The organism is Micrococcus sp. iso_229 (genome assembly GCF_058072725.1).
On record NZ_CM176514.1, the window covers coordinates 508,228 to 563,923 of the forward strand.

53 protein-coding genes and 1 tRNA gene (2 of these 54 running past the window's edge) are annotated in these 55,696 nt (G+C 73.1%); 36 read left to right on the forward strand and 18 right to left on the reverse strand.

Annotated features, from left to right (window positions below):
- On the reverse strand, window positions 1-206 hold the start of the coding sequence (locus AC3RKA_RS02375; protein WP_387102161.1) for an NAD(P)-dependent oxidoreductase. The gene continues 430 nt to the left of window position 1, outside the view; 206 of the gene's 636 nt are visible here — the first part of the coding sequence; the start codon lies at window positions 204-206; its stop codon lies off the left edge, out of view.
- A gap of 92 nt (window positions 207-298) precedes the next feature.
- On the opposite strand from AC3RKA_RS02375, the gene AC3RKA_RS02380 reads away from it, so the two are divergent.
- From AC3RKA_RS02380 to ilvA, 5 genes are all read left to right on the forward strand, one after another.
- Window positions 299-667: a winged helix-turn-helix transcriptional regulator gene (locus AC3RKA_RS02380; protein ID WP_489727432.1), complete on the forward strand. Its 369-nt coding sequence runs from the start codon at window positions 299-301 to the stop codon at window positions 665-667.
- Between the two features lie 237 nt (window positions 668-904).
- Window positions 905-1,777: a Bax inhibitor-1/YccA family protein gene (locus AC3RKA_RS02385; protein WP_206397456.1), complete on the forward strand. Its 873-nt coding sequence runs from the start codon at window positions 905-907 to the stop codon at window positions 1,775-1,777.
- A gap of 122 nt (window positions 1,778-1,899) precedes the next feature.
- Window positions 1,900-2,871, forward strand: a complete 972-nt coding sequence (locus AC3RKA_RS02390) for an aldose 1-epimerase family protein (RefSeq protein ID WP_049158801.1) — start codon at window positions 1,900-1,902, stop codon at window positions 2,869-2,871.
- Complete coding sequence (locus AC3RKA_RS02395) at window positions 2,868-4,085, forward strand: AI-2E family transporter (protein ID WP_489727433.1); 1,218 nt, start codon at window positions 2,868-2,870, stop codon at window positions 4,083-4,085. Before AC3RKA_RS02390 ends, AC3RKA_RS02395 begins: the two co-directional genes overlap by 4 nt.
- Window positions 4,085-5,416 (forward strand): threonine ammonia-lyase, encoded by a 1,332-nt coding sequence (ilvA, locus tag AC3RKA_RS02400; RefSeq protein ID WP_206397454.1) that lies wholly within the window; start codon window positions 4,085-4,087, stop codon window positions 5,414-5,416. The genes AC3RKA_RS02395 and ilvA overlap by 1 nt, the downstream gene beginning before the upstream one ends.
- 10 nt (window positions 5,417-5,426) lie before the next feature.
- Here the strand turns inward: ilvA and AC3RKA_RS02405 are convergent, their stop codons facing one another.
- The 3 genes from AC3RKA_RS02405 to AC3RKA_RS02415 form a co-directional block, all read right to left on the reverse strand.
- Window positions 5,427-6,065 (reverse strand): GPP34 family phosphoprotein, encoded by a 639-nt coding sequence (locus AC3RKA_RS02405; protein WP_049158804.1) that lies wholly within the window; start codon window positions 6,063-6,065, stop codon window positions 5,427-5,429.
- A gap of 96 nt (window positions 6,066-6,161) precedes the next feature.
- Complete coding sequence (greA, locus tag AC3RKA_RS02410; protein WP_065573345.1) at window positions 6,162-6,656, reverse strand: transcription elongation factor GreA; 495 nt, start codon at window positions 6,654-6,656, stop codon at window positions 6,162-6,164.
- A 258-nt stretch (window positions 6,657-6,914) separates the two neighbouring features.
- Complete coding sequence (locus AC3RKA_RS02415) at window positions 6,915-7,361, reverse strand: DUF4307 domain-containing protein (protein WP_065573344.1); 447 nt, start codon at window positions 7,359-7,361, stop codon at window positions 6,915-6,917.
- Between the two features lie 115 nt (window positions 7,362-7,476).
- Here AC3RKA_RS02415 and mca point away from each other — a divergent pair, with 115 nt between their 5' ends.
- Together mca and AC3RKA_RS02425 are read left to right on the forward strand one after the other, a co-directional pair.
- Complete coding sequence (gene mca / locus AC3RKA_RS02420) at window positions 7,477-8,469, forward strand: mycothiol conjugate amidase Mca (RefSeq protein ID WP_080983887.1); 993 nt, start codon at window positions 7,477-7,479, stop codon at window positions 8,467-8,469.
- A gap of 48 nt (window positions 8,470-8,517) precedes the next feature.
- On the forward strand, window positions 8,518-8,922 hold the full coding sequence (locus AC3RKA_RS02425; RefSeq protein ID WP_101965739.1) for a hypothetical protein: 405 nt from the start codon (window positions 8,518-8,520) through the stop codon (window positions 8,920-8,922).
- Window positions 8,923-9,078: 156 nt separating this feature from the next.
- On the opposite strand, the gene trhA is transcribed toward AC3RKA_RS02425, so the two are convergent.
- Window positions 9,079-9,798, reverse strand: coding sequence for a PAQR family membrane homeostasis protein TrhA (gene trhA / locus AC3RKA_RS02430; RefSeq protein ID WP_489727434.1), 720 nt, complete (start codon window positions 9,796-9,798; stop codon window positions 9,079-9,081).
- 105 nt (window positions 9,799-9,903) lie between these two features.
- On the opposite strand from trhA, the gene AC3RKA_RS02435 reads away from it, so the two are divergent.
- Window positions 9,904-10,677 (forward strand): isoprenyl transferase, encoded by a 774-nt coding sequence (locus AC3RKA_RS02435; RefSeq protein ID WP_119217513.1) that lies wholly within the window; start codon window positions 9,904-9,906, stop codon window positions 10,675-10,677.
- Here AC3RKA_RS02435 and AC3RKA_RS02440 read toward each other — a convergent pair.
- Window positions 10,656-11,297, reverse strand: coding sequence for a rhomboid family intramembrane serine protease (locus AC3RKA_RS02440; RefSeq protein ID WP_230277924.1), 642 nt, complete (start codon window positions 11,295-11,297; stop codon window positions 10,656-10,658). The two genes, AC3RKA_RS02435 and AC3RKA_RS02440, sit on opposite strands and share 22 nt — an antisense overlap.
- A gap of 228 nt (window positions 11,298-11,525) precedes the next feature.
- Here AC3RKA_RS02440 and phoH2 point away from each other — a divergent pair, with 228 nt between their 5' ends.
- Both phoH2 and AC3RKA_RS02450 read left to right on the forward strand, forming a co-directional pair.
- On the forward strand, window positions 11,526-12,974 hold the full coding sequence (gene phoH2, locus AC3RKA_RS02445; RefSeq protein ID WP_269600331.1) for an RNA 5'-3' helicase PhoH2: 1,449 nt from the start codon (window positions 11,526-11,528) through the stop codon (window positions 12,972-12,974).
- 343 nt (window positions 12,975-13,317) lie between these two features.
- Window positions 13,318-13,821, forward strand: a complete 504-nt coding sequence (locus tag AC3RKA_RS02450; RefSeq protein ID WP_002854508.1) for a prepilin peptidase — start codon at window positions 13,318-13,320, stop codon at window positions 13,819-13,821.
- A gap of 90 nt (window positions 13,822-13,911) precedes the next feature.
- Here the strand turns inward: AC3RKA_RS02450 and AC3RKA_RS02455 are convergent, their stop codons facing one another.
- Genes AC3RKA_RS02455 through AC3RKA_RS02465 form a run of 3 tightly spaced genes read right to left on the reverse strand, consistent with a single transcriptional unit; the run spans window position 13,912 to window position 16,647 of the window.
- On the reverse strand, window positions 13,912-15,333 hold the full coding sequence (locus tag AC3RKA_RS02455) for a class II fumarate hydratase (RefSeq protein WP_206397447.1): 1,422 nt from the start codon (window positions 15,331-15,333) through the stop codon (window positions 13,912-13,914).
- Window positions 15,334-15,388: 55 nt separating this feature from the next.
- Window positions 15,389-16,060 carry a carbonic anhydrase gene (locus AC3RKA_RS02460; protein ID WP_002854504.1) on the reverse strand — a complete coding sequence of 224 codons (672 nt, stop codon included), beginning with the start codon at window positions 16,058-16,060 and terminating at the stop codon, window positions 15,389-15,391.
- The gene (locus AC3RKA_RS02465) at window positions 16,057-16,647 is read right to left on the reverse strand and encodes a DUF4245 domain-containing protein (RefSeq protein WP_216879580.1); all 591 of its coding nucleotides are present in this window, start codon (window positions 16,645-16,647) and stop codon (window positions 16,057-16,059) included. Before AC3RKA_RS02465 ends, AC3RKA_RS02460 begins: the two co-directional genes overlap by 4 nt.
- Before the next feature lie 107 nt (window positions 16,648-16,754).
- Here AC3RKA_RS02465 and glpX point away from each other — a divergent pair, with 107 nt between their 5' ends.
- A complete protein-coding gene (glpX, locus tag AC3RKA_RS02470) occupies window positions 16,755-17,777 on the forward strand; it encodes a class II fructose-bisphosphatase (protein ID WP_489727435.1) in 1,023 nt (340 codons plus the stop codon).
- A gap of 23 nt (window positions 17,778-17,800) precedes the next feature.
- Here the strand turns inward: glpX and manA are convergent, their stop codons facing one another.
- The 4 genes from manA to AC3RKA_RS02490 are packed head-to-tail and all read right to left on the reverse strand — an operon-like array spanning window position 17,801 to window position 22,459.
- Window positions 17,801-19,045: a mannose-6-phosphate isomerase, class I gene (gene manA, locus AC3RKA_RS02475; RefSeq protein ID WP_489727436.1), complete on the reverse strand. Its 1,245-nt coding sequence runs from the start codon at window positions 19,043-19,045 to the stop codon at window positions 17,801-17,803.
- A gap of 41 nt (window positions 19,046-19,086) precedes the next feature.
- Complete coding sequence (locus tag AC3RKA_RS02480; RefSeq protein ID WP_489727437.1) at window positions 19,087-20,679, reverse strand: LCP family protein; 1,593 nt, start codon at window positions 20,677-20,679, stop codon at window positions 19,087-19,089.
- A gap of 20 nt (window positions 20,680-20,699) precedes the next feature.
- The gene (gene purE / locus AC3RKA_RS02485; protein ID WP_010079307.1) at window positions 20,700-21,257 is read right to left on the reverse strand and encodes a 5-(carboxyamino)imidazole ribonucleotide mutase; all 558 of its coding nucleotides are present in this window, start codon (window positions 21,255-21,257) and stop codon (window positions 20,700-20,702) included.
- A complete protein-coding gene (locus tag AC3RKA_RS02490) occupies window positions 21,254-22,459 on the reverse strand; it encodes a 5-(carboxyamino)imidazole ribonucleotide synthase (protein ID WP_489727438.1) in 1,206 nt (401 codons plus the stop codon). Before AC3RKA_RS02490 ends, purE begins: the two co-directional genes overlap by 4 nt.
- A gap of 168 nt (window positions 22,460-22,627) precedes the next feature.
- Here AC3RKA_RS02490 and AC3RKA_RS02495 point away from each other — a divergent pair, with 168 nt between their 5' ends.
- Window positions 22,628-23,245, forward strand: coding sequence for a GtrA family protein (locus AC3RKA_RS02495; RefSeq protein ID WP_489727439.1), 618 nt, complete (start codon window positions 22,628-22,630; stop codon window positions 23,243-23,245).
- A 27-nt stretch (window positions 23,246-23,272) separates the two neighbouring features.
- Here AC3RKA_RS02495 and AC3RKA_RS02500 read toward each other — a convergent pair whose 3' ends face one another.
- A complete protein-coding gene (locus AC3RKA_RS02500) occupies window positions 23,273-23,896 on the reverse strand; it encodes a hypothetical protein (RefSeq protein ID WP_489727440.1) in 624 nt (207 codons plus the stop codon).
- Between the two features lie 170 nt (window positions 23,897-24,066).
- Between AC3RKA_RS02500 and AC3RKA_RS02505 the strand changes: the two genes are divergently transcribed.
- Window positions 24,067-24,594: a WhiB family transcriptional regulator gene (locus AC3RKA_RS02505; RefSeq protein WP_065573334.1), complete on the forward strand. Its 528-nt coding sequence runs from the start codon at window positions 24,067-24,069 to the stop codon at window positions 24,592-24,594.
- Window positions 24,595-24,649: 55 nt separating this feature from the next.
- On the opposite strand, the gene AC3RKA_RS02510 is transcribed toward AC3RKA_RS02505, so the two are convergent.
- A complete protein-coding gene (locus AC3RKA_RS02510) occupies window positions 24,650-25,195 on the reverse strand; it encodes a hypothetical protein (protein ID WP_241179437.1) in 546 nt (181 codons plus the stop codon).
- 63 nt (window positions 25,196-25,258) lie between these two features.
- On the opposite strand from AC3RKA_RS02510, the gene AC3RKA_RS02515 reads away from it, so the two are divergent.
- Genes AC3RKA_RS02515 through AC3RKA_RS02525 form a run of 3 tightly spaced genes read left to right on the forward strand, consistent with a single transcriptional unit; the run spans window position 25,259 to window position 28,434 of the window.
- Window positions 25,259-25,561, forward strand: coding sequence for a DUF3499 family protein (locus AC3RKA_RS02515; protein WP_489727598.1), 303 nt, complete (start codon window positions 25,259-25,261; stop codon window positions 25,559-25,561).
- A 45-nt stretch (window positions 25,562-25,606) separates the two neighbouring features.
- Window positions 25,607-27,166, forward strand: coding sequence for an adenosylhomocysteinase (gene ahcY / locus AC3RKA_RS02520; RefSeq protein WP_205812408.1), 1,560 nt, complete (start codon window positions 25,607-25,609; stop codon window positions 27,164-27,166).
- Window positions 27,167-27,213: 47 nt separating this feature from the next.
- The gene (locus AC3RKA_RS02525) at window positions 27,214-28,434 is read left to right on the forward strand and encodes a TIGR01906 family membrane protein (RefSeq protein WP_489727441.1); all 1,221 of its coding nucleotides are present in this window, start codon (window positions 27,214-27,216) and stop codon (window positions 28,432-28,434) included.
- Window positions 28,435-28,510: 76 nt separating this feature from the next.
- Here the strand turns inward: AC3RKA_RS02525 and AC3RKA_RS02530 are convergent, their stop codons facing one another.
- Window positions 28,511-30,349 carry an AMP-dependent synthetase/ligase gene (locus AC3RKA_RS02530; protein WP_489727442.1) on the reverse strand — a complete coding sequence of 613 codons (1,839 nt, stop codon included), beginning with the start codon at window positions 30,347-30,349 and terminating at the stop codon, window positions 28,511-28,513.
- Window positions 30,350-30,417: 68 nt separating this feature from the next.
- Window positions 30,418-32,031 carry a dolichyl-phosphate-mannose--protein mannosyltransferase gene (locus tag AC3RKA_RS02535; RefSeq protein ID WP_489727443.1) on the reverse strand — a complete coding sequence of 538 codons (1,614 nt, stop codon included), beginning with the start codon at window positions 32,029-32,031 and terminating at the stop codon, window positions 30,418-30,420.
- A 96-nt stretch (window positions 32,032-32,127) separates the two neighbouring features.
- Here AC3RKA_RS02535 and rsmI point away from each other — a divergent pair, with 96 nt between their 5' ends.
- The 12 genes from rsmI to lepB all read left to right on the forward strand — a co-directional run bounded on the left by rsmI (window position 32,128) and on the right by lepB (window position 46,575).
- Window positions 32,128-32,985, forward strand: coding sequence for a 16S rRNA (cytidine(1402)-2'-O)-methyltransferase (rsmI, locus tag AC3RKA_RS02540; RefSeq protein ID WP_489727444.1), 858 nt, complete (start codon window positions 32,128-32,130; stop codon window positions 32,983-32,985).
- Between the two features lie 173 nt (window positions 32,986-33,158).
- A complete protein-coding gene (locus AC3RKA_RS02545) occupies window positions 33,159-34,646 on the forward strand; it encodes an NAD-dependent succinate-semialdehyde dehydrogenase (protein WP_489727445.1) in 1,488 nt (495 codons plus the stop codon).
- A gap of 119 nt (window positions 34,647-34,765) precedes the next feature.
- The gene (locus AC3RKA_RS02550; protein WP_489727446.1) at window positions 34,766-35,719 is read left to right on the forward strand and encodes a TatD family hydrolase; all 954 of its coding nucleotides are present in this window, start codon (window positions 34,766-34,768) and stop codon (window positions 35,717-35,719) included.
- Window positions 35,720-35,743: 24 nt separating this feature from the next.
- Window positions 35,744-37,564 carry an ABC transporter ATP-binding protein gene (locus AC3RKA_RS02555; RefSeq protein WP_489727447.1) on the forward strand — a complete coding sequence of 607 codons (1,821 nt, stop codon included), beginning with the start codon at window positions 35,744-35,746 and terminating at the stop codon, window positions 37,562-37,564.
- A 60-nt stretch (window positions 37,565-37,624) separates the two neighbouring features.
- The gene (gene rsmA, locus AC3RKA_RS02560) at window positions 37,625-38,548 is read left to right on the forward strand and encodes a 16S rRNA (adenine(1518)-N(6)/adenine(1519)-N(6))-dimethyltransferase RsmA (protein WP_144826170.1); all 924 of its coding nucleotides are present in this window, start codon (window positions 37,625-37,627) and stop codon (window positions 38,546-38,548) included.
- Window positions 38,545-39,513: a 4-(cytidine 5'-diphospho)-2-C-methyl-D-erythritol kinase gene (locus AC3RKA_RS02565; protein ID WP_489727448.1), complete on the forward strand. Its 969-nt coding sequence runs from the start codon at window positions 38,545-38,547 to the stop codon at window positions 39,511-39,513. Before rsmA ends, AC3RKA_RS02565 begins: the two co-directional genes overlap by 4 nt.
- Window positions 39,514-39,578: 65 nt before the next feature.
- A complete protein-coding gene (locus AC3RKA_RS02570) occupies window positions 39,579-41,420 on the forward strand; it encodes an ABC-F family ATP-binding cassette domain-containing protein (RefSeq protein ID WP_489727449.1) in 1,842 nt (613 codons plus the stop codon).
- Between the two features lie 140 nt (window positions 41,421-41,560).
- Entirely contained in the window at window positions 41,561-43,054 is a 1,494-nt protein-coding gene (locus tag AC3RKA_RS02575) for a sugar transferase (RefSeq protein WP_489727450.1), read from the forward strand.
- A gap of 64 nt (window positions 43,055-43,118) precedes the next feature.
- Window positions 43,119-43,190, forward strand: a tRNA-Gln gene (locus tag AC3RKA_RS02580).
- 37 nt (window positions 43,191-43,227) lie between these two features.
- Entirely contained in the window at window positions 43,228-44,721 is a 1,494-nt protein-coding gene (gene glmU, locus AC3RKA_RS02585; RefSeq protein ID WP_489727451.1) for a bifunctional UDP-N-acetylglucosamine diphosphorylase/glucosamine-1-phosphate N-acetyltransferase GlmU, read from the forward strand.
- A 118-nt stretch (window positions 44,722-44,839) separates the two neighbouring features.
- Entirely contained in the window at window positions 44,840-45,820 is a 981-nt protein-coding gene (locus tag AC3RKA_RS02590; RefSeq protein WP_069941482.1) for a ribose-phosphate diphosphokinase, read from the forward strand.
- A 2-nt stretch (window positions 45,821-45,822) separates the two neighbouring features.
- Complete coding sequence (lepB, locus tag AC3RKA_RS02595; protein WP_216879593.1) at window positions 45,823-46,575, forward strand: signal peptidase I; 753 nt, start codon at window positions 45,823-45,825, stop codon at window positions 46,573-46,575.
- 53 nt (window positions 46,576-46,628) lie between these two features.
- Here the strand turns inward: lepB and AC3RKA_RS02600 are convergent, their stop codons facing one another.
- Window positions 46,629-47,753: a PqqD family peptide modification chaperone gene (locus AC3RKA_RS02600; protein WP_489727452.1), complete on the reverse strand. Its 1,125-nt coding sequence runs from the start codon at window positions 47,751-47,753 to the stop codon at window positions 46,629-46,631.
- A 170-nt stretch (window positions 47,754-47,923) separates the two neighbouring features.
- Here AC3RKA_RS02600 and AC3RKA_RS02605 point away from each other — a divergent pair, with 170 nt between their 5' ends.
- The 8 genes from AC3RKA_RS02605 to AC3RKA_RS02640 all read left to right on the forward strand — a co-directional run.
- A complete protein-coding gene (locus AC3RKA_RS02605) occupies window positions 47,924-48,847 on the forward strand; it encodes a glycosyltransferase family 2 protein (RefSeq protein WP_049161713.1) in 924 nt (307 codons plus the stop codon).
- On the forward strand, window positions 48,844-49,425 hold the full coding sequence (locus AC3RKA_RS02610; RefSeq protein ID WP_049161711.1) for an acyltransferase: 582 nt from the start codon (window positions 48,844-48,846) through the stop codon (window positions 49,423-49,425). Before AC3RKA_RS02605 ends, AC3RKA_RS02610 begins: the two co-directional genes overlap by 4 nt.
- Complete coding sequence (locus AC3RKA_RS02615) at window positions 49,422-50,483, forward strand: NAD-dependent epimerase/dehydratase family protein (protein ID WP_489727453.1); 1,062 nt, start codon at window positions 49,422-49,424, stop codon at window positions 50,481-50,483. The genes AC3RKA_RS02610 and AC3RKA_RS02615 overlap by 4 nt, the downstream gene beginning before the upstream one ends.
- Window positions 50,484-50,485: 2 nt before the next feature.
- Entirely contained in the window at window positions 50,486-51,472 is a 987-nt protein-coding gene (locus AC3RKA_RS02620; RefSeq protein ID WP_049161707.1) for a CgeB family protein, read from the forward strand.
- 137 nt (window positions 51,473-51,609) lie between these two features.
- Window positions 51,610-52,533: a hypothetical protein gene (locus AC3RKA_RS02625; RefSeq protein WP_049161706.1), complete on the forward strand. Its 924-nt coding sequence runs from the start codon at window positions 51,610-51,612 to the stop codon at window positions 52,531-52,533.
- Entirely contained in the window at window positions 52,530-53,321 is a 792-nt protein-coding gene (locus tag AC3RKA_RS02630; protein ID WP_049161704.1) for an acylneuraminate cytidylyltransferase family protein, read from the forward strand. The genes AC3RKA_RS02625 and AC3RKA_RS02630 overlap by 4 nt, the downstream gene beginning before the upstream one ends.
- The gene (locus AC3RKA_RS02635; protein ID WP_049161701.1) at window positions 53,318-55,561 is read left to right on the forward strand and encodes an N-acetylneuraminate synthase family protein; all 2,244 of its coding nucleotides are present in this window, start codon (window positions 53,318-53,320) and stop codon (window positions 55,559-55,561) included. Before AC3RKA_RS02630 ends, AC3RKA_RS02635 begins: the two co-directional genes overlap by 4 nt.
- Before the next feature lie 8 nt (window positions 55,562-55,569).
- Window positions 55,570-55,696: the 5' end (the start) of a glycosyltransferase gene (locus AC3RKA_RS02640; RefSeq protein WP_239668504.1), read on the forward strand. It continues 995 nt past the right edge of the window; only the first 127 of its 1,122 coding nucleotides appear in the window; its start codon is at window positions 55,570-55,572; the stop codon falls past the right edge of the window.

Genomic DNA, 55,696 nt, shown 5'->3' on the forward strand with positions numbered 1-55,696 from the left:
GGTGAGAGCGCGGCGACGACGACCTCGGCACCCGCGATGTCGGGGACGGACTGGGTGAGGTCGCCGGTGACGTAGTCGACGCCCTCGACCTGTGTCCCGGGGGCCGTTCGACTGATGGCCGTGACGGTGTGGCCGCGACGCGCGGCCTCGGCGACGATCGCGGCTCCCGCGTACCCCGTTCCTCCGACAACCGTGATTGCAGTCATCTCGGTGCTTCTCCATCCTTGGTGAGATCAGTAGGTGGTGGTTACTGTAGGAGACCAGGCGACATTCGGGAAGTAGGCACCTTGTGGTAACCATGAATCAGGCGGGATCGAAGCGCGGGAACCCCTACGAGCAGGGGTGCCCGACGCGGCATATCCTCGACCGGATCGGTGACAAGTGGACGATCCTGATCGTCGGGGCGCTGGGAGAGGAGAGCCTCCGGTTCTCCGAGCTGCGCCGACGGATCGAGGGGATCTCGCAGAAGATGCTCACCCAGACCCTGCGCGCCCTCGAGGAGGACGGCCTGGTGGTGCGTACGGTCTACGCGGAGGTCCCAGCGCGGGTGGAGTACCGGCTCACCGAGGCCGGGCACAGCCTTCGGGCCCCGCTGCAGGCGCTGGAGGAATGGTCGATCACGCACCTCGCCGATGTGCTGCACGCTCGCACCCACTACCAGACCTGACGCGCACCGCCCTGGAGGAGGAGTCGGTCCACCGGACGGAGTGGGGCCTGCGGTACGGATGAGGGCGCTTCACCTCTGCGCCCACCGTGAACAGCCCGCGAATCCACGCGGATCCGCGCCCGGGGCCCGCGCACGGACGGGCATGTGTCGATAGGATTGTGAGGGAACCCCGGGGCACGGAGCGCGGCTCACCGCAGCGGCGTGCGACCGGGCCGACTCGACCCGAAGGAGCGAGCCGTGGCGAATCCGGTCATGAACTCTCAGAACTTCCAGCAGCAGATGCAGGGCGGCGGACAGGCGCAGCCCGGCTGGTACCAGGGCGGGACGCAGTCCGCGCAGTCCCCCTACGGCCAGCAGGACCCCTCCGGCCGGGCCCAGGCGTTCGGCGCCGGCCAGGCCGCGCAGGACTACGCCCACCAGCAGTCCATGGAGGACGCCTTCCGTGCCCCAGCCGCCAGCCCGGAGCACACCGGCCGGATGACCTACAACGACGTCGTCGGCAAGACCGGCCTCATGCTCGTGCTGGTCGTCGTGGCCGGCGCGGTCGGCTGGTTCTCGCCGGGCCTGATGATCGTCGGCGCGATCGCCGGCCTCGTCCTCGGCCTGGTCAACTCGTTCAAGCGCGAGCCCTCCCCCGTGCTGATCATGCTCTACGCCCTGGCCGAGGGCCTGTTCCTCGGCGGCATCTCCGCCGTGTTCGAGGCGTCCTACCCGGGCATCGTGGTGCAGGCCGTGCTCGGCACCCTCTCCGTGTTCGCGGTGATGCTGGCCCTGTACACCTCGGGCAAGTTCCGCCCCACCCCGCGCATGACCAAGATCGTCATGACGGCCATGCTGGGCTACCTCGTGTTCATGCTCGTCAACCTGGTCCTGACCTGGACGGGCATCGCGAACCTGCGCACCGGCGGCCTCGGCCTGATCATCGGCGCGCTCGCCGTGCTTCTCGCGGCGTACTCGCTGACCATGGACTTCGAGATGGCCGCCGTGGGCGTGAAGAACGGCGCCCCGCAGAAGTACTCCTGGTCCGTCGCGTTCGGCCTGACCGTGACCCTGGTCTGGCTGTACATCGAGATCCTGCGCATCCTCTCCATCCTGCGCAGCAACGACTGACCCGTCCGTCCCGTCCCCGCACGGAGACCCGCACCGCCGCCCCGGTCCTGCACAGGCCGGGGCGGTCTGCGTCCGCGAGGGCGTAGATTGAGGGGGTCCCTCGCCGTCACCCAGGAGGTCCCGTGACCGAGACCAGCGACCTGCCCGCCTTCGGGGCCCCGGACGCCACCGGCACCCAGCACCGCCTGCACCGCGGGTCCGCGGAGGCCGTCGTCGTCGGCCTGGCCGGTGCCCTGCGCAGGTACCGCGTGGCCGGCGTGGACCTCACAGAGCCGTACGGCCCGGACGTGGTCCCGCCCGCCGCCAACGGCATCCAGATGAGCCCGTGGCCGAACCGCGTCGCCGGCGCCCGCTGGATCCTGGACGGCGTCGAGCAGCTTCTGGACGTCACCGAACCCGCGCGCGGCCACGCCAGCCACGGCCTGCTGCGCAACACCCACTTCGTCACCGAGACGTTCTCCGCCCACGCGGTGACCCTGCGCGGCGAGATCCACCCCCAGCACGGCTGGCCGTTCCGGCTCACCCACCGCGTCACGTACGAGCTCGAGGCGGACGGCGGCCTCACCGTCACCGCCGAGGTGCAGAACCACACGGACGCCACCGTGCCCGTGGCGGTCGGCGCCCACCCGTTCCTGCGGATCGGGGACGTCCCGACGGCGGAGCTGAGCCTGCGCGTGCCCGCGGACGCCTGGATCCGCACGGGGGAGGACCTCATCCCCGTGGAGACCCTGCCGGTGGACGGCACGGACCTGGACTTCCGCCGCGGCCGGACCGTGGGCGAGGACGCCCTGGACGTGTGCCTCACCGGCCTGACCCCGGACGCCGACGGCCGGCACCGCCAGACCCTGCTCGCCGCGGACGGCCGGGCCGTGACCCTGTGGTCCGACCACGCGTTCGCCTACACCCACGTCTTCGTCACGGACCGGCTGCCCGGCCGGGACACGGCGCTCGCGGTGGAGCCGCTCACCGCTCCCGCGGACGCCCTGAACTCGGGGGAGGGCCTGCACCGGCTCGCCCCGCACGCCCGCTGGAGCGTCCAGTGGGGTCTGACCCCCCATGTCCCCGACCACCCACACGAGGAGGATCGCGCGTGAGCTCGACCCTGGCGGCCCAGACCAAGATCAACAAGGACGTGCCCTACGGGCTGACGGTGGCCGCAGCCTGGTCCTGGCGGCTGGTGGCCGTCGTCATCGGCGTCGGCGTCGTGGTGTACCTGCTCAGCTTCGTGAGCCTCGTGCTGATCCCCATCCTGGTGGCCGCGCTGCTGGCCACCCTGCTGGCCCCGGTGTACCAGGCGATGCGGCGCATCCGGGTGCCCGGCGTCGCGGCCGCCCTGCTGTGCGTGCTGCTGCTGATCGTCGTCGTGGTGGGCCTCATGGGGCTCGCCGGTCAGCAGATCGTCCAGGGCTTCGCCCAACTGGGCGACCAGCTGGGCCAGGCCGTCGACGACGCGATCGCCTGGCTGGCCGGCGTGGGCGTGGAGATCCCCCGTTCCGGTGCCGGGCTGGAGGGCCTGTGGCAGACACTGCGGGACAACTCCGCCACGCTCATGAACAGCGCCGTCACGTTCGGCTCCACGGCCGTCAACATCGGCGCGGGCCTGTTCATCGCCCTGTTCGCCCTGATCTTCTTCCTCTACGACGGCGACCGCATCTGGCGCTTCCTCCTGATCTTCGTGCCGAAGGCGCACCGGGCCACCGTGGGCCGTGCGGGCCGCTCGGGCTGGCAGTCGCTCGGCTCCTACGTGCGGGTGCAGATCTTCGTGGCGTTCATCGACGCCGTCGGCATCGGCATCGGCGCCCTGATCCTGGGCGTGCCGCTGGCCATTCCGCTGGCCGTGCTCGTGTTCCTGGCCTCGTTCATCCCGATGATCGGCGCCACCCTGACCGGCGCGATGGCGGTGCTCCTGGCGCTGATGTCCAACGGCCTGGTCAACGCGCTGCTCATGCTGGGCGTGGTGCTGCTCGTGCAGCAGATCGAGTCGAACGTCCTGCAGCCGCTCGTGATGGGCAAGGCCGTCGCGCTGCACCCGCTGGCCGTGTTCCTGGCCGTCGCCGCCGGCTCCACCGTCCTCGGTCTGGCGGGCGCCGTGTTCGCCGTGCCGGTGCTGGCCTTCGTGAACAGCTTCGTCCGCGCCCTCACCGCGGACACCCCCGAGGAGCTCACGGAGCGGACGGACCACGCCCTCGAACCGGGCGGCGCGGAGGACGAGGCGGCCGGCTCCCACCGGTACCGCCCCTCGACGCACGACGACGCGGCCCTCGCCTCCGAGGCCGACGCGGGCACCCGGCACGGGGACGACGCCTGATGGGCGCGGCGCAGGCCACCGATGCCCCGGACCGCACCGTCCCGACGCCGTCGCCCCGGTGGGTGCGGCCCGCCGACGGCCCGCCGGCCCCGGCGGAGCTGCCCGTCACCCTCGGGGAGATCGAGCGGGCGCGCGAGACGCTGCGCGGGATCGCCGAGCGCTCCCCGTTGCAGCACTCCCGGGCGCTCTCCCGGGCCGTGGGCACGGACGTGCACCTGAAGTGCGAGAACCTGCAGCGGGCCGGCTCGTTCAAGGTCCGCGGCGCCTACGTGCGGATGGCGCAGCTGAGCGAGGGGGAGCGCGGCCGCGGCGTCGTGGCCGCCTCGGCCGGCAACCACGCCCAGGGTGTCGCCCTCGCCGCCGCCAAGCTCGGCATCCGCGCCCGCATCTTCATGCCGCACGGCGTCGCCCTGCCCAAGCTGCAGGCCACCCGGGACCACGGTGCCGAGGTCGTCCTGCACGGCTCCACCGTGGACGAGTCCCTCGCCGAGGCGCAGCGGTGGGCCACGGAGACCGGTGCCGTGTTCATCCCGCCGTTCGACGACCCGGCCGTGATCGCGGGCCAGGGCACCGTCGGCCTCGAGATCCTCGACGTGCTGCCGGACGTGGACACCGTGATCATGGGCATCGGCGGTGGGGGGCTCATCGCCGGCACGGCCGTGGCCCTCAAGGAGGCCGCCCGGCGTCGTGGGCGCACCGTGCGCGTCATCGGGGTGCAGGCGGCCACCGCCGCCGCGTTCCCCGGCTCCCTCGAGGAGGGCCGCGTCCAGGTGCTGGAGAGCGTGTCCACCATCGCGGACGGCATCGCCGTCGGCAAGCCCGGGGCCCTGCCGCTGCGGATCGCCGCCGAGCTGGTGGACGCCGTCGTGACCGTCACGGACGACGAGATCGCCGCGGCCCTCGTCCACCTCCTCGAGCGCTCCAAGCTCGTCGTGGAGCCGGCGGGCGCCGTCGGGGTGGCCGCCCTGCTGGCGGGCCGCACGGCGGACCTGGGCTTCGAGCTCGGCACCACCGCCGTGATCCTCTCCGGCGGGAACATCGATCCGATGCTCATGCTGAAGTCCATCCAGGCCGGACTGTCGGCCGCGGGGCGCTACATGACCGTGCGCATCCCGCTGCGGGACCGCCCGGGCGAGCTGGCCACGATCTCACGGATCATCGCGGACACGGACGCCAACGTGGTGCGCGTGGACCACACCCGCGTCGGCCCGGAGCTGTCCATGGGCGGCGTGCACATCACGATCGACATGGAGACCCGCGGCGCCGAGCACTCCGCCCAGGTCCTGGAGGCGCTGCGCGCGGCCGGCTACAGCCCGGCCCCGCTGCCCTGACCGGGCCGGCTCAGGCCACGGAGCCGGCGGCGGCCGCGGTGACGGTGCCGGAGGTCCCGCCCACCGCGCGGCGCACGGCCTGGACCAGGAGGTCCTCGCGCGTCAGCGTCTCGATGCGGCGGACCATCTCGCGGCGGTCATAGCGCTCGTGGGCGCCCGGCAGCAGGCGTCGGGCCAGGTTGAGGTGCTGCAGCACGCCGAGCAGGAGCACGTCCTCGTCGGAGGGCTCGGCCTCGTCCAGGACCACGGCGGTCAGGTGCGCGAGCAGCTCGGCGCGCTCGGTGCCGCGGGGGACGTGTCGGGTGGCCAGGAAGGCCTTGCGCTCGGTGAGGCGGCCGGTCTCGGTCAGATGCGCGACGACGGCCTTGCGCAGGTCCGGCTTCCCGGCCGCGACGGTGGACACGAGCGGCCGGCCGGCCAGGGCGTCGACCTCTCGGAGGGAGGAGTCCAGGACGGGGTCGCCGGTGGTGCCCGCCGCGGTCACGAGCACGCGGGCCCGATCCACGGGGACGTCCTCGAGGGTCACGATCCCGGCGGAGCGATGGTCGGCCAGCGCGGCGGCCGCGAGGGCCACGCGGTGGTGGGAGGGGCTCTCGGAGAGTCCGTCCTCGCGGGTGAGCAGCAGGTGCGCCTTCTCGACGGTCAGCATGGGGCCAGAGTAGCAACGGGGGCGCGGTGGGGCCCGGGACGGACGACGGCCGCGGCCCCTCGAGGGGACCGCGGCCGTCGTCGGGGCCGGGGAGGGTCAGCCGGAGTAGGGCTGGACGTCCTTGACCTCGACCTCGATGTCCTTGCCGTTCGGGGCGGTGTAGGAGACCTTGTCGCCCTTCTTGGCGCCGTTGATGGCCTCGCCGAGCGGGGAGCGCTCGGAGTAGACCTCGAGCGACTCGTCGTCCGCGGCGATCTCGCGGTTGCCGAAGAGGAAGGTCATCTCGTCGCCGGCGACGACGGCGGTCACCACGGTGCCCGGGTGCACGGCGCCGTCGTTCTCGGCGGCCTCACCGACGCGGGCGGTCTCGAGCAGGTGCTTCAGCTCGGCGATGCGGCCCTCGTTCTTGGACTGCTCCTCGCGGGCGGCGTGGTAGCCGCCGTTCTCCTTGAGGTCGCCCTCATCGCGGGCGGCCTCGATGCGCTCGATGATCTCCTGGCGGCCGGGGCCGGAGATGTGCTCGAGCTCCTTGGAGAGGCGGTCGTACGCCTCCTGGGTCAGCCACGGGGCGTCGGACTGGCTGGTGGTCATGCTCTGTTCCGCCTTTCTGTCTCGGGTGATGCGGAGTCCGGGGCGCGGCACACCGGGTCCGGCGCGCGATCCGCGTCCGGCGGACGCGCCCGCATGCGAAAGACCCCGCCGATCAGGAGGACGCGCGTGGCCCGAGGGCTCCGTGCGACGCCTGCCTGACTCACCGGCGGGGCGGGAATGCTCCGAGGAGTCTATCCGGGCGGTGTGCGTCACACCAAAGGCGCCCGCTACGCCGAGGGCGGAGCGGGCCGGGAGGGTTCAGACCTTGCGGCAGGTCTCGACGACGCCGGAGTCGCCCCGCACCACGGTGCGCACGTCCACGGTGTAGCGCTGCTGCGCGTCCGAGGGGGAGTCCCGCCGGTCGGCCGGCAGGGTCTCCAGGCGGACGGTGCGGAAGCCGACGGGGGCGGCGTGGGAGTCGGTGACGAGCACATCGCATTCGGCCTGGACGCCCTCCGGGACGGAGGCCTGGAAGGTGACGGTCGCGTGGCCGTCGTCCTCGATGGTGAAGCCGACGTCCTTGTACTCGATGGCGCCCACGGACATGTTCAGGCCGATCCACACGGACAGCAGCACGGCCACGACCAGCCCGAGCCCGCCGAGGACCGCCCACAGCCGACGACGGCCCGGACGCGTGTGGTCCGTGCCGTACCGGTTGGCTAATGTGGGGTCCTGCGCGCGGACCGCGGGGGCGTGGTGAGACATCCCCTCCACCCTAGCCGCTGCCCGCCGCCGGAGGCCGATCAGGACGTCGGCCCCGCCCCCTCACGCCGCCGTCCCCGCGTCGGCCCCGCCATCCGGACAGGAGTGTGCGATCCCCGTGACCGATCAGACCCCCCAGGCCCAGCCCGCCGCAGGCACCGCCCTGCCGCCCTCCACCGGGCTGCGCCTCATGGCGGTGCACGCCCACCCGGACGACGAGTCCTCGAAGGGGGCCGGCACCATGGCCGCCTACGCGGCGGCCGGGGCCGAGGTCATGGTCGTCACGTGCACCGGCGGCGAGGCCGGCACCCTGCTCAACCCGTCGTTCGGGGACACCACCCGGGCCGACCGGGACATCGCGGCCGTGCGCCGCGAGGAGATGGCGGAGGCCGCGCGCATCCTCGGCATCCGGCACGCCTGGCTCGGCTTCCTCGACTCGGGCCTGCCCGAGGGGGATCCGCTGCCGGCCCTCCCGGCGAACTGCTTCGCCGAGGTCCCGCTCCGGGATGCGGCGACCCCGCTGATCTCGCTCGTGCGCCGGTTCCGCCCGCACGTGCTCATCTCCTATGACGAGGTCGGCGGCTACCCGCACCCGGACCACCTGCAGGCCCACGCCGTGACGATGGAGGCCTACCGGGCCGCGGGCCTCGCGGACGAGTACCCCGAGGCCGGGCCCGCGTGGGAGGTCTCGAAGGTCTACTACGACTGCGGCTTCAACCCGCGGAAGTTCCGCACGATGGCCGCGGTGGCCGAGGCCGACGGCGAGGACGTGCCGTTCGCCCGACGCCTGATGATGTTCGACGCGATGGACGCGATGCGCGAGGTGCTGCGCCGCCGCGAAGCCGGGGAGGACGTGCCCGACCCGGAGGTCATCCCGCCGTGGGTCACCGCGGACCACGACGTCACCACGCAGGTGGACGTCACCGGCTTCCTCGACGAGCGCGACGCCGCCCTGCGGGCGCATCGCACGCAGATCGACCCCGACGGCATGTTCTTCGACGCCCCCCACGACCTGCAGCGGCGCGCCTGGCCGTGGGAGGACTTCGCGCTGATCGACTCGCGCGTGCCCTCCGAGCTGCCGGAGCACGACCTCTTCGCCGGCCTGCGCTGAGCCGACCCGGCTCGGGCCGTGCGGCCGGGGCCGGTAGAGTGGGGCGGCGTGACACCCCTGTCTGGCCTTCCCCTCGTCCTCACCGCGCTCGCGGCCGCGAGCCCCGCGCCGGTGCCCGCCGTCCCGGAGCCGACGCTGCGCCCCGGGCTCGAGGAGGCGGAGGTCACCCCCGGCATCGAAGGGTTCCTGTTCACCGCGCTCATGGTGGTCATGGCGATCATCGTCTTCCGCGTCATGGTCCGCTCCGTGCGCCGCGTCCAGCAGCGCTCCCCGCAGGCCGAGGCCATGCTCGTGGAGCGCCATCAGCAGCACCTGCCGGACGAGGCGCGCGCGGGCGGCGAGCACCTGGACGCGGACTCCGAGGACCGGCTGCGCCGCCTGCAGGAGAAGTACCCCGGCTACCTCCAGGAGCCGGCCCCGGAGCCCCAGGCCCCGGACACCGGACGCGACTGACCGTCGTCGGGCCCGTGCACGCCCGAGACTCGACGCCGGAGACTCCACGCCCGAACCCTTGAGGCCCGCAGACGCGCCGCTACGGCATGACCGTAGCGGCGCGTCTGCGGGCCTCGGCGCTGCCCGGCGGGGCGCAGACCCCCTTCCTCGACACGCTCAGGCGACGACGAGCACCGCCCGGTAGATGGCGACGGCGTGGCACACGAAGCCGGCCACCGTGAAGGCGTGGAACAGCTCGTGGAAGCCGAACCACTCGCGGTGGATCGTGGGGGCCTGCAGCGCGTAGCAGACCGCGCCCGTGATGTACGCGGCGCCGCCGGCCACGATCAGCCACCCCGCCGCCGCATCCGCGGCGAAGAAGTCGCCCAGGTACAGCAGCGCCGCCAGCCCGAGCACCACGTACACCGGCGTGTAGAGCCAGCGCGCGGCATCCGTCCACAGCACCCGGAACGCGACGCCGGCCACGGCCCCCACCCACACCAGGGTGAGCAGCACCCGCGCCCGGTCCGGAGCCAGCAGGGCCAGGGAGAGCGGCGTGTAGGTGCCGGCGATGACCAGCATGATGTTCGTGTGGTCCAACCGCTTGAGGACACGGGAGACCACCTCGTTCCACTGCACCAGGTGGTACGTCGCCGAGACCGCGAACAGCAGCAGGCCCGTCACGGTGTAGACCGCGCTGGCCCACCGCAGCGTCGCGGTCGGCGCGAGCACGATGAGCACGATGCCGGCCGCCAGCGTCAGCGGCGCCATGACCGCGTGGATCCAACCGCGCAGTCGGGGCTTGTACAGCGGATGGTCGGGGTCGCGGATGCGCTCGATGCGCCAGCGCAGGCGACGGGCGGCGTCGGTCTCGCGGAGGGGTGTCACAGGGTCCATGCCTCCATTGTCGTCGGTCGGCCCGGGGCCGGGGCACGGGATGGTCGCTGTGTGCCGCGCGCGTATCCTGGAGGCTCGCAGGACCGTCCGAGAGGGGAGCGCGCCGTGGGTCGACCCGAGGCCTTCTACCGCCTGTACGAGCGGCGGCTGACGCGCGGCCTGGACCCGGAGCGCCTGCCACGGCACATCGGCGTGCTGGTGGACGGCAACCGTCGCTGGGCCCGCGCGTTCGGGGCGTCCACGCAGCAGGGCCACCAGGCCGGCGCTGAGCGCATCCTCGACTTCATCGGCTGGTGCGACGAGGCCGGCATCCCCGTGGTCACGCTCTACATGCTCTCCACCGAGAACCTGCGGCGTCCGGCGGAGGAGCTCGCCCCGCTCCTGGAGATCATCCAGACGACGGCGGAGCGCCTCGCCCAGTCGGCCGAGGGCCGCGCCCCCGTGTGCGTGCAGCCGGTCGGCGCGGTGGACCTGCTCCCCGAGCCCATGGCGCGACGGCTCGCCGAGGTGGCCGAACAGACCAAGGGCCACGACGGCGTGCACGTGAACGTGGCCGTGGGCTACGGGGGCCGCCAGGAGATCCTCGACGCCGTGCGCGAGCTGCTGCGGGACGAGCACGCCCTGGGCCACAGCGCGGCGGAGGTGGCCGAGTCCGTCACCGTCGAGCAGATCGCGGACCGGCTCTACACGCGCGGCCAGCCGGACCCGGACCTGGTCATCCGCACGTCCGGGGAGCAGCGGCTCTCCGGGTTCCTGCTCTGGCAGTCCGCGTACTCGGAGTTCTACTTCTGCGAGGCCATGTGGCCCGCGTTCCGCAAGGTCGACTTCCTGCGTGCCTTGCGCGACTACGGCAGCCGTCAGCGCCGGTTCGGCACCTGACGGTCGGCGCGGCCCCACCACAGGCCCAGCAGCACCCCGACGACGGCCCCGGCCAGGTGGCCGGTCCACGAGATGCCGGGGGCCGGCAGCAGGCCGATCAGGCTCGAGCCCAGGTGCGTGAGCGCGACGAGCACGGAGACGACGACCGCCCCGATCCGCCGCACCGCGATCCCGTAGACGATCAGGAACGCGATCAGCGCGTACACGATCCCGGAGGCGCCGATGTGCACGCCCGGGGTGCCGATCACCCAGGTCAGCAGGCCCGATCCCAGCCAGGCGCAGACGAGCAGGGCCACCGGTCGGCGCGAGACCAGGGCGGCCAGCGGACCGAGGACGAGCAGCGCCGTCGTGTTGCCGATCAAGTGGGCCCAGCCGGCGTGCAGCACGGGGGAGAACAGGACCCCGTCCAGGCCCTCGAGGCGTCGCGGGATCAGCCCCACGCCGGGGATGATCACCCGGCCGAGGAAGATCAGCACGAACTGCGCGACCCACATGGCCGCGATCAGCACGGCGGTGGGCGCGACGGCGCCCAGCAGGCGGCCGCCGGCGCGCTCGGCCAGGGTCGGGGCGGGGGCCGGGCCGCCCGGCAGATCGGGCAGGCCGGGGGACGGGCGGTGCATGCTCAAGGGCCCTCCTGGGGACGGGGAGCGGGCGGCCGTCGGGACGTCGGCGGCGCGTCTCCAGTGTAGAGAGCACTGGCCCTCGGGGACCGTGGCGGGGCCCGGACGGACCGTCACCGCGACTTCATCCCGGGTTCACCGTGCCGGGCCCCGGCGGACGACGCCGCTTCCTAGCGTGGCCCGTGGGCGGACCCCCGCCCACATGGTTCACCGGCACAGGAGGCAGACATGGTGGCAGAGCTCGTGGAGCACGCGCAGACCCGGCAGGAGCCGTCGAGCCGGCCGGGCCAAGCGCGTGCCGAGGCGGGGCCGGCGGAGGCGGCCGGCCTGCGGACCTACGTGGTGGACACGTCCGTGCTGCTCTCGGACCCGCGCGCCCTGCTGCACTTCGCCGAGCACGAGGTGGTCCTGCCGCTCGTGGTGGTCTCGGAGCTCGAGGCCAAGCGCGCCGACCCCGACCTCGGCTACTACGCGCGCACGGCGCTGCGCCTGCTCGACGACCTGCGCGGTCGCCACGGCGCGCTGGATCAGCCCGTGCCGATCACCCCCGAGGGCGGCACGCTGCGGATCGAACTGAACCACGTGTCCGTGGACGTGCTGCCCCTGGGCATCCGCGGCACGGACAACGACTCCCGCATCCTCGCCGTCGCGAAGGCGCTCGCGGACGAAGGCGCCACGGTGACGGTCGTGTCCAAGGACCTGCCGATGCGCGTGAAGGCGGCGGCCATGGGCCTTGCCGCGGACGAGTACCGTCACGAGCTCGTGCGTGACTCGGGCTGGCGCGGCACCGTCTCCCTCAGCGTGGCGCAGGAGCGGCTGGACGCGCTCTACGACGACGGCGAGGTCGATCTGGCCGGCATCCCGCTGGGGTCCCTGGCCGGCACGGGCGTCGAGACCGGGCCGGGGGAGGCCCCGGCCGAGGCGGACCGCCTGCCGGTCAACACGGGGCTGGTGCTCACCGCGCCCCGGGGCTCCGCCCTGGCGCGGGTCGGCGAGGGCGGCCGGGCCCGCCTGGTGCGCGGGGACCGCGACGTGTTCGGCCTGCACGGCCGCTCCGCCGAGCAGCGGTTGGCGATCGAGCTGCTGACGGATCCGGGCGTGGGCATCGTCTCCCTCGGTGGCCGCGCGGGCACCGGCAAGTCCGCGCTGGCGCTGTGCGCGGGCCTCGACGCCGTGATGGAGCGCCGCGAGCACCGCAGGGTGGTCGTGTTCCGTCCGCTGTACGCCGTCGGCGGCCAGGACCTGGGCTACCTGCCCGGCTCGGAGGGCGACAAGATGGGCCCGTGGGCGCAGGCCGTGTTCGACACCCTGGGCGCCCTGGTCTCCCCGTCCGTGGTGGACGAGGTGGTGGACCGCGGGATGCTGGAGATCCTGCCGCTGACGCACATCCGCGGCCGTTCGCTGCACGATGCGTGGGTGATCGTGGACGAGGCGCAGTCGCTCGAGCGGAACGTGCTGCTCACGGTGCTGAGCCGGATGGGCCGCAACTCGAAGGTGGTGCTGACCCACGACGTCGCCCAGCGGGACAACCTGCGCGTGGGCCGGCACGACGGCATCGCGGCCGTGGTGGAGCGCCTCAAGGGCCACCCGCTGTTCGGGCATGTGACGCTGACCCGTTCCGAGCGCTCACCGATCGCCGCACTGGTCACGGACGTGCTGGAGGAGGGCCGGGCCTGAGCCGGCCGGCGGGGTCGGGCATGAAAAAGGGGCCGCTGCCGAAGCAGCGGCCCCCGGCGGGGGTGCTCGGCCCCGCGGAGGGGGGATGGGGGACCGAGGAAGCCCGCCACCATGGCCCCTTGAAACGGGATTGAGGCCATGGGGTCTGTGTGAGCCCCGCACATCCATGAGACGGCCGGAAGCTCGTGAGTCCAGAGTAGACCCGCGCGAGGGGTCGTCGCAATGGGCGGATCCGGTTGCGCTGTCGGCAGAACACCGGGTGGCCGGACCGTGAACGCGAGGTGGCCGGATCGCCCTGTGGACGGCGGCCCGGCGGGCGCGCCGCCCGGCCTAGGCTGGGCGCATGAGCGGGCTGGGGTGGGCGTGGACGCACGGCGCGACGGCGACGGCGGTGCTGTGGTCCCTGGGGCTGGTGTGGTTCGCGGTGTGCGCGGGCGTGCTCGTGCGCACGGACCTGCGCGAGCATCGGCTGCCGAACCGGTGGACGCTGCGGCTGGCGCTGGGCGGGCTGGCGGCGATGACCGGGGGAGCGCTGCTGGCGGGCCGGGGTGACCTGGCGCTCTGCAGCCTGCTGGGCGGTCTCGGCTACACGGTGGCGATGCTCGCGCTGCACGTGCTCAGCCGCGGTGGCCTCGGGATGGGGGACGTGAAGCTCGCCGGCGGCCTGGGCGTGTACACGGGGGTGCTCGGTCCGACGGCGGTGCTCGCCGCGGGGGTGGGCGCGATCCTGCTCGGCGGAGTGGTGGCCGGGGTGCTGGTGCTCGCGGGCCGGGCGACGGGGCGGACGGCGCTGCCGTTCGGGCCGGCGATGGTGGCGGCGGCCGCCGGAGTGCTGGTGCTGGCGTGAACGACGAGCGGCCGCCCTCCGCACGGGAGGACGGCCGCTCGTCGTCGTGGCCCGGGAGGCGGCGTCGCGCCGCTCACCGGATCCGCCGGATCACTCCGGGTGGGTCATGGACATGGTGTCCAGGGCCTTGTCCAGCTGCTCCTCGGTGACCTCGCCGCGCTCGACGTAGCCGAGGTCCACGACGGCCTCGCGCACGGTCATCTTGTTCGCGACGGCGTGCTTGGCGATCTTGGCGGCGGCCTCGTAGCCGATCACCTTGTTCAGCGGGGTCACGATGGACGGCGAGGCGCCGGCGAGGAAGGCGCAGCGCTCCTCGTTGGCCTCGATGCCGTCGATCATCTTGTCCGCCATGACGCGCGTCGTGTTGGCCAGCAGGCGGATGGACTCGAGCAGGTTGGCGGCCATCACGGGGATGCCCACGTTGAGCTCGAAGGCGCCGTTGGTGGAGGACAGGGCGACGGTGGTGTCGTTGCCGATCACCTGGGCGCACACCATGATCGCGGCCTCGCAGATCACGGGGTTGACCTTGCCCGGCATGATCGAGGAGCCCGGCTGCAGGTCCGGGAGGGCGATCTCGCCGAGGCCGGTGTTCGGGCCGGAGCCCATCCAGCGCAGGTCGTTGTTGATCTTCATGATCGAGAACGCGATGTTCCGCAGCTGGCCGGAGGCCTCCACGAGGCCGTCCCGGTTGGCCTGGGCCTCGAAGTGGTTGCGGGCCTCGGTCAGCGGCAGGCCGGTCTCCTCGGCGAGCAGCTCGATCACGCGGGCGGAGAAGCCCTTCGGGGTGTTGATGCCGGTGCCCACGGCGGTGCCGCCGAGCGGGACCTCGGCCACGCGCGGCAGCGCGGACTGGATGCGCTCGATGCCGTAGCGGACCTGCGCGGCGTAGCCGCCGAACTCCTGGCCCAGGGTCACCGGGGTGGCGTCCATGAGGTGGGTGCGGCCGGACTTCACGATGCCGGCGAAGGCCTCCGCCTTCTTCTCGAGGGAGACGGCCAGGTGGTCCAGCGCCGGGACGAGGTCGTTCACGAGGGCGGCGGTGACGGCCACGTGCACGGAGGTCGGGAACACGTCGTTCGAGGACTGGGAGGCGTTGACGTGGTCGTTGGGGTGCACCTCGTCCTCGGAGCCGGCCTCCTTCAGGGCGCGGGTGGCGAGGGTGGCGAGCACCTCGTTGGTGTTCATGTTCGAGGAGGTGCCGGAGCCGGTCTGGAACACGTCGATCGGGTACTGGTCGTCGTGGTCGCCGGCGATGACCTGGTCCGCGGCGGCGACGATGGCGTCCGCGCGCTCCTGCGAGATGATGCCCAGCTCGGCGTTCGCCTTGGCCGCGGCCTTCTTGACCTGCGCGAGGGCGTGGATGTGGGCGGGCTCGAGGCCCTTGCCGGAGATCGGGAAGTTCTCCACGGCGCGCTGGGTCTGCGCACGGTAGAGCGCGTTCACCGGCACCTTCACCTCGCCCATGGTGTCGTGCTCGATGCGGAACTGCTGATCGGTGTTCTCTGCGGTCATGGTCACATCCTAGGACGGCGCGGGCGCCCGGTGCCGCACCGGACGCCCGGCGTCGTCAGACCGCCAGGTCCCCGTGCACGCGGCCCGGCCGCGCGGTGCCCTCGGACAGTGAGTAGGTGAGCCCGACGACGGCGGTGCGCCCCGACTCGACGGCCGCGCGGACGGACTGCGAGGTCTCCAGGAGGTGGTCGCAGGTCTGGTCCACGTGCTCGGCCACGAACTCGTCGACCTCCTCCAGGCCGCGGCGGCGACCGGCCAGCACGGACGGGATGATGCGCTCCACGAGGGGGCGCACGAAGCCGCGCGGCATGGTGCCGGAGATGTAGGACTCGACCGTCGCCGTGACGGCGCCGCACGAGTTGTGGCCCAGGACGATGACGAGCGGGATCTCCAGCACGTCCACGCCGTACTCGATGGAGCCCAGCACGGCGTCGTCGATCACGTGGCCTGCCGTGCGCACCACGAACACGTCGCCGAGGCCGAGGTCGAAGATGATCTCGGCCGCCAGGCGCGAGTCGGCGCACCCGAAGATCACGGCGACCGGGGCCTGACCGGCGGTCAGGTCGCTGCGCCGCTCCGCGTTCTGGTTCGGGTGGCTCGGCTCGCCCGCCACGAAGCGGCGGTTGCCCTCGGCGAGGACCTCCCACGCCTCCGCGGGGGTCAGGTCGGAGGTGGGGACGACGACGTCGGGGGCCGGCGTCGTCTCGGGGCGGGTGTGGGGGGTCATCGTGTCTCCTTCGCGACGCCGTGCGCCAGGTCTTCGAGGACGGCCTGGTCGCCGGTGGTGGTCAGCACCACGGTGGTGCCGTCCACCTCCGCCACGAGCCGTCGCTCCGGCTTCTTCGGATCGGCGTGGAGGTCCCACGCGATCCCGTCGATCTCGATCGTCTCCGACGTCGGGACCTGGTCCACCCGCAGGCTCACCCAGGTGGGGTCGACGTCCTCGGCCTGCTGCAGGCCCGCGAACACCGTGTCCGTGACCACCCAGCCGACGTCCCACGTGGAGACGCCGTCCAGCTTCTGCAGGCGGGCGTAGTTGGCGTACCAGGACTCCGGCACCTCGGGCGCCAGGGCCGGCAGGTCGCCGTCGTCGTGGGGGACCGTGGCGGCCTCGGCGGCGACGTCGACGCGGTCCTCGCGGGGCCGCTGCGGCGGCTCCGGGTTGAGCAGGAGGACCACGGCCACGATCGCCAGCAGAGCCAGCAGGGAGAGCACCATGGCCATCCACGGCTGCCGGGCCCGCTGCGCCTGCTTGGCGGTCAGGACGGGGCGGGGGGCGGGGGAGTGGGGGTCGGCGGAGCTCACGGACAGCATTGTGCCACCCGCGGGAGGCCGCCCCCGTAGGATGAGGACCGGGGCAGAGCCGCCCTCACGCCCCGTCCCGTGCGGACGGAGCGCCGCGAGCAAGGATCGGAGCAGCGATGACCAGCGCGTCCTCGGAGAAGACCGGCTACGAGAACCACGTCCCGGACCGCAACCTGGCCATGGAGCTGGTGCGGGTGACCGAGGCGGCGGCCATCGCCGCGAGCCCCTGGGTGGGCTACGGGGACAAGAACAAGGCGGACGGCGCCGCGGTGGACGCGATGCGCGCGTTCATGGACACCGTGGCCATGGACGGCACCGTGGTGATCGGCGAGGGCGAGAAGGACGAGGCGCCCATGCTGTTCAACGGCGAGCAGGTCGGCGACGGCTCCGGCGCCGCCGTGGACGTGGCCGTGGACCCGATCGACGGCACCCGCCTGACCGCCATGGGCTACAACAACGCGCTCTCCGTCTTCGCGGTGGCCGAGCGCGGCACCATGTTCGACCCGTCGGCCGTGTTCTACATGGACAAGCTCGTGGTGGGCCCCGAGGCCGCCGACTTCGTGGACATGCGCCTGCCGGTGAAGCAGAACGTGAACCTCGTGGCCAAGGCCCTGGACAAGCCCGTCTCCCAGGTGACCGTGTGTGTGCTGGACCGCCCCCGTCACGAGGGCCTGGTCAAGGAGATCCGCCAGGCCGGTGCCCGCGTGAAGTTCATCCTGGACGGCGACGTCGCCGGCGCCATCGCCGCCGCCCGCCCGGGCACCGGCGTGGACATGATGATGGGCATCGGCGGCACCCCGGAGGGCATCGTCACCGCGTGCGCGATCAAGGCCACCGGCGGCATCATCCAGGGCCGCCTGGCCCCCACCGACGACGCCGAGAGGCAGAAGGCCCTCGACGCCGGCCTCGACCTCGAGGCCGTGCTGACCACGGACGAGCTGGTCACCTCCGACCACTGCTACTTCGCGGCCACCGGCATCACCGACGGCGACCTGCTGCGCGGTGTGCGCTTCGCCGACGGCCGCGTGCACACGCAGTCCATCGTGATGCGCTCGTGGTCCGGCACGGTCCGCACCGTGGACGCCGAGCACGACGTGAAGAAGTGGTCCAAGTGGCTGGAGGACCGCGACGCCCGCTGAGCCCGGGGGCCGGACTGCCGGGTTCAGCCCCGCGGCAGGCCGGCCACGTGCACCGTGGCCGGGGCGCCGGCCGCGGCGCGGACGGCCAGCGGGCCGGACGCCGTCTCGGCGGCGGGCAGGAACACAGCCTCGCCCGGGCCCAGCTCGATCTCCTGGCCGGCCAGGGCCAGGCGCGCCGTGCCACGGGTGACCACCGCGATCCCGGGCCCGTGCACGTCGAGGCCGTGGACGGCGTCGTCCTCGAGGGTGGCCTGGAGCAGCTCGAACTCCTCGAACGGAGGGCGGAAGGCCACCACGGAGTCGGCCACGCGCTCGGGCTCGGTGGAGGGCACCGGCAGCGCCTCGAAGGTGACCACGCGGCGCAGCTCGGGCACGTCCACGTGCTTCGGGGTGAGTCCGCCGCGCAGCACGTTGTCCGAGGCCGCCATGACCTCCACACCCAGCCCGTGCAGGTACGCGTGCACGTTGCCGGCCGGCAGGTGGACGGCCTGACCCGGGGCCAGATCCACGCGGTTGAGCAGAATGGCCACCACCACGCCGGGGTCGTCCGGGTAGTGCTGGGCGACCTCGAGGGCCGTGGCCAGCGAGGGGTCGCGCTCGGCCAGGTCCGGCGCGGCCCGCAGCACGTCCACGACCTGCGCGACGGCGCCGGGAGCGCCCCACACGGAGTCGGGGTCGAGGATCGAGGTGAACGCGTCCTCGAGGTCGCCGGCGGCGAGGGCCTGGCTGATCCGGGCGGCGGCGACGGCGACGGCGGACGTGTCCCCGTCCGCCCGCTCGGTGAGGGCGCGAGACAGGGCCTCGAAGCTGTCCGAGGAGACCTCGGGGGAGCGGAAGCCGCACATCGCCGCGAAGGGGGTCAGCGCGAGCAGCATCTCCGGCTTGTGGTTCGCGTCCTTGTAGTTGCGCTCCGGGGCGTCGACCGGCACGCCGGCGGCCTCCTCCGCGGCGTAGCCCGCGCGGGCCTGCTCCAGGGTGGGGTGCGCCTGGATGGACAGCGGGGCGCCCGCGGCGAGCAGCTTCATCAGGAAGGGCAGACGGCCCTCCGGCGCGGCGGGTCCGAGGCAGTGCTCGGGGTCCGCGGCCACCACCTCGTCCAGGCCGACCTGGGCGCCGTCCGCCACGACGGCGACGGACGGGGCGCCCGGATGGTCGCCCAGCCACAGCTCGGCCTCGGGGCGGCCGGTGGGCTCGCGTCCCTGCAGGTCGGCGAGGAGCGTGGGGGAGCCCCAGGCGTAGTCACGGATCACGGGCTTCAGGACGTGCATACGCCCAGCCTAGGTCAGCCCGTCGGCCCGCGCGTCGCGCCTCACGGGGCGGGGACGCACAGCCCGTTCGACGAGGACGCGTGGTTCAGCACGTCCTCCTGGCCCAGGTCCTCGGCCGTCATCAGGTCCTCGGCGGTGAAGGGCTCGCCGTCGGAGCGGGTCGGCGGGGCCGGCCACGTGGCCGGGTCGTCCTCATCGACGTCGGGGGCCTGCGTCTCCTGCGCGACGACGGCCAGCACGGTGAGCAGCGGGGTCGCCGAGACGCCGGTCGGGTCCGACCCGGCGGTCACGGACGCGTCGGCCAGCATCTCGTCCACGCGGCGGTGGACGAGGTCGTAGTCGGGATAGGTGGTGAAGTGGGTGCCCGTGTCGCCGAAGTCGGGCGGGCCGATGGTCAGCCGCCGCATCTTCTGGCCGCGTGAGCGCTCGGCGAGGTCCACGAACGTGCCGAGCTGGGACTGCGGCAGGTCGGTGGTCACGATCTGCTGGCCCGCCGCGAGGATCCCCTCGAAGCGGGTGAGCACGGTGGCGGGGCTGAACTGCTCCAGCATCGCCGCCTGCATGCACTGCTGCCGGCGGATGCGGGCGTAGTCGGTGGACCAGTGCCGGGAGCGGGCGAAGGCGAGCGCGTCGTCGCCGTTGAAGTGGTGGGTGCCCGGCTCCCACCAGATGTTGCCCCAGGCGCCGTCGGGCCGGACGCCGCGGTGCACCACGTAGCCGCCGCTGACGACGTCGACCCCGCCCATGGCGTCGATCAGCTGGGCGAAGCCGCCCATGTCCATGAGGGCGTAGCCGGAGACGTCCAGGCCGAGGATGCCGCCGGCGGCGTCCTTCATGGCCTCGGCGCCGGGGTGTTCAGCGTCCGGGTAGAGGTCGGCGTGTTGCTCCTCCACGTCCGTGTAGAGGGCGTTGAGGATGCACTCGTCGCCGCAGTCGAAGCCGTTCGGGTACACGTCCCACAGCGGGGAGCCCTCGACGAACGGCGCGTCCTGGAGGTTGCGGGGCAGGGAGAACATCACGATGGCGCCGGTGCGGGCGTCCACGGAGACCACGTGCATGGAGTCCGGGCGCAGCCCCTGCCGGCCCTCGCCGGCGTCCGCGCCCAGGACCAGGATGTTGTAGCGGCCCTCGGCCTCCGGGACGGCCGGCCCCTCCTGGAAGACCTCGCCGAGCGCGCCGCGGCTCGTGTTCGCGGCCCAGCCGCCGTAGAGCAGGGCGCCGCTGGTGAGCACGAGCGCGAGCGCGGTGACCGCCGCCGTGATCTTCCGCGCGCCGGGGGCGAGCAGGTGCAGCCGGATCAGCCGGAACGTGTCCACCCACAGCACCGCCCAGCCCACCGCCAACGCCGCCAGGACCACCGCCAGCCCGAGCAGCACGCCGTCCCGGGCCATGAGCGAGATCAGGCTCGCACGGGAGACCAGCCACCACAGCAGCCCCAGGATCAGCACGGCCCACACGGTGACGGTGACCCCCAGCGCCACGCGGCCGAGCCGGCGGCTGCCGGCGATGATCTGGGCGCCGCCGGGGACCAGCAGGGTCAGGGCGGTGAGGATCAGCGCCCGGCGGGTGCGCTCGGTGGGGGAGGCGACGCGCGGGTCCCGAAGCGGGTCGGGCTGCGCGGGACCGGCGGGCACGGATCCGGTGGCGGGCGACATCAGCGGTCGGCGGCCATCCGCTCGCGCAGGCGGGCCCCCTTGGCCCGGGCCTGGGCGTTGAGCTCGTCGGCGTGCTCGGCGAGGGCGGCGCGCAGGCGGTCGCCCTCCGCGGTGTCGGCCGAGGCGAGGATGCGGGCGGCCAGCAGGCCGGCGTTGCGGGCGCCGTCGATGGAGACGGTGGCCACCGGCACACCGGCGGGCATCTGGACGATCGAGAGCAGGGAGTCCATCCCGTCCAGGCTCTTGAGCTTCACGGGCACGCCGATCACGGGCAGGGGGGTGACGGCGGCGAGCATGCCGGGCAGGTGGGCCGCGCCGCCCGCACCGGCCACGATCACGCGGATCCCGCGCTGGTGCGCGCGGGCGCCGAACTCCACCATCTCGTGGGGCATGCGGTGCGCGGAGACCACGCCGACCTCGACGGGCACGTCGAGCTCGCGCAGGGCCTCGGCGGCCGCGCTCATCACGGGCCAGTCGGAGTCGGAGCCCATCACGACGGAGACGACCGGGGCGTCGTCCTGCAGGGGCTGGGCGGGGGTCTGGGGCGTGGCGGTCATGGGCGGGCCTCCGTCTCGGTGCCGGTGGTGGGGGCGTCCTCGCGCAGGAGTGCGGCGGCGGATTCGGCGATCCGCACGGCCTCCTCGAGGCTGAGGCCGTGGTCCGCGACGACGTTGACGTGCCCGACCTTGCGGCCCGGGCGCACGTCCTTGCCGTAGAGGTGGGCCTTGGCCTGCGGGTGGGCGGCCAGGGCCACGACGCTGCCGGCGTGCAGGTCCTCGCGGGCGCCGCCGAGGACGTTCTTCATCACGACGCCGGCCCCGCGGGGGGCCGTCTCGCCCAGCGGCAGGTCGAGCACGGCGCGGACGTGCTGCTCGAACTGGCCGGTGACGGCGCCGTCCATGGACCAGTGGCCGGAGTTGTGTGGGCGCATGGCCAGCTCGTTCACCTGGAAGCCCGGGCCGACCCCCGGCGTCTCGAACAGCTCGACCGCGAGCATGCCGGTGACGTCCAGCTCCTCGGCGAGGCGGACGGCCGCGGCGGTCGCGGCCGCGGCGACGGCGGGGTCGAGGTCCTGGGCCGGGGCGACCACGAGGTCGCACACGCCGGCCACCTGGACCGAGTCGACCACGGGGTAGACGGCCACCTCACCGGAGGGGGTGCGCGCCACCTGCGCGGAGAGCTCACGGGAGAAGGGGACGAGGGCCTCGGCCAGCAGCGGGGTGATGCCGGCGCCGAGCCACGCGGCCAGGGTGCCGTCCGCGGCGGAGGCGCGGGCGTCGTCGGCGTCGTCGAGCTTGAGCACACCCTTGCCGTCGTAGCCGCCGCGGGGGGTCTTGAGGATCATCGGCCAGCCGTGCTCGTCGCCGAAGGCGAGGACGGCCTCGAGGTCGTCGACCGGCGCCCACGCCGGGTTCGGCAGGCCCAGCCGCTCGACGGCGGCGCGCATGACCAGCTTGTCCTGCGCGTGCTGCAGCGCCTCGGGGCCGGGACGCACGGCGACGCCGGCCTCCTGCAGGGCCCGCAGGTGCTCGGTGGGCACGTGCTCGTGGTCGAAGGTGACCACGTCCACCGTGGCCGCGAACGCCCTCAGGTCCGCCAGGTCCGCGTGGTCGCCGACCACGTGGGGGGCGACCTGGGCCGCTGACGCGTCCGGGGCCTCCGCGAGCACGCGGAAGGGCACGCCGAGCTCCGCGGCGGCGCCCGCCATCATGCGGGCCAGCTGCCCGCCACCGATCACACCGAGTCGAGGGGAAGTCACCCGCACAGGGTAGTCGGACCGGCTGAGAACTCCGTCACGGAGGGGCGGCCGATGCCGGATCCGAGGAGGTCGCGCCCCGGGGGCGCGGCTACAGTGTTCCCCAGCCCTGCGCGGGTCCGCCCCGCGTGCACACCCCCGTCCCCATCCCGAACCGAGGAGTCCACGCCCATGCTGTCCGATCTCTGGGGCCGCCTGACCGGGATGGTCTCCCTGCTGTGGCGGGAGGTGGCCAAGTTCGGCACCGTCGGTGCGGCCGCGTTCGTGGTGGACTCGCTCGTCTTCTGGTGGATGATGACCGGCCCGCTCGAGGGGTCCAACGTCAAGGCCAAGATCGTGGGCGGCGTCGTCGCCACCCTGTTCAGCTGGGTCGCCAACCGCTACTGGACGTTCCGGGACAAGCGCTCCTCGAACAAGACGCGCGAGCTCGTGATGTTCCTGATCATGAACGCGATCGGGCTGGGCATCCAGGCCGGCTGCGTGGCGATCGCGCAGTACCTGATGGGCGTGACCGACCCGACCGGCCTGTTCATCGCCGGCAACGTGATCGGCCTGTTCTTCGGCACCGTGTTCCGCTACTTCGCCTACCGGTTCTGGGTGTTCAAGGAGGAGCTGGACGTGGAGCCCGGCTTCGCCAACGACCTCGCGATCATCACCGGCCAGATGCCCGTGCTGCGCGACGACCAGCTGCCTGAGCACGGCCGGCACGAGGCCCGGGGCCGGCCCGCCGAGCGGGGGCCTCGGCCCGACGGCCCGGCCCGGCACCGCGCCCCCGACGCCGGGGTCTGAGCGCCCCGGCCTGACCCCGCCGCCCCGTCAGGGGTGCACGGTCACCGCCCGACCCGCGTCCCACGCCTCCAGCGCGGCCCGCACTCCCGCCCACGTCAGGCGGGGGCGCGGGCCGTCGTCGTCCGGGCCGACGTCGACCCCGGCCGGGATCGACGCGGGCCGCACGTGGTCCACGGGGCCGGGCAGGGCATCCGGCTGGGCGCGGATCTCGGCGGCCACGTCCACGACGGCCGGATCGGCGGCCGGGCCGTCGAATTCGGGATCGAGGCCGCGCGGCAGGGCCACGGCGAACACGGCCGCGGACGGGTCCGGCCACGCCTCGGGCCGGTCCGTGAGGACGGCGGCGGGGGAGTCACCCTCGAGGGCGGGCTCGGCCCCGGCGCAGAGCACGCCGAGGGCGAGGGCGTGGGAGAGCCAGTGGACGGGCAGGTCCAGGGCGACGGCGTCGCCCGCGCCGATGCCCTCGGCGCCGAGCAGGCCCGCGAACTTGGCGGCCCAGTTCACGGTCACGCGGCCCGAGAGCTCGATGCGCTGGTCCACCGCGCCGGGTTCGTCCGGGGCTCCCGGCTCCTGGACGAGCGCGGGCCGCGGGGAGGAGGCGAGGCGGAGCACGAGGGGGCCGGTGGACCGGGGTGCGGAGAGGGAGACCATGGGCCCAGTGTGGCACCCGCTCGGTTTGACTCGGCATGAATCACACCGATGTAATGAACCCGGGCCAACGGTCCCGGCAGGAGGGGCCCGCCGGCTTGCCCGGCACCCGCGCGGACCGCACGATCACCCGGCCCACACCGCCACGTCGATCCCGGGAAGAGGCGTCACACATGGAGCAGACCCAGCGAGTCGAGGACGCGCACCGCGCCGATCCCGCGCAGGCGCCGGCGCCCCGTCCGCGGAGCGTCCCCAGCGACTGGTTCCTCGACCCCGCCGACCCGCAGGCCGGCGTCCCGGGCGCGAGCCTCGAGGACCAGGCGACCGCCTTCCTCACCGCCCACGACCTCGACGACGAGACCGGCACCCCGGCCGCCACCGTCACCGCCCTCTTCCCCGGTGACGCGCGTCCGGTCGAGGCCGTGCCCTTCTCCCAGGACTGGGCCGCGATCCCGGGCGTGACCACCGAGCCCATCGAGGGCGAGCTGGCCTGGCAGGCGGACGCCCTGTGCGCGCAGACGGACCCCGAGGCGTTCTTCCCGGAGAAGGGCGGCTCCACGCGGGACGCCAAGCGCGTGTGCGAGGCCTGCACCGTCAAGGACGCGTGCCTGGAGTACGCCATGGCGAACGACGAACGCTTCGGCATCTGGGGCGGGCTCTCCGAGCGCGAGCGTCGCCGCCTGCGCCGCGCCCGCGCCTGACGCACGGCGCCCCTCCACCGGGCGCCGTGCCCGGCGCGGACCGCCCGGTCCGGGCTCAGCCGCGACCCCAGCTGGGGTCGAGCACCTGCGGGTCCACGCCCAGCGCCTCGGCGCAGCGGCTCAGCGCGACCCCGTAGACGGCCCCCTCGAGGTCGGCCGGGTCGGCCGCGTCCCGCAGCGGCCGCTCGAACAGGGTGATCAGCACCCCGTCCCGGCCCTGCCGCTCGGCCCGCGCGAACAGCGCCTCCTCATCCCGTTCCTGGCCGGCATGGAGCTCGCGCAGTCGCTCGTCGAGCCGGTCCGGGATGCGCTCCACCCGCGCGGTCACGTGCCGCAGCCCGGGCGCGTCCAGGGAGCCCAGCCGGTCCACCGCCTTCTCGACGGCGGTCAGCAGCGCCTCGCCCCGGCCCCGTTCCGAGCGTGCACCGAACGGGCGCGGATGCCGCAGTCCTCGGCCACGGCGGTCCCGGACGCCGCGCCCCGCGGGGGAGGAGACGCCGGCCTCGGCCGGGCCGCCCTCGACGCCCGGCTCGGCCCCCGCGGCGTCGCCCGCCCGGAACGGCAGGGGGTCGAGGGGATCGGAGGAGGCGGGCGCGGTCATGCGCGCCATGGTAGGCCACCGCGCGGGCGGGAGGGCCGAGTAGGGTGGTCTGCCGTGGGACCCATGCGACGCTGCAGCAAAACCGGATGCCAGAGCCCGGCCCTGGCCACGCTGACGTACAACTACGCCGACTCCCAAGTGGTGATCGGCCCCCTGGCGCAGCGCGCCGAGCCGCACACCTACGACCTCTGCGCCGAGCACGCGCGCCGCACCACGGCCCCGCGCGGCTGGGAGGTGCTGCGGCTGGAGCTGCCCGAGCACTACGAGGCCGTCGACGCGGACGGCGGCGTGCGCACGGTCCCCACCCGGCCCGTGGCCGTCCCGCCGTCCCGCCCCGGGCTGCGCGTGGTGCGTGACGGGGACTGACGCGGCGCGTGTCGTGCCGTCCGGGGCATCGCTAGGCTGGAGGGCATGACTGAGACCTCCGCAGAGTTCCGCACGCCCGACGTCGACCCGGCCTTCGCCAACCGCACCACCGTGCCCGGTGCCTCGTTCGACTTCACGGTCCGGGACCTGTCCCTGGCTGAGGCGGGCCGCCACCAGATCCGCCTGGCCGAGCACGAGATGCCGGGGTTGATGTCCCTGCGCGAGGAGTACGGGGAGGCCCAGCCGCTGAAGGGTGCCCGCATCGCCGGCTCCCTGCACATGACCGTGCAGACCGCCGTGCTCATCGAGACCCTCACCGCCCTCGGCGCCGAGGTCCGGTGGGCCTCCTGCAACATCTTCTCCACGCAGGACGAGGCCGCGGCCGCCGTCGTCGTGGGCTCGGGCACCCCCGAGGACCCGCAGGGCGTGCCGGTGTTCGCCTGGAAGAACGAGTCCCTCGAGGACTACTGGTGGACCGCCTCGCAGATCCTCACCTGGCCGGGTGCGGACGAGGATCCGGAGCGCGGCCCCAACATGATCCTGGACGACGGCGGCGACGCCACCCTGCTGGTGCACAAGGGCGTCGAGTTCGAGGCCGCGGGCGCCGTGCCCAGCGCCACCGAGGACGACCCCGAGGAGTACCGGATCATCCTGGAGACGCTGCGCCGCTCGCTGGCCCGCGACCCGCAGCACTGGACCCGGACCGCCGGCACCCTGCGCGGCGTCTCCGAGGAGACCACCACGGGCGTGCTGCGCCTCTACCAGCTGGCGCAGGAGGGCCGCCTGCTCTTCCCGGCGATCAACGTGAACGACGCCGTGACGAAGTCCAAGTTCGACAACAAGTACGGCATCCGCCACTCCCTGCCGGACGGCATCATGCGCGCCACGGACGTGCTGATCGGCGGCAAGGTGGCCGTGGTCTGCGGCTACGGCGACGTCGGCAAGGGCGCCGCCGAGGCCCTGCGCGGCCAGGGCGCCCGCGTGATCGTCACGGAGATCGACCCGATCTGCGCGCTGCAGGCCGCGATGGACGGCTACCAGGTGGCCCGCCTCGAGGACGTGGTGGGCGAGGGCGACATCTTCGTCACCACCACCGGAGGCAAGGACATCATCATGGCCGAGCACATGGCCGCCATGAAGGACAAGGCCATCGTGGGCAACGTGGGCCACTTCGACAACGAGATCGACATGGCCGGCCTGGCCCGCATCCCCGGCGTCGTGAAGACCGAGATCAAGCCGCAGGTCCACGAGTGGACCCTGGACGGCGGCACGGAGGCCGAGCGCAGCATCATCGTGCTCTCCGAGGGCCGCCTGCTGAACCTCGGCAACGCCACCGGCCACCCCTCGTTCGTGATGAGCGCGTCCTTCACCAACCAGGTGATGGCGCAGATCGAGCTCTTCGGCGGCTCCACGGGCACCGGCGCCCTGACCGGCGAGCACTACGAGAAGCGCGTCTACACGCTGCCCAAGGTGCTGGACGAGAAGGTCGCCCGCCTGCACCTGGACGCCCTCGGCGTCGGGCTGACCGAGCTGACCAAGGCCCAGGCCGAGTACCTCGGCGTGGACGTGGCCGGCCCCTACAAGGCCGACCACTACCGCTACTGATCCCCGGCGCCCGCGGGCGGACGGACCCACTCGAGAGAGGCACGAGCATGGCTTCCCATCAGGCCGGCCGCGGGCGCGACGAGCGCGCCGGGGCGGAGGACTTCGAATCCGGGCTGGACTACGGCGCGTTCGTCCAGGACGACGCCGCGGACGACCCGAACCGCACCCAGGCGCTGCCCGCCATGGACCGGGACGACGACGGCGGCGCCCAGCACACCTCGGCGCTCAGCCCGGAGGACCTCGCCGCGCTGCGCGGCGAGGACGCGGCAGCCGCGGACCGACGCGACGCCGACCGCCCGGCCGCGGACGCCGACCGCGACATCGTCGCCTCCCGGGCCGTGCCCGAGAGCGACCGGCGGCAGCTGCCCGGCGCCGACGAGCTCGGCCCGCTGAGCGCCGCCGTCGGGGCCCGCGCGGCGGGGTCGAGCGCAGCCGCCCCGGTCGACCGCTACCCCGAGGACGGCACCGCCGCCCCCGTGGCGCAGGCGGCGGCCCTGCAGGGCCCCACGCCGGAGGAGCGCGCGCGCCTGCCCAAGGCGGGCCCGCGCCTGGCGCAGGTGCTGCTGGCGATCCTCGCCCCGCTCGCCCTGCTGCTGGCCGCCGTCCGCCTCGTGGCGAGCCCGGTGTTCCTGTGGCTGGAGTACCACCGGCCCGGGTTCCCCGCGGACCGGTTCGGCTTCACCCTCGCCGACCGCATGCACTACGGCTCCGCCGGGCTGGACTACGTGACCAACCTGGCCGGGCCGCGGTACCTCAGCAGCCTCACGCACCAGGGCGCGCCCCTGTTCACCGAGGTCGAGGTCGACCACATGACGGACGTGAAGACCGTGCTGTGGATCGCCACCGCGGCGCTCGTGGTGCTCGTGGTGGTGTGCGCCCTGCTCATCGCGTCCCTGCTGCGCACCAGCCCCGGCGGGGTGCGCCGCGCCCTGTTCGCCGGCGCCGTGTGGCTGCCGCTCGCGGTGATCGCGCTCGCGGTCCTGGCGGTGCTGGGCTGGGAGACGTTCTTCGCCGGGTTCCACTCGCTGTTCTTCGCGGACGGCACGTGGACGTTCTCCGTGCGGGACGCCCTCATCCGCCTCTATCCCGAGCAGTTCTGGGTGGACGCGGCCGTGGTGGTCGGGCTGGTGACCCTGCTGGCGTCCCTCGTGACGCTCGTGCTCACGTGGCCCACGCGCCGCCGTCGTGAGCTGAGCGCGGACCGCCGCGAGCAGCTGCTGCGCACCCGCCTGCGGTGGGCCCGGGAGGACGACGCCGTGGTGCGCTGACCGCCGCCGGACAGCACCGGGAACGGGCCGGGAGGACGAGGCGTCCTCCCGGCCCGTCGTCGTCCGGGGGGCGGGGTCAGCGGCGGTAGAGGGCCTCGACGTCCTCGGCGTGGTCCTCGATCACCTGGGCCCGCTTGAGCTTCTGGGACTGGGTGACGTGCCCGGAGTCCTCGGTGAAGGGGTGGTCCAGGATGCGGAAGCGGCGGATGGACTCGGCGCGGGAGACGCCCGCGTTGACCTGGTCCACCGCCTCCTGGATCGAGGCCAGCACGGTGGGGTCCGTCGCGGCCTCGGCCGGGGTGAGGCTGAGCTCGCGGTCCAGGGCCCACTGGGTGAGGGCCTCGGTGTCCAGGGTGATCAGGGCGCCCACGAACGGGCGGTTCTCCCCGACCACCACGACGTGCTCGATGAGCCGGTGCTGGCGCAGCGCCTCCTCCATGGGCGTGGGGTACACGTTCTTGCCGCCGGCGGTGATGATCACGTCCTTCTTGCGGCCGGTGATCCGCAGGAAGCCGTGCTCGTCCAGCGTGCCGATGTCCCCGGTGCGGAAGAAGTCGTCCTCCATGGCCTCCGCCGACGCCTTGGGCATGCCGTGGTAGCCGTCGAACACCACGGGGCCGCGGATGAGGATCTCGCCGTCCTCGGCGATCTTCACCGTCACCCCGGCCACGGGCAGGCCCACGGTGCCCACGCGGTGCGCGCCGGGGATGTTCACGGTGGCCGGCGCGGTGGTCTCCGTGAGGCCGTAGCCCTCCACGATCGGGATGCCGGCGCCGCGGAAGAAGTGCACCAGCTCCGGGGAGAGGGCGGACGCGCCGGACACGCACGAGATCACCTCGCCGCCGAGGGCCTCCCGGATCTTGCGGTAGACCAGCCGGTCGAACAGCGCACGCCGGGCGCGCAGCAGGGCCGAGGGGCCGGGGCCGTCCTCGAACTCGGCCTCGTCCACGGCCGTGGACCACTCGATGGCGGTGCGCTTGGCGGCCGCGTAGATCGGCCCGGTGCCGCCCTTCTGGGCCTTGGCCTCGATGCCGGCCTCGACCTTCTCGAACACGCGCGGCACGGCCAGCAGCCACGTGGGGTGGAAGGAGGCGAGGTCGCCGAGCAGCGTGGCCGGGGAACCGGAGTGGGCCACCTGGATGCGGGCGTACAGGCAGATGACCTGGATGGCGTGGGCGAGTACGTGGGCCAGCGGGAGGAAGAGCAGGGTGCGCGACGTCGTCGTCTCCGGGGACCACTGGACCACCTCGCGTCCGAAGTGCAGCACGTTGATGGCCGCGCCCACGAAGTTGCCGTGCGTGATCACGGCGCCCTTCGGGCGGCCGGTGGTGCCGGAGGTGTAGACGATCGAGGCGGGGCTGGCGAGGGTCGCCAGGGAGCGGGCGTGCTCGACGGCGTCGTCCGACACGAACGCGCCGGCCTCGGCCAGCTCCGCCAGCCCCGCGTCCGTCAGCGGGAACGTCGCCACGTCCACGTCCGCGTGCCCGGCGGCCTCGGCGACACGCTCGCCGAGCTCCTCGCTGCCGACGGCGACCACCCGCAGCCCCGAGTCCGTGACGATGTGCTCCACCTGGTGGGCGGAGGAGGTCTCGTAGATCGGCACGGAGACGGCGCCGGCGAACCACACGGCCTGGTCGAGGACGGCCCATGCGTACGAGGTGGGGGAGAACAGGCCCACCCGGTCCCCGGGCTGGACGCCGCGGGCGATCAGGCCGGCCGCCACGGCGCGCACCTGGGTGAGGAACGCGGTGAAGTGGACGTCCACCCAGCCGCCCGCGCCGTTGCGCACGGCGTACACGGGGGCGTCCGGCCGGTCGGCACAGGAGGCGACGATCAGGTCCGTGATGGTGGAGTCCGCCGGCGGCATGCCGACGAGCTCGGTGGCGGACTCATGGACGGGGCTCTGGTTCTGCACGGTCCGAGCGTATCCATTTCCGGGCGTGCGGCGCGCGGTCGGGCACGCCCGCGCCCGCGACGCGGCCGTCAGATCCAGCTGCTGAACCACATCCGCCAGCGCCACTGGTCGTACGGGATGACGTCGCCGATCCACACGGGCAGGAAGAACAGGGACACGGCGACGGCGATCGTCACGTACGCCAGCACCAGGGCCGAGCCCCAGCGGGGCCCGGGCCGGCGGCCCGGCCGCAGCAGCAGCGAGAGCGCCAGGGCGATCATCATCACGAGGAAGGGCTCGTAGGCGATCGTGTAGAAGAAGAACATGGTCCGCTCGGGCCACAGGAACCACACCAGCTGCCCGGCCGCGTAGGCGCCGAGCAGGGCGCCGGCCCGCCAGTCCCGGTGGCGCACCAGCAGCCACACGCACACGAGGACGGCGGCCAGGCCCGTCCACCACACGAACGGGTTGGCGATGTCCGTGATGGCCGCCGAGCACGCGCCCGCGGCGTCCGGCGGGCAGATCCCCTCGCCGGGCTCTGCGCCCTCGTAGTAGTAGCTCACGGGCCGGCCCATGAACGGCCAGGTCCACGGGTTGGCGGCGTAGTCGTGGGGGCTGGTGAGGCCCTGGTGGAAGGTCGTGGACTCCACGTGGTAGTGCCACAGGGAGCGCAGCGGGCCGGGGACCAGCCCGGCGAGCAGGCCCTCCGGCGGGTTGTCCCGGTGCCAGTCCCGGTAGTAGCCGCCCTCCGTGACGAACCAGCCGGTCCACGAGGCCAGGTAGGCGACCAGGCCGCCGCCCACCACGGCCACGAACGCGTACAGGCCGTCCTTCTCGACGCCGGCCCACGCCCAGCGCCGCACCCCGGCGGTCCGGCGCGCGGACATGTCCCACAGGACCGTGAGCAGGCCGAAGGCCGCCATGAACGCCAGTCCGGAGAGCTTCACGGCGCAGCCGGCGCCCAGCAGCACGCCCGCGAGCAGTCGCCACGGGCGCCAGCCGAGCCACGGCCCGCTGGCCAGGGCGTCGCGTCCCCGCCGGGCGACGTCGAGGGCCAGCCGCTCCGCGAGCAGCCGCCGCCCGTGGACGCGGTCCGCCAGGAGCGCGGCGAAGGCCGCGAGCACGAAGAACGAGAGGAAGATGTCCAGCAGCCCGATGCGGGACATCACCAGGTGGTGGCCCTCCACGGCCAGCAGCAGCCCGGCGACCGCGCCCAGGGACACCGAGCGCAGCAGGTGCTGCGTGGCGAGGGCGACCAGCAGGACGGACAGCGTGCCGGCCACCGCGGCGCTGAATCGCCAGCCCACCCCGTTGTCCGGGCCGAACGCGAGCATGCCCAGGCCGATCAGCCACTTGCCCAGCGGCGGGTGCACCACGTAGGCGGCTCCCTCGAGCGGCTCCGCCTCGCCGCGCGCGAACGCGTCGTTGACGTCCTCGTCCCACCGCCGCTCGTAGCCGGACTCCAGGAGGGAGTAGGCGTCCTTGGGGTAGTAGGTCTCGTCGAAGATCAGCTGGTCCGGGTGGGCCAGGTTCGTGAACCGCAGGACGCCGGCGATCATCGTGACCAGCAGCGGCAGGATCCAGTGCCACCGCGTCAGGGGTGCCGCACTCACCCCGAGGCGGGCGCGCAGGGCGGCGACGCCGAAGGGGCCGTCGTCGACCGCGACGGCGGCGGGGCGGGGGGCGAGGGCGGTGGCGGGCACGGGCTCCATGCTAGGGGGCCGGGTGGGCGGCGAGACGTGCACGGTGGCCGGGGCCGTAGGCTCGGGGCAGCCGTCCGTCCGTCGAAAGGTCGTCCCATGCCCGAGGGCCGCATCGTCCTGGCCGCCACCCCCATCGGCAACCTCGGGGACGCGTCCGCGCGCCTGCGTGAACTGCTGGCGGAGGCGGACGTGATCGCTGCCGAGGACACCCGGACCGCGCGGCGCCTGTGCGCCGGCCTGGGCCTCACCCCGACGGGCTGGGTGGTGGCCCATCACGAGCACAACGAGGCGGCCTCCGCCCAGGGGCTGCTGGACCAGGTGCGGGGCGGTGCCACGGTGGCGGTGGTCTCGGACGCGGGCATGCCCACGGTCTCGGACCCGGGGTACCGGCTCGTGGCGGCCGCGGTGTCCGCAGGGCTGCCCGTGACCTGCGCGCCCGGCCCCTCCGCCGTGACCACCGCGCTCGCCCTGTCCGGCCTGCCGACGGATCGGTTCGCCTTCGACGGCTTCGTCCCCCGCAAGGACGGGGAACGACGGCGATGGCTCACCTCCCTGCTCACCGAGGCGCGCACCGTGGTCGCCTTCGAGTCGCCGCAGCGTCTGGCGGACGCGCTGGCCGTCGTCGTGGAGGTCCTCGGTGCGGAGCGGCCGGTGTGCGTGGCCCGCGAGCTCACCAAGCTGCACGAGGAGGTGGTGCGCGGCACCGCGGCCGAGGTGCATGCCTGGGCCGCGGAACGCCACGCAGGGGAGGGGATCCGCGGGGAGATCGTGCTGGTGATCGGGCCGCCCGCCCCCGGCGCCGAGGGCGAGGCGTCCGAGGCGGACGCCGTCGCCGAGGTGGCGGTGCTGGTGGAGTCCGGCACCCGGCTCAAGGAGGCCGTGGCCGCGGTGGCCGGAGCCCACGGGATGCGGAGCCGGGAGCTCTATCAGGCGGTGCTGGCGGCCCGGGGCTGACACGTCCCCGGCTACACAGATGCTCATGTGCCATGGCGCGGCCCCGGTGCCTGGCTAGGATCAGCCGTGGAGCCGCCGCCGGGCGGCGTCGGAATACCCGTGGCCGTCCACCCGTTCCCCTGAGGGACGCGGGGCGTGCCGCCTCCGACCACCGACCCCGAAAGAGGTGCATCATGACCGTGACCGCTGAGCGCGAGAAGGCGCTGCTGGAGTCCGTCCCCACCGGCCTGCTGATCGACGGCGAGTGGCGCGATGCCTCCTCCGGCAAGACCTTCGACGTGAAGGACCCGGCCACCGGCAAGGTCATCGCGAGCCTGCAGGACGCGAACTCCGACGACGCCATGGCCGCCTTCGACGCCGCCTGCGCCGCGCAGGCCGACTGGGCCCGCACCCCGGCCAAGGAGCGCGCCGACATCCTGCGCCGCGCCTACGACCTGATCAACGAGCGCGCCGAGGACTTCGCGCTGCTGATGACCCTCGAGATGGGCAAGCCGCTCGCCGAGGCCCGCGGCGAGGTCACGTACGGCAACGGCTTCCTGCGCTGGTTCTCGGAGGAGGCCGGCCGCCACTACGGCCGCACCCTGACCGTGCCCGAGGGCACCCTGCGCATGCAGGTGCACCATCGCCCGGTGGGCCCGTGCCTGCTGATCACCCCGTGGAACTTCCCGCTGGCCATGGCCACCCGCAAGGTGGGCCCCGCCGTCGCCGCCGGCTGCACCATGGTCCTCAAGGCCGCCAAGCTGACCCCGCTGACCACCCAGCTGTTCGCGCAGGTGATGCAGGAGGCCGGCCTGCCCAAGGGCGTGCTCAACGTCGTGGCGGGCTCCTCCGCCTCGTCGATCTCCAGCCCGATCCTGCAGGACCGGCGGCTGCGCAAGGTGTCCTTCACCGGTTCCACGCCGGTCGGTGTGAGCCTCATGAAGGACGCGGCGGACAACGTGCTGCGCACCTCCATGGAGCTCGGCGGCAACGCCCCGCTCATCGTCTTCGAGGATGCGGACCTGGACGCCGCCGTCGAGGGCGCCTTCGCCGCGAAGATGCGCAACATGGGCGAGGCCTGCACCGCCGCCAACCGCTTCCTCGTGCACGAGGACGTGGCCGAGGAGTTCACGCAGAAGTTCGTGGCCAAGCTCGAGGCGCTCAAGCCCCTGCGCGGCACCGACCCGGAGTCCACCCTCGGCCCGATCGTGGACGAGGGCGCGCGCGACGACATCGACCAGCTCGTCCAGGACGCCGTGGCGGCCGGCGGCGAGGTGCTCACCGGCGGCCACAAGATCGAGGGCGACGGCTACTTCTACGCGCCGACCGCGATCAAGGTGGAGAAGGGGAACCCGATCCTCCAGCAGGAGATCTTCGGCCCCGTGGCCCCGATCGTGACCTTCTCCTCCGAGGAGGAGGCCATCGAGATGGCCAACGACACCGAGTACGGCCTCGCCTCCTACGTGTTCACGAAGGATCAGGCCCGGATGTACCGCGTGGCCGAGAGCATCGAGTTCGGTCTCATGGGCTACAACGTGGGTGTCATCTCCAACCCGGCCGCGCCGTTCGGCGGCGTGAAGCAGTCGGGCCTGGGCCGCGAGGGCGGCGCCGAGGGCATCGAGGAGTACACCTCGGTGCAGTACATCGGCATCGCCGACCCGTGGGCGGCCGCGAAGGCCTGACCCCTTCGCCGAGCCGTGCCCTCCGGGGGCGGTGTCGGGCGGTATCCACGTCGGATACCGCCCGACACCGCCCCCGAGGCGTATCAGCGGCCCGGGCTCGGCTCCCTAGAGTGGGGTGCATGGCCCACGCATCCGAGACCCCGCTCGCCTACCGCGCCCCCGCCCAGCAGCCGGACGACGACGGCGGCCCGCGCCGGGACGCCCACGAGGAGAAGTCGGGCCGCAAGCGTCGTCTCGAGTACCCGCCCGCACCCGAGCCGCTGCCGGTGCCCGTCGTGGACAACCACACGCACCTCGACTTCCGCGACGGCCTGGTCCGCGTGGACGTCCACCAGGCGATGGACGCGGCGGAGGCCGTGGGCGTGGTCGGCGCGGTCCAGGTGGGCTGCGACGTCGCCTCGGCCCGGTTCACGATCGCGGCGATCGAGGCCGAGCCCCGCCTGCTCGGCGCCGTGGCGCTGCACCCCAACGACGCGGCCCGCCTGACCGAGCGCGGCGAGTTCGAGGAGGCGTTCGCGCAGATCGCGGAGCTCGCCCGCCACCCCCGCGTGCGCGCCGTTGGCGAGACGGGCCTCGACTACTTCCGGACGCAGGACGAGGCCGGCCACGCGGCGCAGCAGGAGTCCTTCCGCCGGCACATCCGACTCGCCCGCGAACTCGGCACGGCCCTGCAGATCCACGACCGGGACGCGCACGACGACGTCGTCCGGATCCTGCTCGAGGAGGCGGCCGACGGCGGGCTGCCCCCGCACGTGGTGTTCCACTGCTTCTCCGGTGGCCCCGATCTGGCCCGCACGTGCGCCGAGCACGGCTGGCACATGTCCTTCGCCGGCCCCGTCACCTTCAAGGCCAACGACGAGCTGCGCGAGGCGTTGCGGATCGCCCCGGCCGAGCTGCTGCTCGTGGAGACGGACGCGCCCTTCCTCACGCCGCATCCGCACCGGGGCCGCCCCAACGCGCCGTACCTGGTCCCGGTGACCCTGCGGGGCATGGCGGAGACGCGCGGAGACGACGTGGCGGCCCTCGCCCGCGCGGTGAGCGAGAACACCGCCCGGGTGTACGGGGCGTTCTAAGCCGATCCAGACCCGGCCCCTAGGATGGGCGACGTGCTGACCCGACTCCTCAAAGCCCGGCTGCCCGAGGGAACGCAGTACCTGGTGGACCGCCCCATGCGGATCCGCCTCGTGTTCGTGGTCCTCGGGTCCGTCCTCGTGGCCGGCCTCGAGATGGTGGCGCTCGCCTCGATCATCCCGCTGGTCAGCCTGCTGACCTCGGGTGAGCTGGGCTCCCCGGTGCTTGAAGGGCTGCTGGCCCGGTTCGGGGCCGTGACGGTGCCGGAGCAGACGGTGGCCTTCGCCGTCGTGATCGTGCTGGCCTTCCTGCTCAAGGCGATCCTGGTGCTCGCGTTCCGCTGGTGGACCATGGGGTTCACCAACCAGAACCTCATCCGCACATCCGCCACGCTGCTGCGCTACTACCTGCGGGCTGACTATGGCCTGCACCTGACGCGCACCGTGGGCACCCTGGTCAACAACGTCACCGGCACCTCCAGCATGGCCTACACGGGCGTGGTGAACGCGTCCGTCACGTTCCTCACGGAGGCCGTGACGCTCGTCGCGGTGGCGGTCGTGGTGGGCGTCTCCATGCCGCTGACGGGGCTCGGGATGGCCCTGTACTTCCTCGCCGTCGCCTGGGTGATCAAGACCGTGATCCGCCGCCCGGCCTCGCGTCTGGGCTGGGCCCTGGTGACCACGGGGGAGCGGGCCAACACCGCGGCGCTGCAGGGCCTGGAGAACTACAAGGACGTGAAGATCCGCGGCAACGACTCGGCCTTCATGGAGGAGTACCGGGCCGCCCGCGCGGAGAGCGCGGAAGCCACGCGGCTCAAGATGATCCTCACGATGATGCCGCGCTACGTGCTCGAGGTCGCCTTCGTGGCCGCCATCGCGGCGCTCGTGGCCGTGGCCTTCATCCAGGGCCGCGGCGGGGAGGCGTTCGGCTCGCTCGCCCTGCTCGCGATGGCCGGCTTCCGTGTGCTGCCGTCCATGGCCGCGCTCATGGCCACCACCAACGAGATCCGCACCTCCTGGCCGGCCTTCGAGCGCACGACGGCGGAACTCGCCGCCGCGCAGCCGGTCCTGCACGCGGCGGACCGGCCCTACGAGCGCGTCACGTTCGAGGAGTCCATCGAGGTGCGGGACGCGTCCTTCACCTACCCCGGCAAGGCCGAACCGGTCCTGCGCGACATCGACCTGCGCATCCCCTTCGGCTCCTCGTACGCCTTCGTGGGCGGCAGCGGTGCCGGCAAGACCACCCTGGTGGACCTGGTCATCGGCTTCCACCACGCCCAGCGCGGTGGGGTCTACGTGGACGGGGTGGAGCTCGAGGCCAACCCGCGCGGCTGGTGGGACAACGTGGCGTTCGTCCCGCAGTCCGTCACCGTGGTCAACGGGACGGTGCTGCACAATGTGCTCCTGGACGTCGAGGCCGCCGAGACGGCGGACCGGGCCGAGGTGGAGCGCGTGCTGCGCGAAGCCCAGCTGGGGCAGTGGCTGGACGAGCTCCCCGACGGCCTGGACACCGTGATCGGCGAAGGGGCCGTGGGCGTCTCCGGCGGCCAGCGCCAGCGCCTGGGCATCGCGCGCGCGCTCTTCCGGCGCCCCCGCCTCCTCGTGCTCGACGAGGCGACGTCGGCCCTCGACAACCTCACGGAACGCCGGGTCACCGAGGTGATCGAGTCGCTGCGCGGACGGATCACGGTCATCGTGGTCGCCCACCGTCTCTCCACGGTCAAGCGCTGCGATCAAATCGTGCTGATGGACCAGGGGCGGATCATCGGCCAGGGCACGTTCGCCGGGCTGCAGGAGACGAGCCCCGAGTTCCGCGAGCTCGTCCGGCTCGGTGACCTCTCCACCTGAGCGGAGCCCGCGCCGCTGCGCCCCGGTTACCCCGTCCGGTACCCCGATAGACTCGCGGGCATGGTCCAGCCCTCCCCGCACCCCGCCCCCGCCCCGCTGCTGAGCGCCGCGGACGTGCGGCGCATCGCCGCCGAGCTGGACCTGCGCCCCACCAAGCAGTGGGGCCAGAACTTCGTGATCGACCCGAACACGATCCGGCGCATCGTGCAGGCCGCGGACGTGACCGCGGACGAGCACGTGCTCGAGATCGGCCCCGGGCTGGGCTCGCTCACCCTCGGCCTGCTGGACGCGGCCGCCGCCGTCACCGCCGTCGAGATCGACCCGGTCACCGCCGCCCGCCTGCCGCGCACCGCCGCCGAGTTCCGCCCCGGGGCCGAGGACGCCCTCGCCGTGCTGCACGCGGACGCCATGACGCTGAGCGAGCAGGCACTGGCTGAGGTCCGGCCCGCCGCCGCCGCCGGCGGTCCCACTGCGCTCGTGGCGAACCTGCCCTACAACGTGGCCGTGCCCGTGCTGCTGCACGCGCTCGCGGTCCTGCCGGGGCTGCGGCACGGCCTGGTGATGGTGCAGGAGGAGGTCGCGGACCGTCTCGCGGCCGGGCCCGGCTCCAAGGTCTACGGCGTGCCGTCCGCCAAGGCGGCGTGGTACGCGGACGTGCGCAAGGCGGGCACCATCGGCACCCAGGTGTTCTGGCCGGCTCCGCGCATCCACTCCGGGCTGGTCGCCTTCACCCGGCGCGAGCCGCCGGCGGGCGGCGCTTCCCGCCGGGAGGTCTTCGCCGTGGTGGACGCCGCCTTCGCCCAGCGCCGCAAGACCCTGCGCGCCGCGCTCGCATCCTGGGCGGGGTCGCCGCAGGCGGCGGAGGATGCCCTGGTGGCCGCCGGCGTGGACCCGCGCGCCCGCGGCGAGGCCCTGGACATCGCGGCCTTCGCGCGGATCGCCGAGCACGGCCCGCGGCGTGCGGCGGAGGAGGTGAGCGCATGACGACGGAGGACCTCGGCCTCGACCCCACGGCCCGGCACGTCACGGTCAGCGCCCCCGGCAAGGTGAACCTGTCCCTGCGGGTGGGACCCCCCGGCGCGGACGGCTACCACCCCGTGGCCACCGTGTACCTGGCCGTCAGCCTGCGGGAGACCGTCACGGCGATCGCGCGCACGGACGGGAGGATCACCGTCGGCCCGTCGGGCCGCCACATCAGTCTGGTGGACACCCAGGACGTGCCCTGGGACGAGCGCAACCTCGCGCACCGCGCCGCCGCGCACCTGCGGCGCACCCTCGGGCTCGATCCTGACACCCACGGCGTCCACCTCGAGGTCGCCAAGCAGGTCCCGGTCGCGGGCGGCATGGGCGGCGGCTCCGCCGACGCGGCCGCCGCGCTGCTCGCGTGCAGCGTCCTGTGGGAGACCGGGCACACCCGCGCCGAGCTCGCCGAGCTGGCCGCCCCGCTGGGCGCGGACGTGCCCTTCAGTGTGCTGGGCGGCGCCGCCGTCGGGCTCGGGACCGGGGCGGAGCTGACCCCCGTCGCGGCCCGCACCCCGGTGCACCTCGTCCTCGTCCCGGCGGACGCCGGGCTGTCCACCCCCGTGGTGTTCCAGACCCTGGACGAGCTGCGCCGGGAGGGCCACCTGCCCGACGGGCCGGCGCGCCCGGAGGTGAACGAGGCCGTCCTGCGGGCCCTCACCGCGGCCGACCCGCTCGAACTCGCCACCGCCATGGACAACGACCTGCAGACCCCGGCCGTCGTCCTGTTCCCCGAGCTCTCGGACGTCCTCGACCTCGGCCTGGACGAAGGCGCGCTGCGCGGCATGGTCTCCGGCTCCGGCCCCACCCTGCTCTTCGTGGCGCAGGACGAGGCCTCCGCGCTGCGGTTGGCCTCGGCCATCGAGGAGCGCACGGGCGTGCGCGCCCTCCCCGTCCACGGCCCCGTGCCCGGTGCCCACGTGCTCTGACACCCGGCGGCGCACCCCGCCGCACCCGACCACCCCTCCTCCGTCCGGAAAGGACCACTCCCTCCATGGCCCACCTGCTCGGCGCCGAGAACATCGGCATCGCCTTCGGCACCCGCACCGTCCTCGAGGGCCTCTCCCTCGGCGTGGATGAGGGGGACCGGATCGGACTCGTGGGCCGCAACGGCGACGGCAAGTCCACGCTCCTGCGCATCCTCGCCGGCCTCCAGGAACCCGACACGGGCCGCGTCACCCGCCGCGGCGGCGTCCGCGTGGGCGTGCTGGATCAACAGGACCGGCTCGACCCGGAGCACACCGTGCGTCAGGCCGTGGTCGGGGACGTGGACGACCACGTGTGGGCCTCGGACCCCAAGGTCCGGGATGTCCTGGGCGGTCTCCTCGACGGCTTCGACCTGGAGCAGTCCGTGCGGGGCCTCTCCGGCGGCCAGCGCCGTCGCGTGGCCCTGGCCCGCCTGCTCGCCGGGGACGACGACGTCCTCTTCCTCGACGAGCCCACCAACCACCTGGACGTCGAAGGCGTCGCGTGGCTCGCCCGCCACCTGCAGCTGCGCTGGCGCCCCACCGACGGCGGCCTCGTGGTGGTCACCCACGACCGGTGGTTCCTCGACGAGGTCTGCACGCGCACGTGGGAGGTGCACGACGCCACGGTGGACCCGTTCGACGGCGGCTACGCGGCGTGGGTGCTCGCGCGCGCGGAGCGCTCCCGGCAGGCGGCGGTGACGGAGCAGAAGCGTCAGCAGCTGGTGAAGAAGGAGCTCGCCTGGCTGCGCCGTGGCGCCCCGGCGCGCACGTCCAAGCCGAAGTTCCGCATCGAGGCGGCCAACGCCATCATCGAGGACGTCCCCGCCCCGCGCGACTCGGTGTCCCTGGCGAAGATGGCCACGGCCCGGCTCGGCAAGGACGTCCTCGACCTCGAGCACGTGAGCCTGACGCTGGGGGAGAAGCCGATCCTCGACGACGTCACCCTGCGCCTGGCACCCGGCGAGCGGCTCGGCGTGGTCGGCGTCAACGGTGCGGGCAAGTCGACCCTGCTGCGCCTGCTCGACGGCCGCATCGCCCCGGACGCGGGGCGGGTGAAGCGCGGCAAGACGGTGGTCTCGGCCACCCTCACCCAGGACGTGAAGGAGCTCGACGACGTCGCCCACCTGCGCGTCGCCGAAGTCATGGCCCGCGAAGGCTCGTCCTTCCAGGTCGGTGACCGCGAGATGTCCTCCGGCCAGCTGCTCGAGATGCTCGGCTTCGGCACCTCCCGGCAGTGGACTCAGGTCTCCGAGCTCTCGGGCGGCGAGCGCCGGCGCCTGCAGCTGCTGCGCCTGCTCGTGGGCGAGCCCAACGTCCTCATGCTCGACGAGCCGACCAACGACCTGGACACGGACACCCTGGCCGCCGTCGAGGACGTGCTGGACGGATGGCCGGGGACCCTCGTGGTGGTCTCCCATGACCGTTACCTGCTCGAGCGCGTCACCGACCACCAGGTCGCCCTGCTCGGGGACGGCAAGGTCCGCGGCCTGCCCGGCGGGGTGGACCAGTACCTCGAGCTGCGCGCCGCGATGGACGACGCCGGCGGCCCGGCCCGGGGAGCCGGCGCGGCCCGAGGCCGCAACGACGTCGTCGGGACATGCGCGGGCATGGGCGGACCGGAGGAGGACACCGGACCCACCGAGGCGGAGCGTCGGCTGGCCCGCAAGGAGATGGCCCGACTCGAGAAGCAGATGACCCGGCTCCGGGACCGCAGGTCCGGCCTCGAAGCGCGGATGGCCGAGCTGGGGCAGGCGCAGGACTTCGACGCCCTCACCGCGGCCTCCGCCGACCTGAAGGACCTCGACGCGCAGCTGGACGTCCTGGAGGAGGAGTGGCTGCAGGCCGCTGAACTCGCCGAAGGGGACTGACCGGCGGGCGCGCACAGGAGAGTGTGGCAGGTGGCACAGCTGAAGGCTGTTTCCGGCCTACAATCGGGGGCCGGGGCACAGCACCATGCCCGACCCCCACGACGTGGACCATCCCCCGCGTCAGGACGGAGGAGCAGAGCGTGATCGGGAGTCCCGGTGATGAGTCGACCGCGCTCCGCATGGGCTCGACTGCCCGCGGCCGTGTCCTGGGCCGGCCCTGGGAGCGGGGCCTTCCGCTGCTCGTCCTCATCGTGGACGTGGTCGCGGTCCTGCTCGCCACCTTCGTCTCGGCCCAGCTCCGCTTCGGCGGACCGCGGCGCACGACCCTCCCCGGCGCCGAAGTCATCGATTACAGCGTCATCAGCCTCGCGCTGAGCGCGGCCTGGGTGCTCGCGCTGACCATCCAGGGCTCGCGGGACATCCGGATCCTGGGGGTGGGCAGCGAGGAGTACAAGCGGGTCCTGCAGGGCACCCTGTACCTCTTCGGCACCGTCGCGATCCTCGCCTATGCGGCAGGTCTCGAAGTGGCGCGCGGCTACGTGGGTCTGGCTCTGCCGCTGGGCGTGCTCCTGCTCCTGCTGGGCCGGTTCCTCGTGCGCGGGTGGGTGGCGCGGCAGCGCCACCGCGGCAGGTTCCGGCGGCGGCTCCTGCTCGTCGGCGGCCCGAAGGCGGTCCGGCACATCTTCCAGACCCTCGACTCCGAGGCCGGCGCCGGCTACGCCCCCGTGGCGGCGGCTCTCCCCGGATACAAGGCCCGGCGGGAGGACTACCTCCCGATACCGGTCTCCACGGACCTGGACACCGTGGAGGACGTGGTCGCCCTCGTGGAGGTGCGCGACGTCGAAGCCGTGGTGATCACCTCGGGCCACTCGTTCGTCCCCGGCGACGTCCGCCGCCTGGGCTGGGACCTGCAGGAGCGCGGCGTCTCCCTGATCATGGCGCCCGCCCTCGTGGACGTCGCCGGACCCCGCCTCCATACACAGCCCCTGGCGGGTCTGCCCCTCATCCACCTCTCCACCCCGCGCCTCTCCGAGGGCAAGGCGTTCGCCAAGCGGGCGTTCGACGTCGTCGCGTCGGGGCTGGGCCTGATCGCCATCTCGCCGCTGCTGATCGCCGTCGCGATCGCGGTCAAGGCCACGGACGGCGGGCCGGTGCTGTTCCGGCAGGAGCGCATCGGTCTCGGCGGCAGGCCGTTCACCATGCTCAAGTTCCGTTCCATGGTGGTGGACGCCGAGGCGATCCGGCAGCGGCTCGTCTCGGACGGCGGGGATGCGGACGTGCTGTTCAAGATGAAGGACGACCCGCGCATCACCACGGTCGGCAAGTTCATCCGCCGCACGAGCATCGACGAGCTGCCCCAGCTCGTGAACGTGCTGCGGGGGGACATGTCCCTCGTGGGCCCGCGGCCCCACCTGCCGCACGAGGTCGAGGCCTACGAGCAGTACGTGCACCGCCGCTTCCTGGTGCAGCCCGGCATCACGGGCCTCTGGCAGGTCTCCGGCCGCTCCGACCTCCCGTGGGAGGAGGCGGTCCGCCTGGACCTCTACTACGTGGAGAACTGGTCCATCCTGGGCGACCTCGTGATCCTGGGCCGGACCGTCAAGGCCGTGATCGCCGCCGACGGCGCCTATTGACCCCGGATCCGCGCGACCTGTGTGGAAGAATGGGCCGTCGTCGCCGCCCCCTGGGGTCCGGCGCTCCGCCCTGGTGTAATGGCAGCACGCCGGCCTTTGGAGCCGTGCGGTCTAGGTTCGAATCCTAGGGGCGGAACCCCCGTCCTCTGACCCCCACCGGTGCAGGAGCCCTCATGTCCCAGCCGTCCGCCCGTCCCTCCGCCGTGATCGTCCTGGCCGCGGGCCAGGGCACCCGCATGAAGTCGACGACGCCGAAGATCATGCATGCGATCGGGGGGCGCTCGCTCGTGGGCCACGCGCTCGCGGCGGCCTGGTCGCTCGCGCCGGAGCACCTCGTGGCCGTGGTCCGGCACGAGCGGGCCCGCGTGGCCGAGCACATCGAGACGGTGGCGTCGCAGCTGGGCATCGACGCGCTGGCGATCGCCGACCAGGACGACGTGCCGGGCACCGGCCGCGCCGTCGAGCTGGGCCTGGCCGCCCTGCCCGCGGACCTCGAGGGCACCGTCGTGGTGACCTACGGCGACGTCCCGCTGCTGACCCCGGAGACCCTCGCCCGCCTCGTCGCGGACCACGAGGCGGACGGCAACGCCGTCACCGTGCTCACCGCCACCCTCGAGGACGCCACGGGGTACGGCCGCATCGTCCGCGACGCCGAGGGCCTCGTGGAGCGGATCATGGAGCACAAGGACGCCCTCGCCCACGCCGAGTCCACGGGGGACGACTCCTTCGTGGCGATCCGCGAGGTCAACTCCGGCATCTACGCCTTCGACGCCGCCCTGCTGCGCCGCACCCTGCCGGAGATCTCCACGGACAACGTGCAGGGTGAGAAGTACCTCACGGACGTGCTCGGCATGGCCCGCGCCGAGGGCGGCCGCGTCGCCTCGGTGGGCACGGACGACGTGTGGGAGGTCGAGGGCGCCAACGACCGCCGGCAGCTCTCCGACCTGGGCCGCCAGCTCAACGACCGCGTCCTGCGCGGCTGGATGAAGGAGGGTGTCACGGTCGTCGACCCGTCCTCCACGTGGGTGGACGTCACCGTCTCCCTCGCCTCGGACATCACGCTCAAGCCCGGCACCCAGCTGCACGGGGCGACGTCGGTGGCCACGGGCGCCGTCGTCGGCCCGGACTCCACCCTCACGGACACGCAGGTGGGGGAGGGTGCCGTGGTGAAGCGCACCGACGCCACGGAGGCCGTGATCGGCGCGGGCGCGACCGTCGGCCCGTTCACCTACCTGCGCCCGGGCACGGTGCTGGGGGAGGACGGCAAGATCGGCGCGTTCTACGAGACCAAGAACGTGATCGTGGGCCGCGGCGCCAAGCTCTCCCACCTGGGCTACGCCGGGGACGCCGAGATCGGCGAGTACACCAACATCGGCTGCGGCAACATCACCGCCAACTACGACGGCGTCGCCAAGCACCGCACCGTGATCGGCGCGCACGTGCGCACCGGTTCGAACACGGTGTTCACGGCCCCGGTCTCGGTGGGCGACGGCGCCTACACCGGTGCCGGCGCGGTGGTCCGCGACGACGTCCCGGCCGGCGCCCTGGCGCTGAACGCCGTGGCGCAGCGCACCATCGAGGGCTGGGTGCCCGCCAAGCGCCCCGGCAGCACGTCCGCGCAGGCCGCGGAGGCGGCCGGGGCGACCGTCGCGGACGCCGAGGGCTGATCCCTCGCACCCTAGGATGGGTGCGAGGACCGGGCCGCCACGGGCGGCCGACGCCGACGCCGGGCGCCCACCGCTGTCGGTCCTGGAACGCGAGACGACGAAGGATGTTGAGGACGTCATGACGGAGCTGAGCCGCAGCGAGGACAAGCGACTGGTGCTGGCCACGGGCCGCGCCCACCCCGAGCTCGCGCAGGAGATCGCCGAGGAGCTGGGCACCGAACTGCTCCCCATGAGTGCCTACGACTTCGCCAACGGCGAGATCTACGTGCGCTCGGGCGAGTCGGTGCGCGGCAAGGACGTGTTCATCATCCAGTCGCACCCGGCGCCGCTGAACAACCACCTCATGGAGCAGCTGATCATGGTGGACTCCATGAAGCGCGCCTCCGCCCGCCGCATCACGGTGGTCTCGCCGTTCTACCCGTACGCCCGCCAGGACAAGAAGGGCCGCGGCCGCGAGCCGATCTCGGCCCGTCTCGTCGCGGACCTGTACAAGACCGCCGGCGCCTCCCGTGTGATGAGCGTGGACCTGCACACCGCCCAGATCCAGGGCTTCTTCGACGGCCCGGTGGACCACCTGTTCGCCATCCCGCTGCTGGCGGACCACATCCGCTCCAGCGTGGAGGGCGAAGAGGTCACGGTCGTCTCCCCGGACACCGGTCGCGTGCGCGTGGCGGAGCAGTGGGCGGACCGCCTGGGCGGCGTGCCGCTGGGCTTCGTGCACAAGAGCCGGGACCTCACCGTTCCGAACAAGGCCGAGTCCAAGACCGTGGTCGGGGACGTCGAGGGCCGCGTCTGCGTGCTGATCGACGACATGATCGACACGGGCGGCACGATCGCCGGCGCCGTGCAGATCCTCAAGGATGCCGGCGCGAAGGACGTCATCATCGCCGCCACGCACGCGGTGTTCTCGGACCCGGCCGCCCAGCGGCTCGCCGAGTGCGGCGCCCGCGAGGTCGTGGTGACCAACACCCTGCCGATCCCGGAGGAGAAGCGCTTCGAGACCCTCACGGTGCTCTCGATCGCCCCGCTGATCGCCCGCGCGATCCGCGAGGTCTTCGAGGACGGCTCGGTCACCAGCCTGTTCGACGGCGTCGCCTGACCATGGCCGAGCGCCTCGAGCCGGTCCCCGGGGACGACGTCGACGGCGGGGCGGGCGCCGCGGGGCAGCCTCGCCGTCCGCGCCTGCCGTTCTGGGCCTCCCTGCTGCTGAACGTGGTGGTCGCCATCGCGGTCGTCGCCGTGGTGCAGGCCCTGTGGGTGAAGGTGTACTCGGTGCCGTCCGGCTCGATGGAGAACACCCTTGAGGTGGGGGACCGCATGCTGGTCAACCGCACCGCCTACCCGGATGGGATGGCCGACTCCCAGGACGTGGTGGTCTTCACGGCGAACGAGGACTGGGCGACCCCCGCGTCGCCCGAGGGGGCCGTGGAGAACGCCGTCCGCACGTTCGGCGACCTCACCGGCATCGGCCGCTCGCACGAGCAGGCGCTGGTCAAGCGCGTGATCGGCACCGCGGGGCAGACCGTGGAGTGCTGCACCGCCGAGGGCGCCGTGACCGTGGACGGGGAGCCCTTGGACGAGCCCTACATCCACAATGACCTGCCGTTCATCCGGGACGAGCTGGACTGCGAGTCCGAGGTGATGTCCGCGCGCTGCTTCGGCCCGGTCACCGTGCCGGAGGACTCGATGCTCGTGCTCGGCGACCACCGCTCGAACTCAGCCGACTCCGTGATCGCGTGCCGCGGCATCCCCGCCGACCAGGCCGGGGACTGCGCCCGCTTCGTCACCCGCGAGGACATCGTGGGGGAGGTCTTCGTGACCGTCTGGCCGCCCACGCACTGGGGCGGGCACTGATCTCCTGAGGCGCCGGGTGCCGTGGGCGACGGCCGACGACGGGCCGTGCCGACTCAGCCGGCCCTGGCCAGCTGCACGGCGATCAGGGCGTCCATCGCCTCCCGCACCCGGGCCTCAGCGTCCTCGGGCACGGGCCCTTCGGCGCGGAGATGGGCCACCACGTCGGCGGCTGTCCGCGGCTCGTCCAGCAGGAGCCAGACGGTCGGGCCCACACCGTCGAGCACGACCAGCCGTTCGGAGACGAGCAGGACCAGGCGGCCGCTGTCGGTCAGGATGCCGTCGTCGACGGCGCAGCGGGCCACCGCGCCCGGGCTCGCCGGGCCGACCGAGGCCGCAAGCTCTTCCTCGGTGAGCGCCTCCCAGGCGGGGGTGACGGGCGTGGGCGAGGCCGCCAGCAGGCCGTCAATGACGCCCCGCAGGTCCTCGGCTTCGGCGTAGACGAGGCGTTGGGCACCGCCGGCCGCGTCGAGGACGCGGCAGAGCGTCACGAGGCCCCGGGGGAGTCGGGAGAGAGAGGACGTCTGGGGGACGAGCGCCTCGAGCGCGGCCACAAGCTCCATGGCCTCCGCCCGCGGCGGCACCGGACCCTCCGGATCCCGCACGCGGTCCAGCACGGCGATCCGGGCCAGGCGGGCGGTGGGGAGGGTCGGGCCGAGACCCAGGTCGTCCGGGCCCCGTTGGGTCTTCGGCCGCACCCCCCGTGCCCCCAGCACGGACAGCGGCTTGGGGTAGGGCGTGACGGCCAGGCCGTCCGGGTCGATGATCGCCGTCTCGTCGGTGAGGTAGGCGAAATGGGGTCCCAGCCGGCGCGTGGCCGTCGTCTTGCCCGTCCCGGACGCCGCCACCAGGACCATCGCCGCCCCGGTGTCCGGCGCGGCCAGGCACGCGGCATGGAACAGCAGGTGGGTGCCGCGGGCGGACTCGATCGCCCGTGAGGTCGCCAGGAACACCAGGTCCTCGTGCCACTGCAGCCACGGACGCGCGGTGTCGGCGTCGCGGTGCGCATCCGGGTCGGTGGGCGGCTCCACGGCCTCCACACCGCATCGGGCCCAGGACGCGATGACCTCCGCCCGCTCGTCACCCGTGAGGCCGCTGACCGTCACGGCATCGAGACCGGTGCCGATGCGCAACGCGGTGGTCTCGTGCATGGCTTCGTCCTCCCCGTGGGTGCCGGGCATGGCTCACCCCTTCCATCCCGTGGCTGCCCGGTCAGTGTACTGAGAGCCGTGCGGACGGCCACGGGGCCGCCCCACCGGCTGGCGCGGGTCCTCGCCAGTCCGTCCCTATACTCGACACAGGTTCTCGGGCGCTGAGTGCGCCGTCCATCCGAGCTGAGGGAGGAGCCCGCATGGCAGTGCAGTCGACCGCGACGGCCGTCACCGTGGTGATCCCGCATTACGGCGATCCGGCCCCCACCCTCGCCCTCGTCGACCGCCTGCTGACCGATCCCGGAGACGCGCTGGCCGCCGTCGTGGTCTCGGACGACGCCTCGCCCACCCCATACCCCGAGGCGCACGATCCGCGTCTGACCGTGGTGCGCCGCGAGTCCAACGGCGGGTTCGGGGCGAACGTGAACACCGGCCTGGCCGCGGTCACCACCGAGCTGGCCCTGGTCCTCAACTCGGACGCCGAGATCACCGGGGCGCAGATCGACGCGCTGGTGGCCGCGGCCGCTCCGTACCAGCCGGCTGTGGTCAGCCCGCAGGTCGTCAACGAGGACGGCACGCCGCAGTGGTCCGGCCGGCACTTCCCCACGGTCCTGCATCAGACCGTCGAGTGGCTGACCCCGCTGGCCCGCTTCCGTCACCTGGACGTGCTCCACGAGGCCGTGGGGCACGACGTCGCGGCGGCCCGGTCCGTCTCGCCCGTGGCGGCCGACTGGGTGATGGGCGCCGTGCTGCTCCTGCCGATGGCACACGTCCGCGCCGTCGGCGGGTTCGACGAGGAGTACTTCATGAATTCCGAGGAGGTCGACCTGCAGCGCCGCCTGCGCGAGCGTGGCGTACCGTCGATCGTAGTGCCGGCCGTCCGTGTGCCGCACGCATCCGGCGGATCCTCCGATCCGCTGCGCCGGCGCGGCTGGCTGGTGGACTCCCGGTACCGCTACGCCCGGAAGTTCGGTCACCCCCGGGTCCTCAAGGCCGCGCTCACCGCGGCCACCGGGGCGAACTTCGCCGTGAATGCGCTCCGGCAGGCCCGGGGTGTGGACGTGGATGCCCGTGCCGTGCTCCGGGACGAGCACGCGTTGGTCTGGAAGGGAAGCCACCGATGACATTCGCCTCTCGCCTCGTAGAGTTGCCGCCCCGGCTCGCATGGAAACGCGGGCAGGTGCTGTCTGCAACGCTGTACCGCCGAGCGTTTCGCGACTGGGGTCGGGGCAGCGTGATGGTTGCGCCGTTAAAGGTCAGAGGGGCCGACCGGATCTCGGTCGGATCGGACTGCGCCCTCTACGGTGGGATCTGGCTCGAGGCCGAGGGTGACGGATCCGTCGAGATCGGTGATGGCGTCTACTGCGGCCACGGTGTTCACATCCACGGCGTCGATCGGGTCGTCGTCGGGGCCAGGGCGATGCTCGCGGACGGGGTGTTCGTGGGCGCAGGGGGCCATGACCCCGTGGAAGGGATGGCCGTCACCAACGGGGGGCCGATCGTGATCGGGCGGGACGTGTTTGTGGGTCAGCACGCCATCGTCCTCGGCGGGGTGACGATCGGCGACGGTGCGGTCGTGGGCGCAGGCTCCGTCGTCACGAAGGATGTCCCTGCCGGAGCGGTCGCCGCGGGTGTCCCCGCGAGAATCCTCAAGGACGGCGTCGACCACACCCCAGTGAACAGAGAAGAGCAACAGTCATGACGAAGTACCTCATCACCGGTGGGGCGGGTTTCATCGGTCAGTACGTGGCTCGGGCGCTGACGCGACGCGACGACGAGGTGGTCGCGCTTGACACACTCGAGCAGCAGGTGCACGCCGATCCTGGAGGGGCGGCCGCGCGGTTCCCCGGGGACGTCCTGCGCCGCGACGTGAGCGATCCGACGTCCTGGGCAGATCTGCCGGAGGTCGGAGGTGTCATCCACCTGGCCGCAGAGACCGGGACGGCTCAGTCGATGTACGAGCAGGACCGCTACCGACGCGTCAATGTGGAGGGGACGCGGCTCGCAGCCGAGTTCGCCGCCTCGCGAGGAGTTCCTCTCGTGTTCATGAGCTCTCGCGCCGTGTACGGCGAGGGCCTCGTGGCCACGTCGCCGATGGCGTCCTCGGACGGCAGGGATTTCGGCCCGGACGGCCTGTTCGTGCCCTCGGGCGAAGACCAGCCGCACGCGCCCCTCTCCGTGTACGGGGAGACCAAGTCCGAGGCCGAGGAGATTGCCCGCACCGCCCTCGCGGACGGCCGCCTCACCATTCTGCGCCCGCAGAACGTCGTTGGTTTGGGGCAGGCGCTCCACAACCCCTACACCGGTGTGCTGGCGGCGTTCCTAGCCCGCCTCAAGGCGGGGCTGCCGCTCACCGTCTACGGGGACGGCACGGCGACGCGGGACTTCGTGCATGTGTCGGACGTCGCCGCGGCCATCGTCTGGGCGCTAGAAGCCCCCCGCCGCGGAGAGCCCGTGATCGCCAACGTCGGCACAGGGGTCCGTATGGATCTGGACGAACTGGCCGAGACCGCGCGAGCTGCGGGCCGCGGTACAGCGGTCGAGATCACCCATGTGGAGGTCCACCGGGCAGGTGACATCGACCATGCATGCGCGGACATGACACACGCGTGGAGCCTGGGCATGCCGCGCCCACGCCTGACCTCCCAGGAGGCTGTCGCGGACTTCATCTCCCATTCATGGGACTTGGAGGCCGCTGATCCGCGGCTGTGGGACCGTGCGCTGGAAGAGCTGACCGAGCGCGGGCTCACGGAGAGTTGAGCATGCGCGTCCTCATCGTCGGGCCTCGATTCCACGGCTATCTGGCCGCCATGGGTGCCGCCCTGGAACACCTGGGCCATGGCGTCTCCGTGCACGCGTACGACGCGGCAGACACTCTGGCGGAGCGCGTCCGCAACAAGGCTCTGCACGACCTGCCGGGGAGGTGGACCGCACGCTGGGCGGGCCGGGAGGGCCGGCGTGCGGCGGCGGTTCTGAATCGTGAACGCCCGGAGGCCCTCCTGGTGGTGAAGGGCGATCGTCTGGGAGACGATTGGTGGGCTGCCGTAGACCGGTGGAACGGGCCTCGGGTGACTTGGCTCTACGACGAGATCGACCGCATGGCCTATACGCGCGAACAGCTTGCCGCGATGCCCGTCGTCGCCACCTACAGTGCGGCCGACGCGGCGTCGCTGGCGGGGACGGCGGATACGGTGCGTCACCTGCCGCTGGGCCACGACTCGCTGCTGGCGTTCGACCGGCGCCCGACCGGTGCTGTGACATTCATCGGGGCCCGTTACCCGCAACGCGAAGTCCTGCTGGCCGGTCTCGTCGCCGCTGGCATCCCTGTGCGCGCCTATGGGCGGGATTGGTCCAGGCATCCCGCGGATATACTCGCGTCGCGTCACTGGCGACCTCCGGGTGTTCCTGCGGGACGCACCTTGGCGCGTGACGAGGCATACGGGGTGATGGCCGGCAGCGAGGCCACCGTCAATATTCACGGTCACCAGGACGGCTTCACGATGCGCACCTTCGAAGCGTGTGGAGTGGGCGCCCTCCAGTTGGTGGACCGCGCGGACGTCGACGTGCACTTCGAGCCGGGCAGAGAAGTCCTGGTGTTCGCCGATGGCGACGAATTGGCCGAGCACGCGGAGCGGGCGATCCGCGAACCGGCGTGGGCCCGCGGCATCGCCGAAGCAGGGCGACGCCGGGCCCTGGCCGAACACACCCTCGTGCACCGGATGCGGGAGGTGGAAGCGCTGTGGGCCTGAACCATCCCGATTCCCTCGCGGACTGGCGCCGGTGGGCACGGCCCTCCGCGCTTCGGCGATCCGTCGCTGCAGTGCGCGGTCGCGGCCGTCCAGCAGACCGCGCCCTTCGTCTCCTTCTCTACGGAACGGCGCCGACGGTGCTCGCCGCCCTCGACTCCGCGACGCTTTCCGGCATCGCGGCCGGGCTGCGCCCGGTGGCGTTGGGGCCGCGTGTCAACGTGGCGGTCCTGTGCCCTCCGCACCTGGTCCCTGCGGTCCAGGCTGTGCTCGGAGATCCCGTCGAGGACGGGCCGATCACCTCCGCTGACGACCTGTCCGCCCTCGACGGCACGGTCGGGACGGTGCTGTCGCTTGGCCACTACCTGCGGGCCGGGGAGCTGGCCCTGGAGTGGGCCGCGGCACGGGGCGTGGAATACGTCGTCGTGCAACACGGCCTGCTCACACCGTTCGCGCCGCCTCTGCCTGACGAGGTGACGCTGTACGCGTTCTCGCACGAGGACGGGGCCTTTTGGACCGGTGGCCGTCCGGGGCGGACCGTCAGGGTGGTGGGCTCCCAGATGCTGTGGGAAGCCGCGGACCCCTATTTGCCAGCCGTCCAGCCGGGTCCGACGGTGTTCTTGGGGCAGCTCCACGGGCGAGAGCTGGGCCGGTGGCCCGCCACTCAGCAGACGCTCGCGTTCCTTCGTGCCGAGCCTCAAGTGCTCTATCGTCCGCATCCTTCGGAACGGGACATGCTGAGCCGAGCCATCCACCGCCTCATGCAACGCGGAGGCACCCGCTTCGAGACCAGCGGGCGTCCTCTGCCCGAGCTGGGAGCCGACGTCGTCGCACTGTTCTCGACGGGTGTCCTCGAAGCGGCAGCCCAGGGACGCGGCGGCTGGGTGTACCACGCCGCCCCTCCAGCCTGGCTCAGCGAGTTCTGGGAGCGTTACGGCATGGCGCCATGGGCGCTCGGGTGTTCGGCCGGCGACCAGCCCGAGCGCACCCCTGCCCCCGTCCGCCCCGGGATCGAGCCTGCGCGGTCCATCGCCCGTGCCATTTTTGGAGAGGAGTCCGCGTGAGCATCCTGTGCGTCATCCCCGTGCGCGGCGGGTCCCGGGGGCTGCCCGGCAAGAACATCCGCCTCCTGGGCGGCCACCCACTCGTGGCCTGGACCATCCAGGCCGCCCTCGAGGCGGAGGAGGACCTGCATGTGGTGGTCTCCACGGACTCGGCCGAGATTGCCGAGGTCGCCCTCCGCTACGGCGCGGACGTCCCGGGCCTGCGCCCGGCCCACCTGGCGCAGGACTCGACCCCCACCGAGCCCGTGATCGAGCACGTGCTCGCGGCCGAGCGCGCGGCCGGCGTCGAACCCGAGGGCGTGATGCTGCTCCAGGCCACCAGCCCGCTGCGCCTGCCCGGCACCCTGGACCGCGCCGTGCGGCAGTTCCGGGACACGGGGGTGGACTCCCTGGTCGGCGTCGTCCCGGTGTCCCCGTTCCTGTGGCGCCACGCCGAGGACCCCGGCGCGGGCCCGATCCCGGACTTCGACGTCACGGCGCGCAAGCGCCGGCAGGACATGTCGCGCGCCGACCTGCGGTTCCGCGAGAACGGGTCCCTCTACGTGACGCGCCCCTGGGTCTACGACCGGCTGCACAACCGGCTCGGCGGCCGGATCGGCCTGCTGGAGCTCGACGACCTCGAGGGCGTGGACATCGACACCGAGCTGGACTTCGCCCTCGCCGAGCAGCAGATGGACCAGTACCTGGCGGTCCACAAGGTGCTCCAGCACCGCTCCGGCCTCGGTGCCCCGCACACCGCCGAGAGCCCCACCACCGGCCCGAACCGCACCCCCGGAGGCACGCTGTGATCATCGAACGCCGGCTCACCCCCTACCTCGTCTTCCCCGAGGACTCGCTCCTGGTCGCCCTGCAGAAGATGACCGACAACCGCGAGCGCACCGTGTTCGTGGTGGACTCTCACGGCTTCCTCGTCGGCTCGCTGACGGACGGGGACGTGCGCCGCTGGCTGGTGGCGCATCCGGAGGCGTCGCTGGACGTGGCCACGGCCGACGTCGCCCATCGCGACCCGGCGACGGCGCCCCTGGGCGCCACCCCGGCCGAGATGCGTGAGGCCCTGCCCGCCGGGGCGCTGCACCTTCCGCTGCTGGACGAGCGCGGCCGTCTGACGGCCCTGGCGATCAACCGGGAGGCAGAGCTGCGGATCGGCGGGCACCGGATCGGGGAGGGCCACCCGGCGTTCCTGATCGCGGAGATCGGCAACAACCACCAGGGCGATGTGGACCTGGCCCGCCGTCTCGTGGACCTGGCCGTCGAGGCGGGCGCGGACGCCGTGAAGTTCCAGCTGCGGGACATGGACGCCCTGTACCGGCAGTCCGGTGCGGCCACCGCCGGCGAGGACCTGGGGGCCCAGCGCACCCTGGACGAGCTGGCCAAGTTCTCGCTCTCCGCCGAGGACATGGTGCGGGTGTTCGACCACGTCCGGGAGGCCGGCGTCGCCCTGATGTGCACCCCGTGGGACGCCCCGTCCATGCGGGTGCTGCGCGCGTACCCGGTGGACGGCGTGAAGATCGCCTCGGCGGACCTGACGAACCACGGTCTGCTCCGGGACGCGGCCGCCTCCGGCCTGCCGATGGTGCTCTCCACCGGCATGTCCCGGGAGGAGGAGATCCGCGAGTCGACGGCCCTCGTGCGCTCCTTCGGCGTCCCCTTCGCGATGCTGCACGCCCAGTCCACCTACCCCGCCCCCTACAAGGACGTGAACCTGGCCTACCTGGACCGGCTCGCGGAGATCGCGCAGACGCCGGTGGGCTACTCGGGCCACGAGCGCGGCTTCCACGTGGCCCTGGCCGCGGTGGCCCGGGGCGCCGCGATCATCGAGAAGCACTTCACCGTGGACCGCGGGCTCGAGGGCAACGACCACAAGGTCTCCCTGCTGCCGGAGGAGTTCGCGCAGCTGGTCCGGCAGACCCGGGACATCGAGGAGTCGATCGGCGTCGGGACCGAGCGCGTGGTCTCCACGGGCGAGGCGATGAACCGCATCAACCTGGCCAAGTCCCTGGTGGCGGCCCGTCCGCTGCGGGCCGGCGCCACGATCACCGCCGACGACGTGACCGTGAAGTCCCCGGGCCGCGGCCTGCAGCCCAACGAGCTGCCGCGCCTGGTCGGCCGCACGCTGCACCGCGAGATGGCCGAGGGCGACTTCTTCTTCGCCGGCGACCTCACGGACACGGTGCCCACCGGGCGCCAGTTCGAGTTCCGGCGCCCCTGGGGCCTGCCGGTGCGCTACCACGACGTCGCGGCGCTGACGAAGGACTGCACCCCGGACTTCCTGGAGTTCCACTTCTCCTACAAGGACCTCGAGATCGACATCGACTCGGTGTTCACCGAGCCCCTGCCGATGGGCTTCACCACCCACCTGCCGGACATCTTCTCCGGCGACTTCCTCGTGGACCTGGCCAGCGACGACGACGCCGTGTGGGAGCGCTCGATCGCCGAGGTGCAGCGCACGATCGACATCACCCGGGACCTGAAGCGCTGGTTCCCGTCCGAGGAGGCACCCATCATGGTCATCACCATGGGCGGGTTCACCCTGGACCGGCACATCCGCCCGGAGGAGCGGCTGCCGAAGTACGAGCGCATCGCCGAGGCCGTGCAGCGCTTGGACACCTCCGGCATCCGGATCGCCGCGCAGACGCTGCCGCCGTTCCCGTGGCTGATGGGCGGTCAGCAGTACCACAACCTCTTCATGGACCCGGACGACACCGTGGCATTCGTGGAGGCCACGGGGGTGCCCCTGTGCCTGGACACCTCCCACTCCAAGCTCTCGGCCACGTTCCTGGGCATCCCCTTCTCGGAGATGGTGGAGAAGCTGGCCCCGCACACCATCCACCTGCATCTCGTGGACGCCGTCGGTGTGGACGGGGAGGGTCCGCAGATCGGCGAGGGCGACGTCGACTGGCCCGTGCTGTGCGAACAGCTGGACCTCCTGGCCCCCGGGGTGAGCTTCATCCCGGAGATCTGGCAGGGCCACATCAACAACGGCGAGGGCTTCTGGACGGCCCTGGACCGCCTGGAGCAGTGGCTGTGATCCCGGACGTGACGACGCCCGCCCCGGCCCCACTGACGCTCTGGGTGGTGCCCGTCGCCGACCTCGGCGGCGTGGCGCGGCACGTCCTCGACGTCGCGCGCGTGGGCCTGCCCGGTCTGCGTCTGGCGGTGCTCT

Excerpts from the sequence above, each read along its gene's own strand:
- AC3RKA_RS02515 (WP_489727598.1), top strand. The coding sequence starts at position 25,259 with ATGCGACGCTGCAGCAAAACCGGATGCCAGAGCCCGGCCCTGGCCACG.
- AC3RKA_RS02465 (WP_216879580.1), bottom strand. The coding sequence starts at position 16,647 with ATGCTGTCCGTGAGCTCCGCCGACCCCCACTCCCCCGCCCCCCGCCCC.
- AC3RKA_RS02415 (WP_065573344.1), bottom strand. The coding sequence starts at position 7,361 with ATGTCTCACCACGCCCCCGCGGTCCGCGCGCAGGACCCCACATTAGCC.
- AC3RKA_RS02590 (WP_069941482.1), top strand. The coding sequence starts at position 44,840 with ATGACGGAGCTGAGCCGCAGCGAGGACAAGCGACTGGTGCTGGCCACG.
- AC3RKA_RS02500 (WP_489727440.1), bottom strand. The coding sequence starts at position 23,896 with ATGGTCTCCCTCTCCGCACCCCGGTCCACCGGCCCCCTCGTGCTCCGC.
- glmU (WP_489727451.1), top strand. The coding sequence starts at position 43,228 with ATGTCCCAGCCGTCCGCCCGTCCCTCCGCCGTGATCGTCCTGGCCGCG.
- AC3RKA_RS02460 (WP_002854504.1), bottom strand. The coding sequence starts at position 16,060 with ATGACCCCCCACACCCGCCCCGAGACGACGCCGGCCCCCGACGTCGTC.
- ahcY (WP_205812408.1), top strand. The coding sequence starts at position 25,607 with ATGACTGAGACCTCCGCAGAGTTCCGCACGCCCGACGTCGACCCGGCC.
- trhA (WP_489727434.1), bottom strand. The coding sequence starts at position 9,798 with ATGGACCCTGTGACACCCCTCCGCGAGACCGACGCCGCCCGTCGCCTG.
- AC3RKA_RS02565 (WP_489727448.1), top strand. The coding sequence starts at position 38,545 with ATGACGACGGAGGACCTCGGCCTCGACCCCACGGCCCGGCACGTCACG.
- phoH2 (WP_269600331.1), top strand. The coding sequence starts at position 11,526 with ATGGTGGCAGAGCTCGTGGAGCACGCGCAGACCCGGCAGGAGCCGTCG.
- AC3RKA_RS02545 (WP_489727445.1), top strand. The coding sequence starts at position 33,159 with ATGACCGTGACCGCTGAGCGCGAGAAGGCGCTGCTGGAGTCCGTCCCC.
- AC3RKA_RS02550 (WP_489727446.1), top strand. The coding sequence starts at position 34,766 with ATGGCCCACGCATCCGAGACCCCGCTCGCCTACCGCGCCCCCGCCCAG.
- AC3RKA_RS02505 (WP_065573334.1), top strand. The coding sequence starts at position 24,067 with ATGGAGCAGACCCAGCGAGTCGAGGACGCGCACCGCGCCGATCCCGCG.
- AC3RKA_RS02525 (WP_489727441.1), top strand. The coding sequence starts at position 27,214 with ATGGCTTCCCATCAGGCCGGCCGCGGGCGCGACGAGCGCGCCGGGGCG.
- greA (WP_065573345.1), bottom strand. The coding sequence starts at position 6,656 with ATGACCACCAGCCAGTCCGACGCCCCGTGGCTGACCCAGGAGGCGTAC.
- rsmI (WP_489727444.1), top strand. The coding sequence starts at position 32,128 with ATGCCCGAGGGCCGCATCGTCCTGGCCGCCACCCCCATCGGCAACCTC.
- AC3RKA_RS02600 (WP_489727452.1), bottom strand. The coding sequence starts at position 47,753 with ATGCCCGGCACCCACGGGGAGGACGAAGCCATGCACGAGACCACCGCG.
- purE (WP_010079307.1), bottom strand. The coding sequence starts at position 21,257 with ATGACCGCCACGCCCCAGACCCCCGCCCAGCCCCTGCAGGACGACGCC.
- glpX (WP_489727435.1), top strand. The coding sequence starts at position 16,755 with ATGACCAGCGCGTCCTCGGAGAAGACCGGCTACGAGAACCACGTCCCG.
- AC3RKA_RS02615 (WP_489727453.1), top strand. The coding sequence starts at position 49,422 with ATGACGAAGTACCTCATCACCGGTGGGGCGGGTTTCATCGGTCAGTAC.
- lepB (WP_216879593.1), top strand. The coding sequence starts at position 45,823 with ATGGCCGAGCGCCTCGAGCCGGTCCCCGGGGACGACGTCGACGGCGGG.
- AC3RKA_RS02380 (WP_489727432.1), top strand. The coding sequence starts at position 299 with ATGAATCAGGCGGGATCGAAGCGCGGGAACCCCTACGAGCAGGGGTGC.
- AC3RKA_RS02510 (WP_241179437.1), bottom strand. The coding sequence starts at position 25,195 with ATGACCGCGCCCGCCTCCTCCGATCCCCTCGACCCCCTGCCGTTCCGG.
- AC3RKA_RS02440 (WP_230277924.1), bottom strand. The coding sequence starts at position 11,297 with ATGCACCGCCCGTCCCCCGGCCTGCCCGATCTGCCGGGCGGCCCGGCC.
- AC3RKA_RS02455 (WP_206397447.1), bottom strand. The coding sequence starts at position 15,333 with ATGACCGCAGAGAACACCGATCAGCAGTTCCGCATCGAGCACGACACC.
- AC3RKA_RS02620 (WP_049161707.1), top strand. The coding sequence starts at position 50,486 with ATGCGCGTCCTCATCGTCGGGCCTCGATTCCACGGCTATCTGGCCGCC.
- AC3RKA_RS02605 (WP_049161713.1), top strand. The coding sequence starts at position 47,924 with ATGGCAGTGCAGTCGACCGCGACGGCCGTCACCGTGGTGATCCCGCAT.
- manA (WP_489727436.1), bottom strand. The coding sequence starts at position 19,045 with ATGCACGTCCTGAAGCCCGTGATCCGTGACTACGCCTGGGGCTCCCCC.
- AC3RKA_RS02610 (WP_049161711.1), top strand. The coding sequence starts at position 48,844 with ATGACATTCGCCTCTCGCCTCGTAGAGTTGCCGCCCCGGCTCGCATGG.
- AC3RKA_RS02495 (WP_489727439.1), top strand. The coding sequence starts at position 22,628 with ATGCTGTCCGATCTCTGGGGCCGCCTGACCGGGATGGTCTCCCTGCTG.
- rsmA (WP_144826170.1), top strand. The coding sequence starts at position 37,625 with ATGGTCCAGCCCTCCCCGCACCCCGCCCCCGCCCCGCTGCTGAGCGCC.
- AC3RKA_RS02405 (WP_049158804.1), bottom strand. The coding sequence starts at position 6,065 with ATGCTGACCGTCGAGAAGGCGCACCTGCTGCTCACCCGCGAGGACGGA.
- ilvA (WP_206397454.1), top strand. The coding sequence starts at position 4,085 with ATGGGCGCGGCGCAGGCCACCGATGCCCCGGACCGCACCGTCCCGACG.
- AC3RKA_RS02450 (WP_002854508.1), top strand. The coding sequence starts at position 13,318 with ATGAGCGGGCTGGGGTGGGCGTGGACGCACGGCGCGACGGCGACGGCG.
- AC3RKA_RS02555 (WP_489727447.1), top strand. The coding sequence starts at position 35,744 with ATGGGCGACGTGCTGACCCGACTCCTCAAAGCCCGGCTGCCCGAGGGA.
- AC3RKA_RS02570 (WP_489727449.1), top strand. The coding sequence starts at position 39,579 with ATGGCCCACCTGCTCGGCGCCGAGAACATCGGCATCGCCTTCGGCACC.